Raw genomic sequence first — 57671 nt, 5'->3', positions numbered from 1 at the left:
GCTTTCAAGAAAAGATAGTACAGGTTTTTCCATGCCGTTAAGTGTGGCATCTCCCAACCCGTATATGCCGGCATCGGTCATGATTTTAAGCGTTACAAAATTTCTTCCGGGACAGGTGAGGATGGCTTTTGCGGATGTTATTTTCATTGGTTAGTCTGTTGGTCTGTAGTCTGTTAGTCTGTTAGTTTACTGGTCTACTGGTCTACTGGTCTGGGACCTATGGGACGAATGAGACTCATGGGACTAGTCACCCCATCACCTCATCACCTCATCACCCCTTCACCCCATCACCCTATCACCCCATCACCTCATCACCCCATCACCCTATCACCCCTTCACCCCATCACCCCTTCACCCTGTCTCCCCCTCTCCCGGTCTGTTCTAAAATCCTACAGCATTACCCCCGTCAACCGGCAAAACCACTCCGGTTATATATGAGGAGGCATCGGTGGCAAGGAACAGGGCGGCATCGGCTACTTCTTCCGCTTTTCCCAGGCGACCCATAGGTGTGCGGCTCAAAACCTTTTCTTTTCTGCCGCGGTCCTTATCCAGTGCGTTTGACGACATTTCGGTTTCAATAAATCCAGGGGCAATGCAGTTGACCCTGATGCCCAACGGTGAAAGTTCAACAGCCATGGCTCTTGTCATTCCTTCCACGGCCGATTTGGCCGCTGTATAGGCAATAACCTGCGGAAGACCGTATTGTGATGCCATTGAACTGATGTTTATAATACTGCCTTTTTTATCACGGGCCATGCGGGACCCTACTTCGCGGCTCAGGGAAAATACGGCAACCTGGTTTGTGCGGATCACCGTTTGATATTCTTCATCTGTAACTTCGAAAAGCGGTTTCTTCAGGTGGATGCCGGCATTATTGACAAGAACGTCAATCTTTCCGAGGCGCGTATATATATCGGTCACCATCCCGGGAATTTCGCTAAACCTGGTTATATCAAAAGCTACGAACTCACAAGTCTTTCCCAGGTTTGTTGCGGCTTTTGATAACTTCATCTCATCTCTTCCAACCAGGATGCACCGGATCCCATTTTCAGTGAATTTTCGGGCAATGGCAAGGCCTATACCGGATGCTCCGCCTGTAATTAAAGCTGTTTTAATCTCTTTTTCGATCAGAGGATTCATTTTCGTTTGTCTATTGCCTTGATGTTCGAATTGTTAAAAGTTTGTATCGCTCTACTCTGCAACCGATTGCAAAAATAATTATTTAATTGCTTTAATTTTAGAAATACTTGACGTAAAAAGTACGCTATGTCCATTGTCACGTAAAAAAAGATTTTTACATTTAAATCAGCCTTTTAATATTTCATTTCACTAACCAAAAGCAGAACAAATGCAATCACAAACCGAAAAAATATCAGTAAGGGAAAAAATAGGTTTCGCGCTGGGTGACGCCGCCGCCAATTTTATTTTCCAGACGATAATGCTTCTTCAGCTGAGTTTTTATGCCAATACGTTCGGGATCGGAGGTGGCACCATTGCCATATTGTTCCTTGTAGGACGTCTGATAGGGGCAGTTGCTGATCCGGTCATGGGGGTTATAGCCGACCGCACTGAAACACGCTGGGGAAAATTCAGGCCCTGGATTTTATGGACAGCTGTGCCGTTCGGATTGTTCGGCTTTCTGGCCTTTTTCACGCCTGATATGGAACCATCAGGTAAGGTGGTATGGGCATTCATTACCTATATATTATTAATGCTTGTTTATTCGGCCAACAATGTTCCTTATTCTGCCTTGAGCGGTGTAATAACCGGTGATCAGAAGCAGCGGAGCAGTATGTTTTCAGTAAGATTTGTTTTTGTTGTTCTTGCACAGCTTGCTATACAGGGATTTGCTGCACCTATGGTAAATCATTTTGGTAAAGGCGACAGTGAGAAGGGGTATATGATAACCATGGGTATCTTTTCAGCCCTAGCCATGATCTTCTTCCTGATTACTTTCTCCACAACTAAAGAACGCATTAAGCCCAGTCCCGCCCAAAAGCCTTCGCTTAAAGAGGATATATCAAGCCTGCTTCAAAATAAGCAATGGGTGATCCTGTTCCTTGTGTTCATAATGACTTTTACTTTCCTTTCGCTCAGAAACGGAATGCTTCTTTTTTATTTCCAGAATTACCTGGATTTACCCAGCATGACTGATTTTATGAATAAACTCAACAATGGAATGGGTGGCTTCCTTGAAATGATTGGTCTTGCCGGACAGAATGCCGATCCGGCAGTGAGTGTTTTCGGCATTACCAATATTTTTGGGCAGTTGGCATCTCTCTTAGGAATTGTAATATCGAGTGCCATGGGAAAAAAGATGGGCAAAAGGAATATCCTGGTCATAGGACTGATTCCTTCAACCCTGTTCATCGCACTTTTCTATGTGGTTTCTCCTGCCAATGTGATGATGGTATTGCTTTTACAGGTTTTGTTCAACCTTTCGTGGGGTATTACAATGGCCATTCCATGGGCTATGCTGGCTGATGTGGCTGATTATTCCGATTGGAAGCATAACCGGAGGGCAACTGCTTTGCTGTTTGCAGGCGGATTGATCGGACTGAAAGTGGGTCTTGCCATCGGCGGAGCCATCAGCGGAATGTTGCTTAAATGGTACGGTTATGTTGCTCCGGCAGCAAACCAGGCATTGGTTCAGCAAAGCGACACTGCTATCCAGGGAATCAGGCTTTCATCGAGTTTGTATCCTGCCCTGTCCATCCTGATTATTATCGGTATCCTGATGTTCTACAAGATCGACCGTGCCACTGAAATTCAAATGCAGAATGAACTGGCTGAGAGGCGGAAACAGTATTAGGCTGGATGCTGGATACTGTAAACCATAAACTTATTTATCCTAAATAGTAAATTGTAAAACAAATCGTAAATCGTAAATCGTAATTATTATGAACGCACCCTATAAAAACCCGAAACTGCCCGTTGAAAAGCGGGTTAAGGATCTGCTGAAACGAATGACAATCGAAGAAAAGGCCGCACAATTGATGGGCCTTTGGAACGGGGGAGTTGAAGATTTCAAGGAAGAAATCTTTAAAGATCCTGAGAAAATGAAGGCTGTATTCGGAAAAGGTTGTCATTCCATTCATCCAGCTCCCTTTGGCATCAAGGAAACGGTAGCCATGAGGAACAAGATCCAGCAATATCTTGTCGAGAACACCCGCCTTGGCATACCTGCCATGTTTGTGGATGAAGGTCAGCATGGGATGATGCGGCCGGAATCGACAGTGTTTCCCCAGGCAATAGGCCTCGCCTGTTCTTGGGATCCGGCTCTTTTCGAGGAAGTATATGGCGTTGTTGCCCATGAAATGCGCTCCAGGGGAACTCATCATGCCCTCACACCTGTTATTGATGTTTGCCGCGATCCAAGGTGGGGAAGGGTTGAAGAGACCTACGGTGAAGATCCTTACCTGAACGGAATGCTTTCTGTGGCTGCTGTTAAAGGCTTACAGGGATCCAAAAACGGAAAGGTGGCTAAAAACCATGTGGCAGCCACACTTAAACACCTTGTGGGTCACGGTCAGTCGGAAGGCGGCCAGAACCAGGGCCCGGCAAACTATTCGCTCAGGGTGCTTTATGATTATCATATGCCTCCCTTTAAAATGTGTATCGATAAGGCTAAACCCGTTTCGGTAATGCCGTCATACAACGAGGTGGACGGTGTTCCATCGCATTCAAATAAATGGCTGTTGCTGGATCTGCTTCGCAAAGAGTGGAAATTCAATGGCATGATCGTATCTGATTATTACGGAATCGACCAGCTGTTGCTAAAACATTTTGTAGTAGCAGATGAAAAGGAAGCCGCCGCCACTGCTTTTAACGCCGGTGTGCAATATGAATTTCCCCAGGGAAATTTCTATAAACTTCTTCCCAAACTGGTTAAAGAACGTAAAGTAAAGGAATCCGAAATTGATAAGGCGGTTGCGCAAACCCTGAAATTGAAATTCGAACTGGGTTTGTTCGAGAATCCTTTTATCAATTGGGACGAGGCTATTGCGGTAAGCAAAAAGCCCGAACACAGGCAGGCAGCTCTTAAGGCAGCCCGTGAATCCATCGTGCTTCTTAAGAACGAAGGCAACCTGTTACCCCTTTCGGCTTCAAAATTCAGGAAAATCGCGGTTGTAGGTCCTTGTGCAAAAGATTTGTATTTCGGCGGGTATGCAGGCGAACCTCATCAGAAGGTCAGTTTGCTTGAAGGAATCACCAAAAAGGCCGGGAAACAAAGCGAAGTGCTGTTTGCCCAGGGATGCAAACTCACAACCAATACAAGCACCAGTTATTTTAACTGGAAATACGATGATATCGTTTTTGCTTCGCGTGAAGAAAACCTGAAGCTTATCAAAGAGGCTGTTGAAACCGCCAAAAAAGCTGATGTGATCATACTGACAATCGGTGAAAACGAGCATCTGTGCCGTGAAGCATGGGCCAAGAATCATATCGGTGATAACAGCACACTGGACCTTTTCGGCGAACAGCAGGAACTTGCCGATGCCATGCTGGCGCTCGGAAAACCGGTTGTTGTGTACCTTGTTAACGGCCGTCCCCTGTCAATTAACAAGCTTGCTGAAAAAGCACCGGCTATTGTTGAAGGCTGGTATATGGGCCAGGAAACAGGAACTGCCGCAGCAGACATCCTGTTTGGTGATGTCAATCCTTCAGGGAAACTTACAATTACAGTTCCGAGGTCGGCCGGACAATTGCCCATGTATTACAATCATAAGCCCAGTGCCCAGTTCCATGATTTCCTTTCAGAAAAGATAGATCCTCTTTACCATTTTGGTTACGGATTGAGCTACACCACGTTCAAATATGACAAGATCAAAGCCGAAAAGAAAACAATCAAAAACAGGGAGTCGGTTAAGGTTACTGTTGAAGTGTCCAACACCGGCAAGAAAGAGGGAGTTGAGATTGTTCAGCTTTACATACGCGATAAGGTCAGCACCGTAACCCGCCCTGTGAAAGAGTTAAAGGATTTTCAGCGCATAGCACTCAAAGCAGGCGAATCAAAGAAGGTTACTTTTGTGATCACTGCTGATAAGCTAGCTTACCATAACATCAATATGAAATACGGCGTTGAGGCCGGGAAATTTGAGATTATGGCAGGCGGTTCTTCACGTGATCAGGACTTACTCAAAACTGAGATTGAAGTGAAATAAATCCACCGGCTTATGAAAATTCGGTCGGTCATTCTTATTGGTCTGGGATGGTTATGCCTGGTGATAACTTCACAGGCTTCATCCCTTACTGTAAGTTCCGGCGGAGAGGGCTTCCCGCTTTTTCTGAAGGGCAAAGCTGCTTCACTGGTTGCCAGCAGTGAGGATTTCCCCGGTGTGTTGCGGGCCTTCAAAGATCTGCAGGTTGACATTGAAAAGGTGACCGGTGTCAGTCCCTCCTTCATACAAGGCGCTCCCACCGGCAAATATGTAGTTGTTGCCGGAACAATCGGGAAATGTCCGCTGATTGATGATCTGATCAAAAACGGAAAACTTGATGTCATACGGGTTAAAGGTCAATGGGAAACTTTCTGCATTGCTGTTGTCCAGAAACCATGGAAAGGAGTCAGGGAAGCGCTTGTTATTGCAGGCAGTGATAAACGGGGAACAATCTATGGCATCTATGAGCTTTCAGCCGGCATCGGGGTGTCACCCTGGTACTGGTGGGATGATGTTCCGGTAATGCACAGGGATGCCCTTTTGGTCAGCAGCGATTCCTATGTTGTCGGACCACCAGCAGTGAAGTACAGGGGAATCTTCCTGAATGATGAACATCCCGATCTGACTCGCTGGATCACAACCAAATTCGGAACCGTAAAACCTTCTGAAAACCCTCCCGTTCCTGAAGGTATTGCCAATTACAACCACGAGTTTTATACTAAAATTTTCGAGCTGCTTCTTCGACTGAAAGGCAATTATTTGTGGCCTGCTATGTGGAATAATGCTTTTAATGAAGATGATCCTGAAAATCCCCGGCTGGCCGACGAGTATGGAATTGTGATGGGCACATCGCACCAGGAACCTATGCTTAGGGCTCAAAAAGAGTGGGACAGGAGATACAAGCAAACACTGGGTAGCTGGAATTACGCAAAACATCCTGAAGTGCTTCAACAGTTCTGGCGTGACGGGATTAATCGGAATAAGAATTATGAAAGCCTTATAACTATTGGTTTACGCGGTGCCGATGATACCGAGATGGCGCCCGGAGGTCCTTCCGCAAACATGACTATGCTGGAAGGCATAGTGGATGTGCAACGTAAAATGCTTGCAGATGTAATGCAGACCGACGTTAAAAACATCCCCCAGGTGTGGTGCCTTTATAAGGAAGTGCTTGAATACTTCAGGGCCGGTATGCGCGTGCCCGACGATGTGACATTGTTATGGGCCGAGGATAACTGGGGTAATATTCGACGCGTACCATCTGCTGAGGAAAGAAGCCGTCCCGGAGGCGCAGGAATATATTATCATTTCGATTACCATGGCGGGCCACGGAGTTACCAGTGGATTAACACAAACACTCTCCCAAAAATATGGGACCAGATGACTTTTGCGCGTCAGTATGGCGCCGACAGGGTATGGATTGTGAATGCGGGTCATTTCAAGGCATACAGTCTGCCCATTCAGTACTTTCTCGACCTGGCATGGTATGGCGACAGCCTGAAAAACGACAACATCCGGGAATATCTCAGAACATGGTCGGTTCAGCAATTCGGTGAATTGCATGCTGATGAAACGGCAGACATCCTGGCTCAATATACGCGTTTTAACGGTCGCCGCAAGCCTGAGTTATTGTCACCTTCCACATATAGCCTTATAAATTACAGGGAAGCGGAAGGTGTTGTAACCGACTATAACCGAATAGCCGTAAAGGCAGAAGAGATATACAACAAACTACCGCTCGAAAAACGGGACGCCTACTATCAGCTGGTCCTTTTCCCTGCCAAAGCAAGTGCACTGGTGAATGAGCTTTACCTGGCAGCATCAAGGAACAATTTATATTCACGTCAGCAGAGAGCCAGCACAAACGACTGGGCCGCTGAAGTTCAGTCGCTTTTTGAAGCCGATACAAGCCTGATGGGCTATTTCAACCGCAGGCTGGCCGGTGGTAAATGGGATCATTTCATGGACCAGCCGCATCTGGGCTATATGTCGTGGCGCGATCCCCCTGTAAACAGTCTTCAGCATCTGCAACTGAAAAATATTGATGTTCCGGTGGCCGCTGATATGGGAATTGCAATCGACGGCAGTGAAGATGTATGGCCTGGTGCTGCAGACAGCGCTTCACTACCTGTGTTTGATATATATACCCGAAAAGACAGCTATTTTGAAATTTTCAACAAGGGTGGTTCTCCTTTCCCTTACAGGATTATATGTGATCCCTGGATCAGGTTGTCGCAGGACAGTGGAACGGTGGATAAGGATTGCCGGATCAGGGTGAACATCAATTATGACATGCTTCAGAAAGGCATGAATAAGGGCAATATATCAGTTTCAGGAAACGGTAAAAGTGTAATTATTGCTGTTTCTGCATTCAATCCTTCTTATCCTTCAGTTAAAGAACTCAACGGGTTCGTTGAAAACAACGGTTATGTATCGGTTGAGGCGGCGCATTACTCAAAAAAATCAGATCTTGGTGAAAACAGGTGGCTTGAAATCCAGGATTTCGGCCATACTTTATCAGGGATGAGGGCAACGTCAGGCGTTGATATTCCTGAACTGACACACGATAAAAATGCCCCTTGTCTTGAATATCCCATGTATTTATTCAGCAAGGGTCAGGCAGAAGTTATTGTGTACCTGGCACCCACACTGAATTTCCTTCCCGGAAAGCCTCTCAGGTATGCGATTTCTTTTGATGATGAGGAGCCACAAATTATAACGGCTGTCCCTGCTGATTTTGATGCCCGGAATGGAAACCGTGAATGGGAGCAGACTGTGAGCGATAATTACAGGATTACACATTCCAAGCACCAGACCGGTAATGCCGGCTATCATACGCTGAAAATCCGCATGGTTGATCCCGGTGTTGTGATACAGAAAATTGTTGTGAATATGGGCGGAGTAAAGCAGAGTTACCTGGGGCCGCCTGAAAGCTTTTATCAATATAAACAATAAAAAAGGCCCGGTTTCTGCCGGGCCTTTTTCTGTTAAACCATTAATAATTCTCTTCGAGGAGTTGCATGAAAGCTTTCGGGTGATGGCAAACAGGGCATGTTTCCATGGCCTTTTCCGATTCGTATACATAGCCGCAGTTCAGGCATTTCCACATTACTTTGCCTTTTTTCATGAACACCATATCTTCGGAGATATTCTGCAGGAGTTTCATATAGCGGCGTTCATGTTCGGCTTCAACTTTTGCAATCAGTTTGAAAGCAGTGGCCACTTCAGGAAATCCCTCCTCTTTTGCAATTTCTGCAAACATCGGATAGAGCTTGGTCCATTCTTCATTTTCGCCTTCAGCGGCCGCTTTAAGATTTTCTTTTGTTGTTCCTATTACACCGGCAGGATACCCGGCATTGATTTCAACAACGCCACCCTGGAGAAAACTGAAAAACCGTTTTGCATGTGATTTTTCATGTGTAGCTGTTTCCATGAAAATGGCAGCAATCTGTTCATAACCTTCTTTTTTTGCCTGGGAAGCAAAAAATTCATAGCGGTTACGGGCCTGTGATTCACCTGCAAATGCTTTCAGCAGGTTCTGTTCTGTCTTTGTTCCTTTGAGACTTTTTTCCATGATTATATTAATTTAAATGTTATTTGCTACTTCTTAATTCTTAAATCGGTGTTCCTTGTTCGGTGTTTTTGTTATTCTGTAGTCTGTTAGTAAAACTTCTTAAATGGTAAATCGGTGTTCCATGTTCGATGTTATTTCAGGGACCTTAGGGACTCCAGGGACTCCAGGGTCATCCGGGATCCAGGATCCAATATCCAGTATCCGGCATCTCTTTGTATGGCTCTGCCTGTTCGGGCAGATTGCTTCGTCGCATTTACATTCTTGTTAATGAAGCTTATTCACGCTCCTCGCAATGACGTCACTCTTCCTTCTTCGCAAAATCCTCCTTTGGTGTTCCGCATACAGGGCATATCCATGTGTCGGCCAGGTCCTCGAATTTGGTCCCCGGCGGTATGCCGTTTTCAGGATCTCCAACAGCAGGGTCATAGATATACCCACAGGCGGTACAGTAATATTTCTCGTACAAAGGAGTCTGTTTCTTCAGTTTTTCAGGATCAATGAAAGTAGGAGCATTTTTAGGTGCCTTTCCCTTTTTCACTTCCCTGTAATAGGCATATGTGAGCGGTTCTCCCGTGGGGTTTATCAGATCGCCGTCCACCACGTTTCCGATGAAAAGCACATGTGAACCGGTGTCGATGGTCTGATCAAGCTCACATTCAAACCAGGCAAGCGTATCTTCAAGCAGTATCGGGGATCCGGTTTTACCTGTTATATGCTTAAATGCATTGAATTTGTCAATGTCGCGGCCCGATTTATAACCGAATGTACCGATTATTTCGGGTCGGGTATCCTTTTGCAATACGGATACTGCAAATGTTTTGCTTTTACTGATCAGATCGGCTGTAAGATTATTCTTACTGCATGCGATGGCAAAACGGGCAGGCTCGGCAGTAACCTGGAAAACGGTATTTGAAATATAGCCGTTCTTCTTATTATCCGCAGCCGTGCTCACCACATACAGTCCGTACGTTACCTTAAAATAGGCTTCAATATTCATGGTTTTCAGCTTGTAAGGGATAAATTTAAGCCGAAATGAATTACGGCACAACGGGCGGCAAAAATTTAGAAGGAGTATAAATAAAGAAAGATGCTGGAGGGAATGGATACTGGATGCAAAAGCGCGTCATTGCGAGGAGCATGAAGCTTTATGGTTATTGCAGAATATTAAGCGACGAAGCAATCTGCCCGCACAGGCAGGACATTGTAAAGTGCATCAGCCGTTGGGCTCAGGAAAAGAAATCAGCCCGGTAAAACCCGGGCTGATTAATAATTTTCTGGGGAGGCTCTGCCTGTGTGGGCAGATTGCTTCGCCCCGGAGGAACCGGGGCTCGCAATGACGCGCTTTTCCTACGCCATCTTCTCCACGTTCCAAACGAATGCCCTGATCCCGATTTCATTGTTGATGGCATCCATTTTCTTAACCTTATCCAGAATCTCATCCACCATTTCATCATTAACGATTGTAATAAGGGATGAATTCATTTCAGGCCATGTGTGGGTTCCCATCCTGGGTTCACCTGTATTGCTGCCCGAACCGTAAACCAGCGGCCATTGAGTAAAACCCCGTACGTTAAGTTTTTCAAGCATATACTCCACTTTCTCGGTGAGCGCCTGGTTATAGATGATCATTATTGCTTTCATAATTTCCGGGATTTTTAAGATTCCATAAAATCAAGTTCTTCAGTTTCTCTCTTGTGGCGTATCTCCGACCTGCGGACAACAACCCTGTAGATAACCGGTACAATAACCAGTGTTACCATGGTGGAGAATGTAAGGCCGCCGATTACCGATATACCCATGGGCTTCCAGATTTCGGAGCCCTGTCCGGTGCTCAGCGCAAGCGGAAGCATACCCAGGATCGTTGTAGCCGTTGTCATGATAACCGGGCGCAGACGTGAACGCCCTGACCTTACGATGGCTTCGTCGAGTTCATAATTCCTGTCGCGCATCAGGTTGGTAAAATCGATCAGCACAATTGCATTCTTCACAACGATACCCACCAGCATAATCGCACCCAGCATCGCTATGACGCTCAATGTTGTCTTTGTCAGCACAAGGATCAGAATAACCCCGGTAAATGAGAACGGAATGGACGCCATGATGATCAGCGGCATTTTGAATGATTCAAACTGCGATGCCATGACAATGTATACCAGTATGAGACTGATCAGCAACAACAGTACCAGGTCTTTCATTGAATCCATAAGGTCTTCATAGGCACCGCCGACATTTACCATTACACCGGCCGGAATTTCCATTTTGTCAATTTCAGCCTTGATGTTGGTTGCCAGTTCACCAAGGGCCACCTTATACGGTGTGGCTGAAACAGTGACAACCCTTTCACGGCGCTTTCTTTCCACGTTGGGAGGCGACCAGAATTCCTGGATCTTGCCGATTTCACCAAGTCGAACAATACCTTTCTGAGTAGGAATACCAATGTTTTCAATATCGCTGATCGAACTCCTCGCATCTTTATCAAACCTTACTATGATATCATATTCATTACCTGATTCGCGGAATTTCGAAGCCGTCAATCCTACAATCCTGTTGCGGATCATGCTTGAAACCATGGCTGTGTTCAGGCCGTTATCCGACATTTTATCCTGGTCAAGTGTGATACGCAGTTCGGGTTTTGATTTTTCACGGCTTACAAGCACTTCACGGGCTCCCGGAACCTGTTTTACTTTTTCAGCGATTCGGTTGGCCAGTACACTGGTTTTATCGAAGTCATAACCAAATATTTCCACATCAACAGTGTTGGTAGAGGTTGACATCCCTCCGTTACCTGTCTGGACATTGAATTTTACAATTTCAGGAATTGTCGACAGGTATTTCCTGAATATTTCGGCAATGTCAAATACGCTCCTTTCCCTCTCTTCGGCTTTGGTGAGAGCCATTGTCACATTAATGACATTGGAACCTGAATTCTGGAACAATGCAGTGTAACCTGCATTGTCATCAGAACCTGCCGATGTGGATACTAGATCTTTTTCAGGAATGTTTTCATTAATAAAGGCATCTATTTTCCGGGCAATTTTAACCGTCTGGTCAACCCGTGTTCCGGCCTGAAGTTCAATCTCCGCACTGATCTGTCCTTCGTCAGTCTGAGGAATGAATTCAGTTTTAAGGAACATTACAGCCAGGATGATTGAAAATACAAATATAGCAATAGCTGAAAGAATGACGATTCGTTTGTGCTTCAGTGACCACCGTAATGTTCTTACATAAAAATCATCCAGTTTGTTAAGCAGAGGTAAAATAAGCCTGTCATGACTGAATTTTCCGGGAATTTTTTTCTTGGATTGAAGAACGAGCAGTTTAGAGCTAAGCATAGGTGTAAGCGTAATAGCTGCCAATGCCGATGCGCCGATTGTGATGGTCACAATCCATCCTAACTGCTGGAACATAATGCCCATCATACCCGATACCATAGTCATCGGGAAGAACACGGCAATAATGGTAAGTGTGGAAGCGATAACAGCCAGCCATACTTCATTTGTCGCGTAAATAGCAGCCTCCCTGGGCGTACTGCCCCGTTCAATATGCTTTGAAATATTTTCAAGCACTACAATGGCATCGTCCACCACCATACCAATCGCTATGGAAAGAGCGGAAAGTGAAATGATGTTGATCGTATTTCCTGAAATTCCAAGATAAATGAAAGCAGAGATCAGTGAAATCGGAATTGTCAGAATGATAATGAACGTCGCCCTCCACCTGCCGAGGAAGAAAATTACAACCAGCACTACGAAAAGGAATGCATAAAGCAGTGTTTCGGTGAGGTTGCTGATAGAATCGGAAATATAATCACTGGTGTTGAAAATGGTGCTGATCTGTATATCCGAAGGCAGTGTTTTTTGAAGCAGCGCAAGTTGTTTCTGAATTTCGCGGGCAACCTGCACTGTATTGGCTCCCGACTGCTTCTGCACCATCATGGTGATACCCTGGCGGCCGTTTACCTTTTCGTCGAGATTCGATTCCTTCAGGGAATCGGATACTGTGGCCACATCTTTCATGCGAATGGTTTTGCCGCCGAAATTTCCAAGCACGATATTCTTCACCTGCTCGCTTTCGGCAAACTCACCCTGCACACGCAACGGGTAACTCATTTGTCCCATATCCACACTTCCGGAAGGCATATTCAGATTTTCTGCAGCCAGCACAGAACCAATTTGTTCAATGCTGAGGTTATAAGCCTCCATTCTGCGGGGATCAATGTTCACCATAACCTGGCGGGTGGGTACGCCCAACAGACTGATAGAACCCACTCCGTCGATACGGTTCAGCGGGTTTACGATCTTTTCCTCAAGCTCATTCTTAATACCGGCATAGCTTGCATCGGCTGTAACGGCATACATCAGGATGGGCATCATATTCGTGCTGAATTTGAAAATAATCGGATCCTGGCATCCTTCAGGAAGAGTAGAGGTGACAAAACCCAGCGCGTCCCTGACGTCGTTTGCTGCACCGTCAAGACTGGTTCCATATTCAAATTCAAGAGTTACAACCGACACGTTATCACGTGAAGTGGATGTTATTTCTTTTACACCGGTGACCGTGTTCAGGCTGTTTTCGATAAGTTCCGAAACATTCCTTTCGACGTCCGAAGCATTGGCGCCGGAGTAACTTGTGAATACCATGATGGCCGGATACTCCATCTCGGGGTAGAAGTCGATCGGGAGTTTAATGAACGAATAGATCCCAAAGACAATCACACCCATGAAAAGCATGATGGTGGTTACCGGATTCTTTACAGCGCTACCGTAAATACTCATAATTTAAATCTTTAAAGCTTTTAAAATATCATTTTCGAACAGGTTACTGCACAATGGTGATTTTCGACTTATCGAGCAGCTTATCCTGGCCGGCTACAATAACCGGGTCACCTACTTTGATTTCATTTGAAATCACTTCGAGTTTATCATCATACCTCCGGCCTAACTCAACCCGGATTTTTTTAGCTGTATTATCAGGCATGGCAAGGTAAACGTAACGGTCATTGGTTCCTTCCTGTTTATCCACAGCATTGGCAGGCAGAATAAGAGCATCAGCCTGTCCCAGGTTCAGGTTAACCCTGGCAAACATGCCGGGACGGAGCACCTCATCATTGTTTTTGATGAGGATTTCCACAGGAAAGGTTCTTGTTTCAGGACTGATCGTCGGGTAAATCTGCGAAATTTCACCGTTGAAAGTACGGCCGGGGAAGATGTCCAGGCTTACAGTTGCCTTCATTCCTTTCCTTGCAACGGGGTAAAAACGTTCTGAAACATTAACCATAACCTTCAGCGGATTAATCTGCATCAGGGTAACGATGGCGGCTTTGCCTGCTGCCGTGTTGGGTGCACCAGAATAAAGTTCGCCGTTTTCGAAATACTTGCCGGTTACAATTCCGTTAATCGGTGATACGAGCGTTGTATTCTTGCTCATAAAATCATAACTCGATTTAGCCACTTCATACTGGGTTTTTATGGCATCGTACTGCTGCTGTGAAATGCTATTCAGCTTGTGCAGGGTGTCCATGCGCTGAAAATTGGTTCTCGCATTTTCATACTGTTCGCTGGCTTGCTGAAGCTGGGTACGGTCCATACGGGCAATAAGGTCGCCTTTCTTTACATGGTTGCCGACTTCCACATAGATTTCTTCAACGCGGCCCGGTGAGGCAGGCGCGTAGTTGATTTCTTCATTCGGAAGCAGGTTGGCAGTAAAATCAATATCCTGGGATACTTTTTGTTTCTCAAGTGAAATAACTTTTACCCTGTAAACGGTAGTGTCTGCAGCCAAAGAATCGGCGGTTTTTCCGGAGGCCGGTTTTTTACCGCATGAGAAGGCTACAGGGATGATAAGTAATAAAGCTAAAAGTACTTTTGAATTTTTCATTGTAATAGATATTAATATGTTGGGCTTAAATCTTATTAAATAATTTATCTAATGAGGTCTGGGCCTGCAATAGCGTGAGGATAGCCGAAAAATAATTGCTTTCGGCACCCAGCAGGTTCATGTTGGCCTGTGTGAGGTCAAGGCTTGAAACCATACCCTGGTTGTACTTATTCTGGATGTTCTGGTAAACCCTGCGGGCAATATCCACATTCTCTTTCTGTGTATTATAGTTCTCATAAGCACTCTGGTAGTTGAACAGAAGCTGGTTTTTCTGTGTTTCGAGCTGTTCCTTAACCATTTCCTGGTTACGTCTGGCCATGTCAAGGTTAACCTTGGCCTGGTTTACCTGGGCCCGTCTGAGTCCGCTTGAAAATATAGGAACAGTGACCGAGAAACCGGCCAAATGATTAGGTGTCATATCAAAACCGGTTGTAATGATCTTTTTCGTATAACTGTAGAATCCGGCCACAGTGGGTGAATACGACCAGTTTTGCATTCCCAGTTGTTTTTCACTGATTTTAACCTGCGATTCCATCATGGAATAATCAATGTTGTTGGTCACATCGAAAGTAGGATCCAAAGTTTTCGCCGGATCTACCAAAGTCATTATCCCATCAATATTGTCGGCAAGTGAAATGTTGGCATCCGGAGCCACACCAAGCTGGAATTTAAGCATGTTATACCCCATTTGCACCGCTCTTTCAACCGATTTCTGACTGTTGACCAACTGGCTAAGAGTAATCCGAATCTGGTCAACATCGGTGGGTTCGGCAATACCGGTCCTGAACATATTTTCGGTATGTTTCAGGGTCTCGTTCAGATTTTTAATGTTTTCTTGAATGATATCCAGGTTTTTCTGAGTTACAAGAATCATATAGTAGGTATTCTTTACCCCTTCTTTCACATCCTGCTCGGTCTTAACCACATTCTGACTGGAAAGGTCCTTTGCTATTTTGGCGATAGCAACACCCGACCAGTACTGGCCGCTCCAGATCAGCTGTGAAAACTGTACTTTACCGCTCATTTGATTGTTCATCACAATGGGACCGCCACTCATTGATTCCGAGATCATGTGCATAAGCAAAGTATCTCCCACATCAAACGGAGGCATTGGCATAACATCTCCCAATGAACCACCTGTGCTTCCCCCGCCGAAGCTGAAGTTCATTTCGTAATTGAAATAGGTCATGAAATCAAGGCTTCCGTCGATCTGGGGAAGGCCCTGTGCGCGGGCAGCTTTAACCTGCTCGATCGATGAAGCTACCTGTCCCCTGGCATTCAAAACCGTTTTATTATGCTGAAGGGCATATTCAATGGCCTGTTCGAGTGTCAGTGAACCGGGTTGGTCCTGGGCAAAAACACCGGTACCTGCCGTGGCAAGTATCGAAATTAAAAGCAGACTGATCATTTTCATAATTGGATGGTATATTGCAGTTTAAATAGTTTATAACTTTTCGAACTTATTTTTTCTTTTCATATTCCTCTCTCATATCATTAAACCGGTCGAGGAAGTAATTCAGCATATCGAGCAGGTTCTTAATAAAAATTGCGTTTTCCGAATTTTTATCGGCTTTCAGATCCAGCACGGTTTTCAAAAAATCACGTGTACCGGTTAGCGTTTTATGGTGTTCATCGACGAGCGCGTATTTATCGAGTTTCTTAATCTGGAAGTACCTTTTCCTGTCGCCCGGTACGGTTGTGTATTCGATGTAATCAGCCACTTCCAGTAATTTCAGCGCATTGCTGACAGAGCTTTTGCTGATTTTGAGTTCCTCAACAATTTCATCAAAAGTGTACTTTTCTTTGTCCATGATCATCAGCAAACCCATGATCCGGCCCGCCACCGGCTGAAGTCCCTTTTTATCGTAAAAGCGACCGGCCATCTCGACCATATCTTTCTGTCGTTTGATCCTGTCTTCAGTAGTCATTTTAGTTTAATAATAGAGCCCCAAAGGTAAACAGTTTTTTTAGTTCAGCAAATTGTAAACTAAAAAAACCAATAAAATGTTTCTGGTTTGAAGTTTAATGTTTGTTGTTGATCTCACATGTCGCTGAACTTTACACCTCAAACGTCAAACCTCAAACGTCAAACCTCAAACGTTTAGCTCGCTTCAAAACTATGGAATGCCTAACTTTCAAAAAATCACAAATCGGTGAATCGCGGGATTTTTTCGGTGAATGGTTCTGTTTCTTTTGAACCGAAAGATTTTTTTATAGTTTTAGTATCTTTAAACTATGAAAAACTATACTATGGACAGGGTTGTATGGCTGGCCCTGTTTACCATTATCTATAACCTGGCCGAAGGTATCATTTCGCTGATTCTTGGTTTGAACGACGAAACGCTTGCCCTGGCTGGTTTTGGAGTCGACAGTTTTGTTGAAGTTATTTCAGGCCTTGGCATATTGCAAATGGCTGTCAGGATCCGTAAACACCCTGAATCAACGCGTTCGGAATTTGAGAAACGGGCATTGCTGATCACCGGAACAGCTTTTTACCTGCTGACTGCAGGTTTGGTGGCCGGTGCCATTCTCAATTTCGTAAAGGGTCACAAACCTGAGACAACTGTTTGGGGTGTTGTTATTTCGGTTATTTCAATTGCGGTGATGTATTGGTTATATCGTTCAAAGGTAAGTTGCGGAAGAAGTCTGCAGGCAGAACCCGTACTCGCTGATGCCAATTGTACGCTGGTTTGCATTTATATGTCGGTTGTTCTCCTGGTTTCAAGCCTGATTTACGAATTAACCGGCTTCGGATGGATCGATACGTTGGGCGCCCTCGGATTGGCATGGTTTTCGTTCAGTGAGGGGAGAGAAGCGTTTGAGAAGAAAGAGGAGAGTAGGGAGATGTGAGAAGTTTGTAGAAAAACTTCTAAAATCTTAAATCGGTGTTCCTTGTTCGGTGTTTTTGTTAGTCGTCAATCTCTTTTTGCAAGGCATTGCCTGTGCGGGCAGATTGCTTCGTCGACTATTAATCCTGCTATAATCAATGATTTGTCACGCTCCTCGCAATGACGACCTTATCCAGCATCCAGTATCCAGCATCCGGTATCTACTTTTTTCCTATATTTGTACCCTTAATTAAATTTTAACTAATCATTTGATAATCAAACAGAGGAAAAGAAAATGACAGCAAAAAAGGATTTATTAAAGAATACGATTGAACATGTTGACATCAAATCTTTTGATGCTACTCCCATTATTGATGCCATGAGGAAGATGTCGTTTTCCTCGCGTGATACGGCCAACGCAGCTGATATCCTGCTGAGAATGATAAAGGATAAGGATTGCACAAACATCCTCACCCTTGCCGGCAGTACAAGCGCAGCAGGCTGTATGCAGGTTTATGTTGATCTTGTTAAAAACAATATGATCGATGTGATTGTGGCCACCGGTGCAAGCATCATTGACATGGATTTCTTTGAAGCCATCGGGTTCAAACATTATGTTGGCAGAAAAGACATACCCGATAATCACCTCAGGGATAATTACGTCGACAGGATTTACGATACTTTTATTGATGAAGAGGACCTGCAGGTATGCGATGCCACTATTAAACGGGTTGCCGATTCGCTTGAGCACAGACCGTATTCATCACGTGAGTTCATTAAGGAACTGGGTAAATACCTTGTGAAAAATTCGGTTAAGAAAGACTCACTCATACAGGTTTGTTATGAAAAAAATGTTCCCATTTTCTGCCCTGCTTTTTCTGACAGCAGCGCCGGTTTTGGCCTGGTGAAACACCAGTGGGAAAACCCCGACAGTCATGTTACTATTGATTCAGTGCGTGATTTCCGTGAACTCACCATGATCAAAATGGAAGCGGAGACATCGGGCCTGTTCATGGTTGGCGGCGGAGTACCCAAAAATTTCGCCCAGGATACCGTTGTTTGTGCTGAAATACTCGGCAAATCGGTTCCCATGCATAAGTATGCCGTACAGATCACGGTTGCTGATGTACGCGACGGAGCCTGTTCGTCATCAACGCTTCAGGAAGCTTCTTCATGGGGTAAGGTAGATACACAATACGAACAGATGGTTTTCGCCGAAGCCACAACAGTGCTTCCGCTCATGGCCAGCTATGTTTACCACTCCAATGCATGGAAAGAAAGAAAGGCGAGGGAGTGGAGTAAGATGTTTGAGAAAGTGTTTGAAAGTTCCAGGTAGTTTCATATAGTTTCATGTTGTTTCAAATAGTTCCAAATGGTTCCATAGTTGTTAAAACAACCTGAAACCATTTGAAACAATTTTGGAACAATATGAAACGATTTAATTCTTCTCCTCCGCCCAGCTCAATCTATCGGCCGTTTCAAGAATGTCGTGGCCGTTTCCGTTGTTGCCGTTTGAATGGCCATTGCCATTGCCGTTACCATTTCCGTTTCCGTTACCATTTCCATTTGAACTGAACCGTTGTTCGGCAGTTTGCAGTATGAACCGCAACATTTCAGCGTATTCCATACCTCTCAGTGTGGCCATTTTAGCCATGTGGCCATCCCAGCACCATCCCGGATTCGGGTTCACTTCCAGCAGCTTGGGAACACCTTCGTTATCAAATCTCCAGTCGAACCGTGCATAATCCCTGCAATTCAGGCGTTCAAACAACTTAAGGCACTGCTCGGTGATCATCTTTTCGGTTTCCTCGGGCAGATTCACGGGTATTGATTTCAGCAGGTTGAAGTACGGGGTGTCCTCAAGCCATTTTGCTTCATACCCGCATATTTTAGGCAATTCATCGGGCAAAGCCGAGTAATCTTCCTCTGCAAACGGAAGCACAGTGTATGATTCCGGCGGATTTCCTATAATACCTATTGTTATTTCCTTACCGGGAAGAAATTCCTCGATAATGATAGGTTTCTCAAAACCTACTTTTTCGCGGATTCTTACAATGGCGTCATTCAGGCTCTCGTAAGTATAGCAAACATTGTCAGATGTAATGGCAATACTGCTGTCGCCGTAATTGGGCTTTGCAATAACCGGAAAATCAATGTTCATTTCAAATACGTTGTCTTCCGGCTTGATGAAGACTGCATCAGCAACAGGAATTCCCATCTCACGTGAAATTCCCCTCACAAGCGATTTATCATAGCAGTAAGCAAGTCCCTGCGGGCTGGCGCCTGTATAATTCACTCCCAGCAATTCAAGCATAGCAGGAACATGAAGCTCCCTTTTGGGATCATTCATATACCCTTCGTCGCAGAGATTCATTACAAAATCTGTGCGGGGCTTGAGTTTCATAAGATCATTGACAAGCGTGTTATGATTGCACAGGTAAGTGAATTTATACTCAGGAAGGCTGCTCAGCGCAATCTTCAGTTGCCTGATCGTCGCCAGGTCATTTTTATCGAATCCGCCTGTAGGTTTAACTACATCCGGTTTATCGGGATCACCAAGAATGACAACTACATTCTTCAGTTCCGATCTCTTAGCTTTCACCAGGCTCCATTCTTTTGCAGCCTGGGAAGTCACTATGATGCGGCGTTCCATCATTCCAAGGTCCTGGTTTCTTTTCGAATCCGTATCCAGGTTACCATGAAATGTCACGTTAATATAACCGGTCCGCTGAAACATGTTAAACAACACGTCTTTATTATATAGTCTTTCAGCATAAAACTGGTCGAGCACAACGCCCTTGTTGATATTGGTGATGACTTCACGGCTTATCAGGCGCTGGTTATCAGAAGCCAGTGAACGTTCGCGACATACAAAATGCTTTGAGTCGATCCATTCCCAGCTCCGGGGGTTGTAATTATCTCTCAGGTAGTTGCCGTCAGCCACGTCAATCAGGAATTTTCCGTTTGGCTTAAGCACGCGCAATACTTCTTTCAGAATTTTAATATCATCTTCAGTACTTTCAAAATAGCCGAAGCTGTTTCCGAGCATCATCACAACATCAAAAGTATCATTGGGATATGGCAATTTCCTGGCATCTCCTTCCCTGAAATTGGCAGTGAGGTTTTCAGCCGAGTTAATGTTCTTCGCTTTTCTGATAAGAAAATGAGAACGATCGAGACCGTTCACATTATTAAATCCCCTGCGGGCAAGTTCAAGTGAGTGTCTGCCCTGACCACAGGCCAGATCGAGAATGACCATGTTTTTGTCGAGACCGAGAATGTCGGTAAACAGGTCAACTTCCCTGTTAGTAATTTGCATGTCCTCAACCACGTCAGCATCTGTTTTCAGATACATGGAGTTAAAAATACGTCTCCACCAATCGGGTTGAAGATAATGCTCAAGGTTTTCCACCGGTCCGAATGATCCGTTGGGTAACTGACCATTTTTTTTGGACCTTAAACCATTACTCCCATTGTTTTTCATCGAATAGTTAAAAGAATTTAGAATTGATTAATACTAACTGGTATCAATAATGATGCAAGAATAATAATGAATGAGAAATTATTAAAGCATTATTTTCCTGTTGTTGATAAATAATTAAATTGTTCATTACCTTAATCCTCTAACAGTTAAGCAATCAAATATATAACAGCTTGCATGAAGAAAAGGGGTATTTTTCCCAGGAAAGAAATGAACAGTTTAATAACAGGCAACTAGTGCGGAAGATTTTCCATGATTATGGAAAATTGAGTATTAAATTTGTTTCTCATAACAGACAAAAGGTGTCTGCTGGAAAGCAGGGTGAAAGGAAGCAACTTCTTTGAAAAGCTGTTTCTCACAAAGCTGTCTGGCTTTGTCGCTTGGCTTGAATACATCAAGGCGGAGGCAGTCATATCCTTTTTCCCTGGCAATTTGTTGTGCAAAATTAACCAATTGAGTAGCAATTCCCATGCCCTGCCACCTCGGATGCACTGCAATATTTTGTAAAAAGAGAGGTTTTTTTCCGGATGAATTGAAGGAAAGCTTTTTATAGTCTTCAGGCTCCTGCTCATTCAGGGTGATCATTCCCTTACACACCCCTTTGTCCTTTATCAGATAAATAAAACCTTTATCAAGATCGATCTGAATGTCATCCACAGACGGAACACAATTGTTCCAGTGTTTCTGGCCTTTTGCATTCATATCCTGAATGCAGGTTTTTAACAAATACAGAATCTCAATTAGGTCGGTTGATTTAGCCTGCGTGATATCCATCGGAAGTCCCATTAGAAAGTTAACCTGCCAAACAGGTGCAATTAAGAAAACCGAAAACCAAACATTTATGAATACTTTCCAATATTCAATTATTTTTGCTATAAAAATAAAGAGATTTTTGAAATTAAGAATAACTTTTTAACCAATCATTTAAACACATTCCGTGATTGATCTTCAAGGCAATTCCAAAATCTGGAGTTTACATATTCTGAAACATCTGATTACATTCGTTCCGGCGATACTTTTTGTCATGGCTGCCATTTCCTGCAACCGTGAGGAACTTGATCCGGATCCTGAAGCCATGCCGTCGTTTTCAACCGACACAGTGACATTCGACACCGTTTTTACCTCAATCGGCTCGGCCACTCTTTATTTCAAGGTTTATAACCGCAGCAGCCGGCCTCTCCTGATCAGTGACATTGAGTTAGCCGGAGGTGTCGCCTCATTTTTCAGGTTGAATATCGACGGTGAACCCCTTTCAAGGGTAAGCAATGTGAAAATACCACCTGATGACAGTTTATTTGTTTTTGTGGCAGTCACTGTCGACCCGAATAATCAAAATAATCCTATCCTGGTTCGTGATTCGGTTGTTTTCAATACAAACGGGAAGCTTCAACACATCAAACTGCTGGCATACGGACAGGATGTGCACCTGATAAAGCGTAAATTCACGGCAAGCCAGACCTGGGAAGCCGATAAGCCTTACCTGATTTACGATTACCTGGCGGTGGATACCGGTGAAATCCTTACAATCAATGCCGGCTGTAAAATTTATTTTCACCGGAATGCAAGCCTGGTGGTATATGGCAGCCTCAAAGCCGAAGGGACTTTCGAAAATCCGGTTGTTTTTCAGAATGACAGGCCCGAAGAATTTTATGATATCATTCCCGGTCAATGGGGAACGATCTACTTTGACCCTGTAAGCCACGACAATACGCTTAACCATGTGCTGATCATGAATCCCACTGCGGGCATACAGATCGGCTATCCGACCGATTACAGTGTACCTGACCTGACGATTTCAAACAGCACGATACTGAATGTTTCATTTGCCGGTATTTATGCCTTCGGTGCCGACATTACCTGTTACAATACTGTGTTTGCCAATTCAGCGGGACCTTTGGTAGCCCTTCTCCGGGGCGGAAATTACCGTTTCTGGCATTGCACATTTGATAACAACGGGGTTCCGGGCGCTTCACGCAACTCTCCATCCGTTGTGCTGACCAATTTTTTCAACAATCCTGAACTGAATCCCTCATCGGGCGAATATGAATATGTAAGGTATGCGGGCGACCTTGAAGAAGCCGATTTCATGAACAGCATTGTCACGGGTAATTATCCGCATGAGCTCCAGTTTGTATTTATTCCTGAGGCCGGTTTCACCTATCATTTCGACCACTGTATTTTAAAGGCTGTTGAAGATTCAATTTCAAACTACCCGGCAGCCAAATTCACTTCAGTGTTTATCAACAAAGATCCTCTTTTCGTGAACGACACCGACAGGTATCATCTTGATTTCAGCCTGGACACCCTTTCTCCGGCAAAAGATTCGGGTGATGTGCAGTTGCTGCAGGCATGGCCTTTCCTAATAGAGGATTTTAAGGGGAACCTCAGGAACAACGATGAAGGTCCCGACCTGGGTGCTTTTGAACGAAAAGAAGACTGAGTCATGACACGTGCCGGGCTGTCAGTGTGTAGTATAGCCATTGCAGCATGGCTCTCAATGGCTTTCAGCGGAGCAGCACAAACAATTTCCGGAATAAAAATAGTGTTTTACAACACTGAGAACCTGTTTGATCCTTCAGATGATCCCAAAGCAAATGATAACGATTTTACGCCGGCAGGTGCCATGCACTGGACTTACAAGCGCTTTACAGCTAAGGAAAACAACCTGGGCAAGGTTCTCATAGCCATTGGAGAATGGAATCCCCCGGATATCATTGGTTTATGTGAAATTGAAAATGACTATGTACTGGATCACCTGGTAGCCAAAACATCGCTTTCAAAGTTCGGCTATTCCTGGCTTCACCGGGATTCACCCGATAAAAGGGGAATCGATGTGGCACTCCTTTATAATCCTTCCACTGTTAAAGTTCTTGAATGCCGCTATTTCAGGATCGATACAAACATTGTGGTAAGCCGTGAAATTTTATATGCATGTCTCCTTGCGCAATCTGATACCTTTCATGTGTTTGTCAATCACTGGCCGTCGCGTTCAGCCGGTCAGCTGGAAACCGATAAAAGCCGGTTTGCCGCCGCATCACTGCTGAGACAGAAAGCAGATTCGCTTTTTAATCATGATACGGCGTCAAACATTGTTATTATGGGTGATTTCAATGATGAGCCAACGGATGAGAGTTTGGTAAGGGTACTGAATGCCGGAACTCCTGAACATCCGGTCACGAAAGGATTATATAATTTAAGCCGGATTCCTGAAAAAGGGCCGGTGAAAGGCACGCTTAAATTCCAGGGAACCTGGAACATTTTCGATCAGATCATGGTTTCCGGTAACCTGCTGCTTTCAGGTCGGATCACGTCAAACAGCTATCACATTTTCGACGGATCTTTTCTTCTTGAGCCCGACGAAACCTACACAGGCATGAAACCCTACCGTACCTATTCCGGTTTCCGCTATCACGGCGGATTTTCGGATCATTTGCCAGTGTATGTAGTGATTAGTGACTGGTAACTGGTGACTGGTAACTGGTGACTGGTGACTGGTGACTGGTGACTGGTAACAGGTGACTGGTGATAGCCTAACAGCCTAATAGCCTAAGCCTCTAAACCACATTCACCTCCATCTCCAACCCAATTCCAAAATGGCTTTTAACTGCTTTTTGGATACGGGTGGCACATTCCAGAATGTCCTGTCCCGTAGCTCCACCCAGGTTTATAAGAATGAGCGGTTGTCGTTTATGGGTTCCGGCCTTTCCGCAGTTCCGGCCTTTCCATCCGCTTTGCTCAATAAGCCAGGCAGCTGAAACTTTAACAGTGCCATTTTCCATGGGGTAGAGAGGAATCGTCGGGTAATGATTTTTCAAATTTGCGGCCTGCGAGGACGTAGCTACTGGATTTTTAAAGAAACTCCCGGCATTACCCGTCTCAGCCGGATCCGGAAGTTTGGCTTTCCGGATATTGATTACAGCCTGTCTTATATTCTGAATGGAAGTCTCATCAAAATCATCCATTTCCCTTGCCAGGTCAGGGTAACTTGTATTGAACTCAGCTATCTTATTCAACCTGTAATTCACATGAGTGATGACAACCTTGTTTTTCAGTTCATTCTTGAAGATACTGTTACGGTATGAAAAATGACATTCACCTCCGGATAATCTGAACTTTTTTGAATTCTGAATATAGTATCCCTCTACGGCGTCGATATAATCCATGATTTCCGCGCCATAGGCGCCTATATTCTGAACCGGGCTGGCCCCGACAGTCCCGGGTATCCATGAAAGGTTTTCAATTCCGGACCATTCGTTCTGTACACAATAAGCAACAAAGGAATCCCAGTTCTCACCTGCACCTGCACGTATGATTACGTCCTTATCGTTTTCTTTTATCTTTTCGATCCCCTTGATAGCAGGGCGCATGACTACGCCTTCAAAATCGCGGGTAAAGAGTATGTTGCTGCCACCACCCAGGATCAGCAAAGGATTTTTCTTAATTAATGATGATTGCAGAATTTCAGTTATCTCACCGGTGTCTGACGGTTCAGTAAAGTACCGGGCATTCGCCTGAATACCGAATGTATTGCAGGTTTGCAAACTGACATTTTCATTTACAATGCCCATGAAATTAAATTGTGAGCACAAATATACGACCTCACGGGTGAGAATGGAACAAATGGTTACAAAGATTCTCTAAATTAGTGGATCAAAAAACAAGCGGATGAAAATCATCCTGTGCGTAACAAATGATATTGTAACCGATCAGCGGATTAACCGGATAGCTGCAACACTTGCATCCCTGCCATCTGAAATTGTGATTGCAGGGATTAGGCGACCCGGCAGTCTGCCGGTTTCAGGTAATATCTATAAGGCCCGCAGGTTTAACCTTATCTTCAAAAAGGGTCCGCTCTTTTACATGGAATTTAATACCCGGTTGTTTTTTTACCTGCTTTTCACAAATGCCGCTGCAATTGTATCCAATGATCTGGATACACTCCCGGCTGCTTTCATTGCTTCAAAACTGAAACGAGAAGTTCTTATTTACGACAGTCACGAACTGTTTACAGAATTACCCGAATTGGTTGGCAGAAACATTACAAGGAAAATCTGGGAGCGACTGGAGAGGCTTTTTCTTCCCCGTGTGAAATACAGTTACACGGTAAGTCCTTCTATAGCTCTTCATTATTCAACCAAATACGGGATCAATATGGAAGTGATCCGCAACATGCCATATCGTCTGAATGATAATGCGCCTGCCAGCCCGGGTAGAGTTTTCCAGAAGCAGATCATTTACCAGGGCGCACTCAATATGGGCCGGGGAATTGAATTGCTGATCAGGGCAATGCAATGGATTAATGATACCGGAGTCATTATAGCCGGCTCGGGTTACGCTGAAAATGAGTTGCACAGTCTCGCCGCTTCTCTGCACCTGGAGGAGAAAGTGAAATTCACCGGAAGAATTAAACCGGAGGATTTATTGGTTTACACCAGGGCAAGTGATTTGGGCGTTTCCCTTGAAGAGAACCTGGGATTGAATTATTATTATGCACTTCCCAATAAACTGTTCGATTACATCCAGTCGGGTATTCCGGTTCTTGTTTCTGACCTTCCGGAAATGGCAGCTGTAATAAAAACTTACGGGGCGGGACAGGTCACCTCAACCCGTGATCCTCATGAACTGGCCGGCATAATAAGCAGGATGCTCAATGATGACCAGGCCCGTATTACCTGGAAAGAGAATTTGAAACAAGCCGCGCAGGATCTCTGTTGGGAAAACGAAGCGCCGAAACTTATTCAGATATACCGGAAAGCGTTATTTTAAATCGCGTTTTCGGAGCAAAAGGAATATACAATACAGGAATACGCCCATATATGCAACCACGATCACTATATCTTTCATAGCCACATAATCCTGTACTTCGCGCAGCAGGTATTTTCCGAATGGCATATGGATGAGGTTATTAATTGCTTTTAACGGGAATAGCCCCTTAATCCATACGGTATCAATATTCAGAACAATAACCGGTTCAATAATGATTGTATACAGGAACATCAGTCCCATGGCCAGCCCTGTCCTTTTAATCAGCAATCCTATGAGCATGGCGAAGATCAGGTAAGCTGTAAGAAGCAGAAAATACGCGGGAATGAACCCTGAATACTTGATTATATAGTGTAATTCAAGATTTGGCGTGCTTGTTAAACCCAGTGCCAGTCCGGCAATAAATAAGAACACTGTCGAAAAAAATGAAAGGAGCATTACAAGAAACATTTTGGAAGCTATGAATTCGCCACGACTCAGGCCATTCATAATATTCAGCCTGAGAGTGTCATAACCGATTTCGCTTGTTATTGAAATAATCACGTAAATAGCCAGGATAAATTTGAGGTAACCTGCCACATAGGTGATATTATGCCATACATCGGGGAACTGGTAAATTGGAATTGACGAGGTGTTCATCAGGTTGGTGATCGACTGCCCGTCAATATTCAATGTTTTCAGAAACACTTTTCCGCTCAGCACAACAAGCATGATAATACCGATGTGCAAACTGGCCAGTACCCAAAAAGATGCGTTGGAGCGGATCTTGATCAGTTCGATCTTAAAAATTCTGTTCATGCCTGTTGGTTTACTATTTCAAGAAATTGATCTTCAAGTGATTTTTTCTGGGCGACCAGGTGGGTTATCACAACACCCTTCTCAAAAATGAACCGGCTTAACTCGCTTACACTCACATTTCCGCCGATGTTCACAAGGATGTTTTCACCCCTTTCTTCAATTTTTATCGGGTGCGGAAAACCTGACAGAACCGCTGCAAGGGCGGAATTATTTTCAGCTGCAATTTCAAGGCTCAGTTCCTGCCGGGTTTCGTTCACAAGTCCCGAATAGATTAATACACCCTTATTCAACACGGCGAAATGCGAACACACTTTTTGCACTTCGTCGAGCAGGTGGCTGGCCAGGATGATTGTTTTTCCCTGTCCCGCAATTGTTTTGATGAGCTCCCTCATTTCGGCAATCCCTTTCGGATCAAGGCCGTTTGTGGGCTCATCCAGGATAAGCACCCTGGGATCGGCAAGCAATGCAGCAGCCAGTGCAAGCCTTTGTTTCATACCCAGCGAAAAGGTACGGAATGATGAAAACCTTCGATCATAAATGCCTGTCATTTTCAGTACTTCCTCAATGTTTTGGTAACCGCAGTTTTTAATCCCCGCGATTATTTTGAGGTTATCCACTGCTGTCAGGTAAGGATAAAACGACGGTGTTTCAAGGATTGACCCGATCTTTTGAAGATTCTTTTTATCCGGAGGATTGCCGAACCAGCTGTAGGTTCCCGATGTGGGATTGATTACATCCAGAAGCATGCCCAGCGTGGTGGTTTTACCGCTGCCGTTCGGACCAAGAATACCGAAAACACTTTTTTCGGGTATGCTGCATGAGAGTTTCTCAACAGCCTTGATTCTCCCGTAGTGCTTGGTTAAGTCGACTGTAGTTACAACAGGATTCAATGGTTTACTATTTAATGGATAATCAGAGCTGTTTCACCGAATTATCTTCAAGCTTGTTTTTTAGCTCCATAAATTTTTTTATATCAACCGAACCAATCAGGTCAATTACAACAAGTGATTCGGTATTTTCAACGATAGCAACAAGCCCGGCCATCCGGCCATTTTTGTCGCGACCATAAACATTCACCGTATTTCCTTTTTCATTGATCATCATGATCGTATTGTAGTTCTCCTTTTGAAGGCCGTTTTTAAGTGAGGTGATATCGTTATTATCAAACTTTTGGGCCGATTTTGTATAGTTCAGGACCCTGATCTCTTCAATGCCGTCCAGAATACCGGCAAATTCGGGATTATTATCCGAATTGAGCATTTTAAGTGTACTCGAATAGAAGAACAGGTTTGAATTTTCCTTGAAATCCGACCGGAAACGGTTAACGCTCTTGCTCTGTGCAAAAGTGACAGCAGGAAGAAGCACGAAAACAAAAAGGATGATTCTGTACATGACAAGGTGTTTTCAGTTATGACGAATATACTGAATGAATATTACAAAAACACCTAAAGTTTGATAATCTCGTCCCTGTATGTTTGTGCATCAATAACAGTGATAGCAGCCATGTTAACGATTTCCCTCACTGAACTGGCCATTTGGAGTACCTGGACGGGCTTTCTTAAACCTGTTACTATCGGGCCTATCACTTCGGCACTCCCCAGTTCCTGCATCATCTTATACGCTATATTTCCCGAATTCAGATCAGGGAAAATAACAGTGTTCACATCCATATCAGCCAGTTTGCTGAATGCGAATTTTTCCTGCCTCAGTTTTTTATTGAATGCATAATTGGCCTGCATTTCACCGTCGACAATAAGATCAGGGTAATCGCGATGCAGTATTTCTACTGCTTCACGGACAGTATCAGGACTCTGAGCCCGGTTTGACCCGAAGTTCGAATAAGAAAGCATGGCAATGCGGGGAACCATATTGAATTTGCGTACTTCATTGGCTGTAAGCAGGGTGGTGTTGGCCAGCATTCTTGATGTCGGGTTAATGTTTACCGTTGTGTCGGCAAAGAAGAACGGTCCTTTTTTCGTAATCACGATATACATTCCTGACAGGTGATGCAGGCTGTTATTGGTGCCCAGCACCTGCAGGGCAGGCCTTATGGTGTTTGCATACCGGGTAGTGAAACCGGCGAGGAAACCGTCGGCTTCGCCGCATTCAACCATCATGACTCCGAAGTAATTCTGATCATGTATTTTTTCGAGAGCTTCTTCATAGGTCATTCCTTTACGCTGTCGTTTAGAATATAGGCCCTGGGCATATCGCTTTCTCCTGCCTTCTTCCTTGTCGCTATGAACATCGATTATTTGTGTGCCGGTAAGGTCAATGTGATTTTCTGCAGCCACTTTGAGGATCTGTTCCTCATTACCAAGGAGAATGGGACTTGCTATTTTTTCATGTAGAACAATCTGCACTGCTTTCAGCACCTTCACGTTGTTGGCATCGGCAAAAGCAATAGTTTTGGGATTTTGTGCTGCCCGGTTCCGGATATCATCAACCAGTTTATCATACAGACCCATTCTTTTCATGAGCTGTATTTCATAAGCTTTCCAGTCGGTTATGACAGTTCGCGCAACCCCGGTTTCCATCGCAGCCTTTGCCACTGCAGGTGCCACACGGGTTATCAGGCGCGGATCGAGCGGTTTGGGAATAATGTAATCGCGGCCAAAAGAAAGGTTTGATACCTTATAGGCGGCATTTACCTGTTCAGGAACCGCTTCCTTGGCCAGTGAAGCCAGTGCGTATACGGCAGCCAGTTTCATTTCTTCATTGATTGTGCGTGCTCTCACATCCAGGGCACCTCTGAAGATGAACGGGAACCCCAGTACATTATTCACCTGGTTAGGGTAATCGCTTCTTCCGGTGGCGATGATCACGTCCTTGCGCGCATCAACGGCATCTTCATAGGTAATTTCGGGATTGGGATTTGCCATGGCGAAAACAACAGGATTCGGAGCCATTGTTTTAAGCATCTCCTTTGAAAGTACATTGCCTGTAGACAATCCAAGGAACATATCTGCGCCCTGTACTGCTTCGGCCAGTGTTGTAATTTCAACGTCCTGGGCGAATTCCTGTTTGTATTTATTTAAGTCGGTCCGCTTTTTCGAAACAACACCTTTGCTGTCGAGCATCAGAAAGTTTTCAGGTTTTACACCCAGCTTTTTGTAAAGCCTGCCGCACGATATGGCAGATGCACCGGCACCGTTAATGACAACCTTAATTTCGCTGATTTTCTTTCCTGTGATTTCGAGTGAATTCAGCAAACCGGCCGCCGATATAATGGCTGTCCCGTGTTGATCGTCATGAAATACAGGTATGTCAAGCATTTTTTTGAGCCGTTCTTCCACTTCGAAGCATTCGGGTGCTTTGATGTCTTCCAGGTTAATACCTCCAAAAGTGGGTGAGATAGCCCTTATATGATCGATGAGCTTTTCGACATCTTTTTCATCAACTTCAATATCGAAAACATCCACATCGGCAAAAACCTTGAAGAGAAGTCCTTTTCCTTCCATAACAGGCTTTCCTGCGAGAGTACCTATGTCTCCCAGTCCCAGCACCGCCGTACCGTTTGAAATCACAGCCACCAGGTTGCATTTTGATGTGTAGATGTAGGCATCTTCAGGATTTTTCTGGATCTCGAGGCATGGTTCCGCTACTCCCGGGGTATAGGCGAGCGAAAGATCATACTGGGTGTTGTATGGTTTTGTGGGGATCACTTCCACCTTGCCTGGCCGGCCGCATGAATGATAATTCAGCGCTTCTTCTCTGTTGACTTTGGGCATAGTTTAGCTATTTAGGGGTTTAGTAGATTACCTGTCCAGGGTTTGAAGTTTGAGGGTTGAAGTTTATAAAAAACTATGAAATTTATAAAATTCGGAGAATGACTAAAAAGATATTTGTCATGCCAGGGATTGTCATTGCGAGGGAGCCAATCCGATCATTGATTATACTAAAATCTCCTGCGACGAAGCAATCTGCCCGCACAGGCAGGACTGTGCAAAGAGAGATTCGGGCGTGGGGTATATTTATTGACAGCTGGTATACACTCTTTGTAAGGGTGTGCCTGTGCGGGCAGATTGCTTCGTCGCACTGATTCTCTACTATAATCAGAGTAATGTCAAGCTCCTCGCAATGACGGGCCTTTTACAACTCCCACCCGCTCCTGTAACCCGGTTTCAGCAGGCTGTTGGCCTGGTCGTCATTGGTTTTGAACGACTGCGGATCCCAGGTAAGCCGTTTGCCTGTTCGCATGGCTATAATTCCCAGGTTCAGTGCTTCAGTGATGGGTGCGGCAGATTCAAAAGTACATCGGGCTTTCTTTCCGCCTCGGCATGCTTCAATCCAGTCCTGGTAATGGCCCTTGGAACGTTCAATAGTTTGAGGCGGCTTAATATAATTCTTATTCCGTGATGCGGGAATCAAACGGGGATTGCCGCCATGGAATTCACATAATATCTTCCCATAATCTCCGACAAACAGCAAGCCGTCAGCGTCGTAACTAAGATTATCCTCAAGAAGCTCTTTGAAGCGGAAGAATTTCATTCCCCCGTCAACCCAATAGAGGTCGACTTCAGGCATACCGGCCCTGGCAGGAAATGTAAGATGCGCGTTCATGGCATGGGGATGCGATACATATTGCAATTGTGAAGGGTTGCCATCCACAACACCGACTATTGTATTGGCCGAAGCTTCGATAGTGGACACATCACCCAGTTTCAGGGCGCGGAAAATGGCAGCAAAAGAGTAACAGCCCATATCACCCATGGCTCCGGTGCCAAAGTCATACCATGATCTGAAAACAGTGTGGGTATATTTATAGCTGAAAGGTCGTTCAGCAGCCCTTCCAAGCCAAAGGTCCCAGTTGAATCCTTTCGGTATTTTTTCTTCTTCAGGCAATTGAGTGAAGCCTGTCTCCCAAACCGGCCTGTTCGACCAGTTGAAGACTTGCCTTACAGGGCCAATAGCACCGCTCCAGATCATTTCACAAAGCTCGTCAGTATCGGCAGAGGAGGCATTCAGTGTGGCTACCTGTGTGGCAACACCTGTTTTTGTAGCTTTTTCAGCCATCAACCTGGCCTCATATACGGCATTGGTCATTGGTTTCTGGCAATACACATGTTTGCCTTTCTCCATGGCCTTAACAGAAACCTGTGCATGCTGGTGATCGGGAGTACCAACCACAACACCGTCAAGACCACTTTCTTTTTCAAGCAATTCCCTGAAATCTTCATAGGCTGTGCAGGCTTTATACGAAGCACCCTGTTTTTTGGAATACCAGGTATCCACAATTCGCTTTGCCGGTTCACGACCTGCCCTGCAGCCCTTTATCCCTTCATCCCACAATGGCTCTTCAATAGCCTCCCGGATATTGTTGCGAAGTTCGAATTCTCCCCAGTTCTGGTAGCGGTTATCGTCTTTAACCGGATCGGCTACGGCAATGATCTGCAAGTCGGGTATTTTAAGAAGTTCTAGCATCACACGCGTTCCCTGCGTACCGTTACCTATACAGGCGATATTGAGTTTATCGCTCGGCGCAATATATCCGATGCCTCCGAGTACATGCCTCGGAACAATTGTAAATCCGGCTGCTGCCGCGGTTGTTGAGATAAAGTTTCGGCGTTTCATTTTGTAAATGGTTAAATGTGAAAAAATCTGGGTTTATAGAGATACACTTCCGTGCGTTTCTGCAGGTACAACAATCTTACATCTCCTTTATATAAATATTCCTGAATTGCATCAGAGCGGGAGGACTGTTCCATTGGCCTTTTTCATCTTTGCCTCCGTGATGCTGCAGCGCAATTGCGCCTTTGTCAGGTAAATCCGGCAAAGTGGCATTTATAATTACAGGAATGCCATTTAGCTCCACATTAAGCACACTGCCTTGAACTGTGATTTTAAAAGTATTCCATTCCCCGATGTTGTGATCGGCGTTGGTAACCGGTGTAACGGCTTTTCTCACTTCGGCTGGCATATTTTCATCCATGCGGTATCCGTAAACTTCGCCGCATCCGATGGGCCAGCACCAGATGTTTACCTGCGACTTGCTGCTGCCTCTCAGGAAAATCCCTGAATCGGAATCCGGCACTACCGTTGTGATTTCCTTGCCATTCTCATCTTTCTTATGCAATCCAGAGGGCAGAATGATAGGAACATTAGGATTCTTATAGGGTGTTGATTTGATTCTAAAATCAACATAAAGGATAAAATCCTTGAATTCCCTGGTTGTCCACAAGTCCTTAGCTTCTTTTGCCTCACTTTGTGCATCATAGTCAATCACTCCATCGAGAATCTTCCAGTGCCCGTTATCTCCTTCCGGTACTTTCCAGTTTTCAAAATCCACTCCATTGAACAGGGAAGTAAAACCTTCGGGTACCTGGTGTTGGGCATTAACCAGCATACCGCATGCCATACAGAATACAGCAATAATCGTTATTGTTTTTTTCATAATCAGAATTTTAAGAATTTGTGTGAACCATTAAAGTTAGCAATACAGATTTTATTATTCAATCAAAAAATCATTTGGTCTGAAAGCTTAAATAAAGTAAATTCACATAAGACTTAACAATTTTATCAGATGATCAACCGAAAACTCAGAATGGGTATGGTGGGCGGAGGAACCGGTGCTTTTATCGGGGCTATACACCGTATCGCAGCTATTATGGATGGACAGGCCGAACTGGTTTGCGGCTGTTTCAGCAGCAGGCCCGAAGTTTCACTCGAATCCGGAAAAGCTTTGTTTCTTCCGGAAAACCGGATTTACAGCAGCTATAAAGAAATGTTTGAACAAGAAGCAAAGCTGCCTGAAAATGAACGGATGGACTTTGTTGCCATTGTTACACCCAATCATTTGCATTATGAGCCATGTGTAATGGCACTTGAAAAAGGATTTCATGTGGTTCTTGATAAACCGCTCACGTTTTCACTTGAAGAAGGAAAAAAATTGAGGGATAAAGTAAATCAAACCGGCCTTATATTCGCCTTAACGCATACCTATTCAGGCTACCCGATTGTAAAGGAAGCAAGAGAACTTGTAAAGAAGGGTATTTTCGGAAAGATCCGCCGGATATATGTTGAATATCCCCAGGGCTGGCTTTCGGATAAAGAAGAAGACAAAGGAAACGTTCAGGCAGTTTGGCGCACCGATCCGGGCCGGTCAGGTATTGCCGGTTGCATGGGTGATATAGGAACACATGCCTTTCATCTTGCTGAATATGTCTCGGGACTAAAAGCCACCCAATTGTGCGCCGAGCTTAACATATTTGCCCCCGGCAGGAAACTCGATGATGATGGCGCCGCCCTTATCCGCTATAATAATGGAGCAAAGGGGGTGCTGATGGCCACACAGATAGCAGCCGGTGAAGAAAATGCAATCAAGATCAGGTTGTATGGTGAAAAAGGAGGGCTTGAGTGGACACAGGCTGATGCCAATACGCTGCTGCTGAAATGGCCCGGTAAACCGGTGGAGATCCTAAGAACCGGTCAGGGTTACCTGGGTGCAACTGCCAAACATAACACCCGCACACCAGGTGGCCACCCGGAGGGATACCTGGAGGCGTTTGCCAATATTTACAGGAATTTTATCCTTGCAGTGAAAGCAAAAATGGAAGGAAAAGAATCCAAACCCGAATGGCTCGACTTCCCGGGTATCGAAGACGGCGTTCGCGGCATGCAATTCATTGAAACCGTTGTGAAATCAGGATTCTCTGATGGACCCAAATGGCTGGATATGGTGAATTAAAGTATTCGAAAGTAACCAGGTATTAAGTAATCAGGTATTAAGTAATCAGGTATTAAGTAATCAGGTATTAAGTAATCAGGTATTAAGTAATCAGGTATTAAGTAATCAATTTGATAAATCTCTTAGGCCTTAAATCCTTATTACTAAACTACTAACAGACTAACAGACTAACAGACTAAAAAGCTACATTATGCGTCCCGTAACCTTATGTACCCTTCAGTGGGCAGACCTTGACATCGAGGAAGTCTGCCGGAAAGCCAAAGCTTTCGGCTATGACGGATTGGAACTAGGATGCCTTGGCAACCATGTTGAAATCGACAAGGCCGATGAAGCCTATTGTAACTTCCGGAAACAGCTGCTGCAAAAATACGGCCTAAATATGTTTTCAATTTCCACACACCTTGTAAGCCAGGCTGTATGCGACAATATTGATGAAAGGCATAAAAGCATACTGCCGCCGTATATTTGGGGTGATGGTGATGCTGAGGGAGTAAGGCAACGTGCTGCAAAGGAAATCATTGCCACAGGCCATGCAGCTAAAAAACTCGGCGTAGGTGTTGTTAACGGGTTTACCGGAAGTTCAATATGGCCATGGCTTTATTCATTTCCTCCGGTAACAGAAGCGATGATCGAAAAAGGATACCATGACTTTGCGGAAAGGTGGAAACCGATTCTCGATGAATACCAGAAAATCGGTGTGAAATATGCCCTTGAGGTCCATCCAACCGAAATAGCCTTTGATATTGTATCCGCTGAAAGAGCACTTAAAGCAATAAACTATCACCCTGCTTTTGGTTTTAATTTCGATCCCAGTCATATGGGTTACCAGGGAGTGGATTATGTGGAATTCATTTACAGGTTCAGCGACCGGATCTTTCATGTTCACATGAAAGATGTGTATTGGAAAAACCAGCCCGGCAAAGTGGGTGTTTTCGGCGGTCACGTAACATTTGGTGATCCACGTCGATTCTGGAATTTCAGAAGTCTTGGAAGAGGCTGCATCAATTTTGAAGAGATCATCAGGGCATTGAATCACATCAACTACCAGGGACCTTTATCAGTGGAATGGGAAGACAGTGCCATGGATCGGGAAGCAGGTGCCCAAGAGGCTTGTACGTTTGTGAAAAAAATCGATTTCAGGTCATCAGGATTTGCATTTGACGCGGCTTTCGAGAAAAAATAGTTTTAGGCCCGGCACTTTTGCCGGGCTTTTCATTTACAACCTGACAGAGTCGAAATTATTTAGGATTTACCGATTTACGATTTTACCAATGTCATGCTGAGCGTTTACACTGAGCTTGTCGAAGGGAGTCGAAGCATATTTGAATACATATCGGTTTAGGTTGTTAGTTACACTTGCTTTACTATAAAAATATCCGCAAAGCCTGTTTTCATAGCTGAATCCTGCTTAACTTTGGTTCAGCTATAGCATTTAACCAGATGAAACATATCATTTCTCAATTTATTATTTCCGGTACCATTACCGATATCATACCTTTCGGATCTGGTCATATTCACGGGACTTTCTTGGCGAAAGGGTCAACCGAAAGCTATATCCTTCAGCAAATCAATACGAGAGTCTTCCGTGATCCGGTAACCGTAATGAAAAACATCAGCCTGGTTACGGATCATATCCGCAAAAAACTTGAAGAATCAGGAGCTCCTGACATCACCCGTTCAGTTCTTACCGTGATTCCCATCAAAACTGGAGATTTAATTTATACCGATGAAAATAAAAAAGTATGGCGCTGTTTCGTCTATATACCGCGTCATAAAACGTATGATAAAGCAGTGAGTGAAGACCAGGTATATGAAGGAGGAAAAGCCTACGGAAAATTCCTGAATCAGCTTTCGGATTTACCAGCAGCTAACCTGGGTGAAACTATCCGTGGATTTCACGACATGGAAATGAGGATACGCCAGTTTGAGGATGCCTGTAAAAACGGTGTGCCTGAAAGAATTAAGGAAACAAGCCATGAAATAAACCTGTTGCGCGAACGAAAAGACGAAATGATCATAATCCGCAAACTGGGCAGGGAAGATAAGATCAATACACGAATTGTGCATCATGATACAAAGATTAATAACGTGCTTTTTGACGAGGATGGTAAAGGTCTTTGCGTTATTGACCTGGACACCGTTATGCCCGGCTTTATCCATGACGATTTCGGTGATTCAATCCGTACTTTCACCAATACAGGTGATGAAGATGACAGCAACGTCAACCAGGTTTCGATCAATATGAAATTTTATGAAGCCTATGCGGCAGGTTTCCTTGAACAGACAAGAAATGTAATGAACGATGTTGAAAAAGATCACCTGGCATTGTCGGCCAAAGCGCTAACATACATGCAAAGCCTGAGATTTCTTACCGATCATCTGAACGGAGATATTTATTATCACATAAACCATGAAGGTCATAATCTCCAGCGTACAAGGGCGCAGGTGCGGTTATTGCTCAGCATGGAAGAGCATTATGATCAAATGAAAGAAATCATCCATAAACTATCTTAAAACGCTGAATCAGTTTCAAGCAATTTCAGTGTGTCATTGTTTGTGGCAACCAAAATAGCATTTTTACCGGTTGCCAGTTTAATTGGAATAATTTTCCTTATCTCACCGCGTATCATTAACCCGCTTTGAGACGGCGGTATGGCCTCCATTCCCTTGGCCTTATCATACCTGAGAACAAAGCCTATACTGGCATCGTTTCTTGGGGTCTCTACTTCAGTATCAAAGAGATTTCCGCCGAGGATGAATTCCGTAACACCTTTTGTGTTAATTTGCGCAATGGCATTGATTGAAGATAGCTGTGCCAGGTTAGGCAGGTTATGACTGACGAATTTTCCTTTTCCCTGGTTTTCAATCCATACGCTGGAAAATGTATTTATTTTGCAGGAATAGGAAGCCTGCAGTACAGATGCTCCATAGATATCATCCAGCGAAGCTTTCCCGAATTCATCATATGTTTTATAGCGCTGACCGATAACCGGAATCTGCCTTGAACTCTCATCGAAGCTGTTTACAGGGTAACGGATGTTATTCTGAACATAGGAAAGAACGATATCCTGCTTCCCGTTAACATCAAAATCATATGAGAATATCTGAAACGATTGATCATCACGGTACCTGTAATTTCTGCCAAGGTTGCCGGCGATAAGATCCATGTCTCCGTCATTATCTGTGTCTGCAGCCTTTAAGCTGTACCACCATCCGGTTGAATTGCTGAATCCCATCTTTTCAGTTACATCACTGAACTTACCGGAAACATTTTCAAAAAACCGGATATTCATCCATTCGCCAGCCATCACAAGGTCAGGATCTCCGTCTTCGTCAAAATCAATCCAAATGGCATCTGTTACAAGACCGGCCTCAGCCAGTTCAGGGGCCGCTGAAGAAGTTATATCCTCAAATTTGAGTTTTGGACCCTTCATACCGTTATTTCTGAGTATGAAACTTCCGGAAGGCTGGGGATATTTACCGGGCACAATTCTTCCGCCAACAAACAGATCCGTATCTCCGTCTCCATCATAATCTGCTGCACATATGGTTTTACCGCTTTTATTCATTATAGGCAAGGCTTCTGATTTTTTGAATCCTCCCGGTGAATTGAGATAAAGTCGGTCCTGGTAAGGGTTTTCGGGCATATAGCCTCCGTACAGCACGTAAATATCCAATTTTGCGTCACCATCAGCATCAAATATAAGGGCGCCGGTGATATCAAAAGGATTATCCTTACTCCACGGACCGCTCTGCTTTTTAAAGGTACCATCCGGTTTTTGCACGTAAAGTGCTGGTTCAAAACCAGCGCCGTTACCAACGAAGAAGTCATCCAGCCCATCGCCGTTAACATCTCCTTTTGCCAAACCGGGTCCCTGCCTTGAGTATTTATAAGGCAATAACGCACCGAATCCAAAATCATCGAACTGATCCTCCCTGTGTAGAAAATCAATTCCCGAAATACGGGTTATGTCCCTGAATTTAGCACTTTGGTTGACAAATGAATCCCGGCCGGCCGCTTCAGTGTAATTCAATGTAATGACCTGGTCGTCTTTTACCTGATAGACGGTCTGTTGCTTACCGTCAGGCCATATTACTTTTAAAGTATCTGCAATGCTGTTTTTACCCAGACCAAAATGAACTACGGGAGATAAACTCGACTGGTATCCCCTGGTTAATGTAAGTTCCTGTTTTTGAGTTATTTCACCCGTGGTAACAAAAATGACCGAACCCAGTCCGAACCGATTGGAAGCAGGACCGTTGAGCTTAATTTTCAGAAAATGGTTGTCCTTTGCAGCAGAACGATTTTCATAAATGGCTGATATCTTGTTTACGTTATGAAATACAATATCGAGGTCCCCGTCGTTATCCAGGTCGCTGCATGAAAGTCCATTTGTCAGTGTAGGTTCCGAAAATCCCCATTGAGTCGATTTATCACTGAATGTAAGATCACCGTTATTGCGGAATATATAATTTGCAACGGGTGTGCAGGGGAAAAGCTCTGGCCGGTACTCTTCTTTCTTTTTCTGAAAGTACATGCCTGACCGGGGGGTTGTAAGGATATCCTGGTTGTTGATGTCTTTCAAAACGCCATTGCTGACAACCAAATCTTTGTTCCCGTCGTTATCGAGGTCGATAAAAATTCCGCCCCAACTCCAGTCGGTATAAGCCACACCTGCAAACAATGAAATATTGCTGAAAACAGGTTTCCCGTCGAATACACCATTATTAAGCTGAAGTGAATTCTGCATATACTGGTAATGAAAACCATAATTTACACTGTTGTCAAACGTTTCCTGCCGCATGGGAATAACATTCACCATTCTCCTGTAATGATCGGGAGGAGTCATGTCAATCTGGTAAAGGTCAAGCAATCCGTCGTTGTTGATATCTGCGGCATCAAGTCCCATTCCGAAAATGGAAGTCTGGAACGTGCATTCCCGAAGCACTTCGCTGAATGTACCGTTTTTGTTATTGAGGTAAAGCCGGTCGGGCGGATTAAAATCATTTGAAATATACAGATCCTTCCAGCCGTCATTATTCAGGTCGGCAGCCACAACACCAATCGACATGCCAAAATTTCTTATCCCGGCTTCATCAGTGACATCCGTGAAGGTATTGTTTCCGTTATTCCTGTAGAGGTGTCCTGATTCCTCCCATTTGTTTTCCTTTATTTTATCCCTGTAGAATTCAGCGCCCATACTGACAAGAACAATGGGATAGTTGGCCACATACAGGTCAATAAGTCCGTCGTTGTTATAGTCGAAAAATGTAGCCTGTACAGATGAACTCTTATCGTTAATGCCATACGATTTGGCGCATTCAGTGAATGTGTTATCCTTATTATTGATGAACAGCAGGTTATCCGAAGGCTGATATTTGGCTGAAACGCACACGTATATATCCAGCCATCCGTCGTTGTTAACATCAGCCATTGTGCTGCCTGTGAACCATTGATGATTTCCTTCAATCCCAGCTGAAGCCGATATATCCTCAAAGTGTAGATTGCCCTTATTCAGATAGAGTTTATTGGGCACCAGGTTGCCTGTAAAAAAAATGTCGTCAAGTCCGTCATTGTTGATGTCGCCTATGGATATGCCTCCACCCATGTACATATAGGGAAACTTGGTATAATTGAGAGTGTCGTTTTCCACCAGTTCATTAAAGAACCGGATACCAGAACGGGACGGAGAGAGCTTTTTAAATGGTTCGGATGACCTGTTGCATGAAAGCATGCATAAGCAGGACACCATCACAACAGCGACAGGTTTTATTTTCATCATTTATCCTCACTTCAACTTAAATATCTGCATAGGTCCATTATTGTTTCCAATCAGAAGGGCTTTTATATTTTCTGAATTATCCAGGTGAATCTGCGAAATTGATTTCACATTGCCGGGTGCGAAAAATCCGGAAACCGCCGGAGGAACAACAGTGAAAGTACCTTTTCCGTCGCCTTTCAAAAATACACCTGCTCCGGCGTCATTTCGCGGCGTTACTACTTCCATATCAAAGAGGTTTCCTGCAGCAAAGATATCAAGGTTTCCGTCATGATCCATATCGCTGATCACCATATCATTTATAGCAGACAGCTGAGCTTCCCCAGGCAATGGTTTCATAATGAATTTACCGTTCACTGTATTTTCAAAAAAGCAGCTGGCGAATGTTTTTACAATCAGGTGCAATGATTTCTGAAGCGCTTCTTTACCATAAACATCAGAAATGGTGGCTTCAGCAAAACTTTTGTATGTAGGGAATTTCATTTCAAGTCCCGGATTCTGCATTAAATAGCAAGCTCTGCTTCGCACCGGATACTGTTTTTCACCCTGGTAATAACATAATGCAATATCCGAACGTCTATCCCTGTCAAAATCATCCGCATAAACGTCGAATGTTTTATCACCCGTTCTGTACCTTGAATTCAATCCAAAATTCCCGCCCACCAGGTCAATATCCCCATCTTTATCGAAATCCGCCCCCTTCAGGCTGAACCACCATCCTTCGGAGTTTTCGACCGGGGTGTTTTTAAATACTCCGTTTGTATTTTTGTAGATGCACACCGGCATCCATTCACCGGCTAATACAAGGTCAGGCCATTTGTCGTTATCGATATCACAACTGAAAGCGGAGGTTACCATACCGGCTTTCACAAGTTCGGGTGCAACGGTTGATGTAACATTGACAAATCGGATGGTTCCGTTTTCCGATTTGTTTTCAAGGATGAATGAGGGGGCAGCGTATGGGTATTTTCCCGGCACATGACGGCCTCCCACAAACAGATCGTTATCGCCATCCCTGTCATAATCAAATGCTACAACACATGATCCACTTATGGTTTCTGCCGGAAGGGCATCTGTACTTTTTATGAAAATCCCTTTGCCTGTATTGATATACAACCTGTCCTGGTATTGTGATGATTTTTCGGGAAACTCATTGCCACCACTCACAACATAAATATCAAGGTCACCATCGTTATCTGCATCAAAAAGCACAGTTCCGGTATCCTCGTATCCGGCATCTGTTTGCCACGGTCCATCCTGAATCGTGAAGGTGCCGTCTTTCCGCTGAACGAAAAGAGCTCCGGGGCTACCAATTGCATTGCCGATGAAAAAATCATCAAGTCCGTCACCGTTTACATCGCCGGTGGTGATATCTGGTCCTTCCGAAGAAAGTTTATGGGGCAGAAGAACCTGTTTTTCGAAATCATTAAAAAGGTTTTCCTTATGAACGAATTGAAGGTTCAGATCGGATGAAATATCAGTAAATGGTCTCTTGTCGATACCAGGTTGAGTAAGCACCTCGGCGCTATTGTAATTAAGTACCAGGTTAGTGTTCGTTTTCACATTGCGGATGACCTGGATTTTTCCATCAGGCCATTTCACAACGAGCGAATCAATATGAAGATGATTTCCTGTTCCAAAATAGATTATTGGCTCCATGGAGGATTCATAACCTCTTGAGAGAGTCATTTCAGATCTCTGCAGTTTACCTTCTATGTATATGGTGACACTTGCACCAATGCCCATTTTATTTGTTTCAGGCCCGTTAAGTAAAATCTTAAGAAAATTTCCCTTATTGGTTTCACGGGCGTTATTCCTGTAAATTACAGCCTTTGAATCGATATTGCTTACAACCAGGTCGAGATCCCCGTCATTATCCAGGTCGGCATATGCTGCACCGTTTGAGAAGCTTTTATCTTTGATTCCCCATGCTTGGCTGGCATGAGTAAATGTAAGATCCCCGTTATTACGAAAGATATAATTAACAAGAGGCTTTGAAGGCATATGTCTTACCTTGTCCAGCCAGTCAATATTTCCCGTTTTATTGTTGTAGTCGGGTTTTCCGATCTCATTAAAATAGTCAATGTTGTTTATATCTCTTCGCGAACCATTTGTAATGAATATATCTTTCCATCCGTCGAGGTCAAAATCGGCAAAAAGTCCTGCCCAGCTCCAGTCGGTTGAAGTGACATCTGCCATCCATGCGGCGTTGCTGAAATGAGGTATTCCATTGGCAAAAATTCCCCGGTTAAGCTGCAGGGTGCTGTAACGATATTGATAATGTAGTCCTTCGCGTATCATGTCATCAAAATCTTCCTGGCTCATGCTCGTCATGTTTTCCTTAGCCCTTTGGTTATCTTCGGGTGCCATGTCGATCTGGAGGATATCCATTAGCCCGTCATTGTTATAATCGGCAATATCGGCACCCATACCGTAAAAGGAAGTCTGGCCGGTGATTTCTGTTGTTTTGTCGGTGAAAGTGCCGTCGCCGTTATTGATATAATAGAAATCGGGACTTGTAAAATCATTTGAAACAAATAAATCCTGGTTGCCGTCCTGGTTGAGGTCACTCACGGTAGCGCTCAATGACAGGCCGAAATTCAACAATCCTGCATCTTCAGTGACATCCGTAAAAGGTCCGCTTCCATTATTCCTGTAAAGATGACCCGATTCAGAAGGTTTGGCATTTCTCATCATCTGCCTGTAATAATAGGGGGGTGATTTGAAGGATGTAATAGGGTAGTTGGCCACGTACAAATCGAGGTCACCATCGTTATCATAGTCGAAAAATGTTCCCTGTGTACTTTTGCCGTTATCATCAATACTGTATATTGCTGCTTCCTCTTTGAACACGGGTATTCCGTTTTCATTGTTTCCCTGGTTGATAAAAAGCATATTGCGACAGTTGTCTCTTAGCCCGGAAACACTTACATAGATATCCTTCCAGCCATCATTATTGATATCGCAGACCGTTGATCCCAGCATCCATCTTGTATCTCCTGCAGTATGGGATTCATCGGTAACATCCTTGAATTCCAGGTTGCCTGTATTCAGATAAAGCCTGTTTCCAACCATGTTACCGGTGAAATAGATATCGCAGAATCCGTCGTTGTTAAAATCGGCTACTGAAACCCCACCTCCCATATACATGTAGGAAAAAAGGAAGTAGTTGAAAGTATCGGATTCGGTTAATGCATTGTTGAAATCAATGTGAGTTTGTGCGGAGCTCATTTTGTGAAACAGGGCCTTGTTTTTTTCACAACTGCTGTTAAGAAATGATAGACAAATTATAATTATGATGTACGTATTTATCGGGAATCTTACCGGCATTATTCTCAGATTTTAGTTGTGAAATCGCTCTAAACTCAATTTAGTTTTAAAAATAGGGCGAAGTTTTTGACTTCGCCCTTTTTTTATTGATTAGTGTACTTTAACCCTTGCGTACTAACCACCTACGCAATATTATTTACAAAATTAATAGCCGGTATTTTGTTGTTCCGGACTAATATTTTCATTTACTGCAATTTCTCTGGCAGGAATGGGCCACAGATTATTTTTAGGTGAGGTAAATGACAAATTAGCCTGGTCGGCCTTTGGCGTTGTAGGTTTGCTCTCAAGCAAAATAAAATCTGAAAGTCTGTTCCATCTTACCAGGTCGCTGAAACGAACCTGTTCACCGCAAAGCTCAACTTTGCGTTCATGTTCCAGTGCTTTCATAAAATTAGCCGTGTTATCCACCGGATAATTGGTATTCATAGGGCCTGCGGTACCATATAAAGGCAAATCAACATCAGCTCTTTGTCTGACAAGGTTCATCATGTCAACAGCATCGGTAAGATGATCAGTATTGGCCAAACATTCCGCTTTCATCAGGATTACATCAGCCCAGCGAATAATTTTCATGTTAATGCCCGATTCATTTCCTGCAACAGCACCTTCAGTAGCAGCTTTATAATAATTCTGGTATTTTTTCCAGCCTCTTCTCTGATAATGATCAAGAATGGTTTCGCCATCCGGAGCATAAATAACGGCAGAATCAATTACCATGGTCATTGTATTGTTGTTATACAAATCACCTGTTTGATAGATGCAATAACCGCGTCTCGGATCGGTCTTTACACCGTTATCAGCAGCAGTTTCGAATTCATTCCACAGATCCTGTGACGGGAAAACATTGAACCAGTTTTTACAGCCATATTCCTGGCCTCTGAAAGTGGCTTCATTTTTACCTGCATCAGAACGGTCTGAATTCCATTGCTGGCCATAACCTGCGTTGATATCAAACTGAACTTCGAAAATTGATTCCTGGCCATTTTCATTTTCTTCAGTAAAGTTGTCGAAATAAACAGGTTCAAGATTGTAACCGGTGATATTATTAAATGCCTCAAGAGCACCCTGGTAATTTTTCTGGTATAAGCGTGCTTTACCTAAAAGCGCCCAGGCAGCACCTATGGTTGCTCTTCCTTTTTGTTCAACCGATTTATCAAGAAGATTTCCGGCAGCATTAATACAATCTTGTTCAATCAATGCCCAAACTTCAGAAGCTGATTTTCTTTCAACACCTTTAGCTTCGAGATCCTGGTCAATTCCATAATAAATAGGAACATCACCAAACTTGGTGACCAGGAAGAAGTAATACAGTGCACGCATGAATTGTGCCTCGCCCAAAAACTTATCTTTCAATTCTTGCGACATTTCTGAAAGAGGAATGACATCATTGATTTTCTGAGCATTGTTGATAACAAAATTGGCTTTGTTAATGCCTCTATAGCAGGAATTCCAGTATGCTTCGATCAAACCATGTGAAGCATCGAAATCGAAATTCAGCCATTGGCGTTTATCAGCTTCCTGCTGAGGATTACATGTATTTTCATGAGACATGTTGTCATTTCCATACCACATACCACGGTTGTACATACCGGTAGTTTGCAAACTACCATAAATGGAATTTACAGCTGATTCAACCTGAATCGGTGTTGTAAAATACGTTGAAGGAAGTAGTTCATTAGGATTCGTAAGTTCCAATTTATCCGGGTTGCAGGAAAAAATCAGAACCAATGCACTGAACAGTAGTGCCGGTGAAGAGTATTTTTTGAAACTTTTCATAATATAAATCTGTTTAAAAAATTAGAAGGTAATCTGGAAACCAGCAATTACTGATTTTGGAATAGGATAGTTTCCGACATCAATTCCATTTGCATAGTTCTGTGTAGTACTTACCGGAACACCAATTTGACCCAAAGTCGTACCAGCAGTTGAGTATGAACCAACTTCAGGATCTAAACCGGAATACTTGGTTATGCAAATTAAATTCTGGGCACTTACATATATCCTGAGTTTAGTGACTTTATTCTTCAAAATACTTGAAGGAATGGTGTATCCCAGGGATATGTTTTTGAGCTTGGTATAAGCACCATCTTCAATATAGCGGTCAGATGCTTTAAGATTATCTCCTACCACTCCGGCTCTCGGCATTGTAGTTGATGGGCTGGTTGGAGTCCATCTGTGGAGAACTTTCGGGCTGGCATTGAACAATCTGGGCATGCCCTCTAAGTCATATATATTGGTATTGTAGATTTTATTACCATATACTCCGCTGATAAATAAATTCAGATCAAATCCTTTAAAGGATGCATTCAGATCGAAACCGAGTGTCATCTTTGGGAATGGATTTCCGATGTTGGTTCTGTCAGCTCCGGTGATCACACCATCATGATTTGTATCCTTTATCCGGAAGTCCCCGGCAGAAGTTGATGTAGTCATTGCACGTTGGCTTCCATCCATGTAATCAAGAACTTCCTGTTCTGACTGGAAGATACCGTCGAATTTCCATCCGTAGAAGAAGAAAGCAGGCTGACCAATTTCATTCCTGTTCAGATCTTCGCCTTCAAAACCAAATCCTGAGATATATGGATTACCACCCAGTGATTTCACTTCATTTTTAAAGGTACCGAGATTTAAACCGGCTGACCATTGGAATGCACCTTCGAAATCGTTGTATCCCAACTGCAGTTCAAAACCTTTGGTTTCCATGGAACCGGCATTTCTACTTGTCGTACCCTGGAAATCACCAAATGACAATACATTACCAACCTGCATGAGAAGATCGTCACTTTTATTCATATAATATTCAGCAGTCAAAGTAAACTGATTTCTGAGCAAGCCCAAATCGATACCGATATTGGTCATAGTTGTTTCTTCCCATTTCAAATCAGGATTAGCCTGACCACCCGGGGTTGTACCTTGAACAGCCTTGTTATCAATAACATAATACATATCTGAAGTAAGTGTTGCGATATAGGAATAATCCTTAATCTTATCATTACCGGCCTCACCCCAACTGCCTCTTAATTTCAGGTTGCTGATGACAGGAATACTTTCCATGAATGATTCTTTAGCTATATTCCATCCGGCAGAGAATGATTTAAAGGTACCCCATCTATTGTTTTTACCGAACCTGGATGAAGCATCTGTTCTGATAGATGCAGATAACAGGTACTTATCTTCATAGTTATAGTTTACTCTTCCAACATAACTGATTCTGTACCAGTCAGTGGTTGTTGAACTCAATGAAACATCAGTATTGTTAAGTTCAGGAACAAAGTCGGTAATCTTATTATGTGAATTGGCATTCAGCACAGTGGAATGTGCCGCGTTATATTCGGTAAGTGCCAATACTTCAAAATTGTGCTTGTCTGCCAGTGTTGTATTCCAGGTAAAGCCATTGGTAAACAGGAAAGAAGTATAATTAGCCCTGTTTTTGAATGTGCTTGAAAAAGGTTGCCGATGCGTAGTACCAGTCAGGTCATCATCATTGTATGAAGGATAGAACTGATTGTCAACCAGCCTCTGATCCTGAAGGCCAAGATTGGTTCTGAATTTCAACCCCTTGATAATTTCCAGTTCGCCGTAAATATTACCAAGGATATCCATGGTATTGCGATTACGACGGTTTAATTCCATAATTCTTACAGGGTTTTCAGCATCCTGTCCGTCAATATCATTTGAAGGACCCTGATACCCGCCTCTTTTATTTTCATGATTATAAATAGGCAGGTAAGGTGCGATTTTAATGGCATGTTCCAAAAGTGAACGACCGCCATTATCAGCCAAAGGATCTTGTGAACTATAAGATAAGCTCAAATTCTCACCTATTTTAAGTCTGCCTTTGGTGTAATCACTGTTAGCTCTGAAATTGTATCTTTCCAAACCTGTCTTAATAATGATACCTCGTTGATTCAAATAGCCGGCCGATAATCTGAAGCTTGAATTTTCGCCACCACCGGTAACGGAAAGATCATAGTTTTGCATAGGACCTTTCTGATAGATTTCATCCTGCCAGTCGGTTTCGCCACCATTAGGTCTGTCAGGACCAATACCTGCAAGACGGTTCGTGTAAACCAGATTATTTGGATCAGAATAAATTTGAGGAGTTGCAAATGCTCCGCCCCTTGCATATTCTTCATATTGTGCAGCATTCATCACATCATATCTGGCATTGCTATATTGAACACCGGTATAGCCTTCGAAATTAACCAAAACCTTACCGGCTTTACCTTTTTTAGTGGTAACCATAATAACGCCGTTTGATCCCTGTGATCCATATATGGCTGCTGTAGAGGCATCTTTTAATACTTCAATAGATTCAATGTCAGAAGGACTGATGTTGCCGATGTTTGTAGTAATAACACCATCAACTACATAGAGCGGATTGGCATCATTAACGGTGCTGATGCCTCTGATCCTCATTGTAGGCATAGTTCCGGGCGCACCATTGGCAATAACGGTCAAACCGGCAGCACGTCCCTGCAAGGCCTGATCAAGACTTGCTGAGGGTAATGCAGTAAGCTTTTCAGAAGAAACAGAAGCGATAGCACCTGTTACTTCGGTCCTTTTCTGTGTACCGTAACCTACTACAACAACTTCCTCAAGATTGGTTGCATCCGGTGCAAGGGCAATATTGAGCATGGTTTCATCACCAACTGTGATTTCCTGTGCTACATATCCAATGAAGCTGACAATGAGAACATCGCCTTTTTTGGCTTCAAGGCTGAATGCGCCGCTTGCATCGGCAGTGGTACCCATGGTTGTTCCCTTGATTTGGATGTTGGTTCCCGGAAGAGGTTCCTTGCTGGCTGCATCAGTAACAGTTCCTTTTACGGCAACCTGCTGGAGGTTTTGTTTCAGGGTAAGAACAATCAGGTTATTGTCAAATACTTTATACGTGATGTCAGAAGATTCGAAAAGGTGTTCCAGTATCTGTTCTACATTTTCATCCTTAACGTTCATATCAACCACTTTGTCGATATAAGCGAAATCATCATTGTAAAAGAACCTAAACTCACTTTTTTGTTCGATAAACTGGAAAACTTCACGCACGGTCTTTCCGTTCAGATCTACAGTAAACCTGGTGTTCTGTGAGTACACAGAAGCAGACAGGTTTAATGAAAGAAACATTAAAAAAAGTGCTGATAGTCTCATAATTAGGATTAGTTTTTTAAGCTTTCTTTTGGGAAAGAAAACTTCGTCAGTCGAAATGTTTTTCATAAATTTGAATTGTTTGTTAGGTTTGACATTTTTATACCGGACGATCCGCTAAATTGTACCGGCATAATTTATGTTTGACTTGATTTTGACTGGGGAATAGATCTTTATCTATTCCCTTTTTTCATTTATTTGTCATTTCATACGCATTTGTTTTTAGTTAGTAATTAGGGCTTTTTGCATGGTTATTTCTTTTTCATGTGATTGCTGAATTTCTTGGTCATCTGTTTGTTTTCCGAAATGATTACAGTCTTACCCTGTAAGTCATAATCAATTGGTGCTGAAAGTTTAATGAAATCCAGCACCTGGGTTAAGGTTTCATTTTCAAGTGTTCCTGTAAACCGGAATTGTTTTAGTGATTCGGATTCAAAAATGAACTTGACGTCATACCTGCGTTCAAGCTTTATTAACAGGTTACTTAATTCTTCGCCTTTCAGGATCAGCCTGTTGTCTTTCCACGAAACAATCGGAACAGGATCTACTTTCTCTGCGATATAGATAATGCCTTTCTTAAGTTTAAGAACTTCCGGTTTTGTTTCTCTTACAGCCCTGAGATCTTCGATTGTCAGCTTCTTGTTGTTCTTCACGTAAACAGCTTTCTGGTTGGGCTCCAGGTATATCGATTTTCTTAACTTTTTATTTTGCGAAATCATTATTTTCCCTTCTACCAGGGTGGTTTCAATAATGCCTTCGTCATCATAAGATTTTACATTGAATTCGGTCCCTACTGCACGTATATTGAGATCTCCGGTCTTTACATTAAAGGGAAGCGCAGGGTTTTTTGCCACTTTAAAATAACCTTCTCCCGTGAGAATAATATCGCGGTTATCATGGTTAAAGACATTCATGTATCTGAGTGTACTGCCGGCATTAAGCCAAACTGTGGAACCATCGGGCAGAACCACTTCAGAGTGTGCACCGAGAGGGGTTCTGATCTCATTATACGCAATTACCTGGCTGTCAGGCTTCCTGTCAAATATATAATAAGAGGCAATTCCGCCTAAGATGAGTGAAGGAATCAGGATGGCTGCAATCCTTAGAATTTGCCGAACAGGTGAACGGCGTTTTTTTATAGAAGGGAGAACAATCTGAGAATCATCGATCCTGGATTCAATGGACTTAAAAATTTTACTGAAATCAGGTACCGATGATGACTGCTGCAATGTGAAGTTTTCCAGGTCCTGTTGAAGATACCTTTTTATATAAGATTCATATTTCCGGTCAGCAAAATAGCGTTTGACACGTGCTAATTCCTCAGCTGTACAAGAGTTTTCCTTATATTTTCGGAGAAGTTCCTTGAGTTCTGGAAGCATGCTGTATTAATGTGGTTAACCATAATTAATACAACACCGGGGGATCAACTACTCACTTACTGATAAAAAAAATTATTCGGCAATAAGGGATTCCTGCCTGAGTTTTTCACGGATGTATTTAAGAGCCCTGTAGATCTGGTTTTCAACAGACCGGATGGATAAACCGAGCTGATCGGCTATCTCGGCATGACACAGTCCTTCTTTGCGGCTTAAACGGTAAATCAGCTGCTGCCTTACAGGAAGTTCTTCAACAAGTGTATCCACAATTTCCTCAAGATCATTGGCCATCAGCAGCTGTTCATCATAATCGTCTTCAATCGACTGTTCAAAAACAAGATGTTCGGCATAACGCTGTTTAACCGACTGATGCTTGAAGAAATTATAGATATGATTAACTGTGATCCGGTACAAATAATGCCGAATAGGATAAGCATCATTCAAAAGGTCCCTGTTTTCCCATAATGCAACAAATACGTTTTGAATGATTTCTTCGGATTCGCTTGATGAATGCAGGTAACCGAAAGCAAAATAATAGAGCTTTTCTTTGAACTGATTGAATACCAGTTCAAAAGCTTCTTTGTCGCTTTCCTGAAGCCGTCTGATTAAGGTTTCATCACTATTTGAAAACCGCCTGGTCAAAGTCGTGAGAATTAGTGAAGATGTTAGGTGCTTATACAAATATAAAAAACATAATTCATACGACAATCAAACTTAGTGTAAAAAATACGCTAACCATGGAAAATTTTTGTCAAAATTATTTTTAAGCACCAAATTAAATTTCTATTGTGATTAAAATAACAGAACTTTTTTTACCTTTGATGCGATCATTTTCTGCGCGGTCCCTGAGCTTGTCGAAGGGCAACAAAGAACCATAAAAATCAATCTGACCCAAAGGAAATTCCAATGGAAAAGAGAATCGGAGCCATCATTATCCTTGTTCGGGAAAAAGACAACGTTCAGCAACTCAACGCCATTCTTTCAGGCCATTCATCCGTGATAATAGCCCGTCAGGGCATTCCTATCCGTGATCGTGGAATCAGCGTAATCTCACTTGTTGTGGAAGGTACCAACGATGAAATAAGCACTCTTTCGGGCCAACTGGGCCGATTGGATGGTATAACCAGCAAAACGGTATACGCGAAAGAATGACAAAGAAGGAGAGTGGGAGAACGGGAGAACGGGAGAACGGGAGAACGGGAGATAAGTCCCATAGGTCCTATAAGTCCCATGGGTCCCAGACCAGAAGACCAGAAGACCAGCAGGCCAGCAGACCAGCAGACTAACAGACTAACAGTCTAACAGACTAAACAGCTAAATAATGAAATTCAATCCCCAACAATACCGCATCCCGGATGAGCCTATGAAACCTTTCATTGATGCGGCTGAAATTGAAATGCTTCTTGAAAATGCAAAACCGGACAAGGTTATTGTCAGGGATATCATTGCCAAGTCGCTCGACAAACACCGGTTGAGCCTGGCCGAAACAGCCATGCTCATCAATGCACGTGATGAGGAATTGGTGGAAGAGATCCGGGATGGTGCACACCGCCTGAAAAAAGCCGTATACGGCAACCGTATCGTCCTGTTTGCTCCGCTGTATATAGGGAACAAATGCACGAACAATTGCCAGTATTGCGGATTCAGGGTGTCAAACAAAGACCAGGTACGCACTACACTCAACACACATCAGATCATCGGCGAGGTCATGGCTCTTGAAGACCAGGGACAGAAACGACTGATCCTTGTTTTTGGTGAACACCCTGATTACGGCCCTCAGTTTATCGCCGATGCTGCCCGCACGGTTTATTCTGTTAAAAAAGGAAACGGTGAAATCAGGAGGGTTAATATCAATGCAGCACCTCTTGATATTGAAGGATTCCGGATTGTTAAAGAAGCAGGAATCGGAACCTACCAGATTTTCCAGGAAACTTACCATCCTGAAGCATACAAAATATACCATCCTTCAGGCAGGAAAAGGGACTATGAATATCGCCTTACGGCGCTCGACCGCGCACAGGAAGCCGGTCTCGATGATGTGGGCATTGGTGCGCTTTTCGGCTTATACGATTGGCGATTTGAGGTTATGGGTTTGCTTCGTCATACGAACCACCTGGAAGCTTGCTATAACATCGGCCCTCATACCATTTCATTTCCAAGGATCAAAGATGCTTCATCGGTTGGTGAAGTTAAATATGCCGTAAGTGATTCCGATTTCGCCAGGATGGTGGCTATTCTGCGCCTTGCCGTGCCCTATACGGGAATGATACTCACAGCCAGGGAGCCTGCTCATATTCGCACCGAACTGATGAAATACGGCATATCACAAATTGATGGCGGTACAAAAATTGAACTTGGCGCATACTCTGATGTTGAGAATGAATCGCAGGACCTTAACAGGGAACAGTTTAAAATCAACGACGACCGTTCGCTCGCCGAAGTAATCGATGAGCTGATTGAAACAGGGCACATCCCCTCATTCTGTACGGCTTGTTACCGCCTGGGCAGAACCGGGGAGCATTTCATGGAGTTCTCAGTACCGGGCTTCATTAAGAATTTCTGTTCGCCCAATGCCATGCTTACGCTTGCCGAATACATCGAAGATTACGCATCACCCGAAGTGGCTCAGAAAGGCTATGCCATTATAGAAGAAAATATTAACCAGCTCAACGGAAACGTCCGCATCGACGAACTCCGGAACCGGCTGGAGAGGATTAAGGCAGGGGAGAGGGACCTTTATTTTTAAGTAAGGAGTAAGGAGTGGGAGAATGGGAGAGTGGGAGAATGGGAGAATGGGTGAGTGGGAGAATGTGTGAGTGGGAGAATGGGAGAATGGGTGAGTGGGAGAATGGGTGAGTGGGAGAATGGGAGATAGGTCCCATATGTCTCATAGGTCCTATAGGTCCCAGACCAGAAGACCAGCAGACCAGAAGACCAGAAGACCAGCAGACTAACTAACTAACTAACTAACAGACTAACAGACTACTCATGCGAACCGAACAAGATTTTCTTGGAGCTGTGCAAATCCCTGATGACGCCCTATACGGCATCAATGCAGACCGTGCGTCCCGGAATTTTCCCGATGCCACGCGGTTTTTTCCTGAATGGTACCAGGCTCTGGGTTCTGTTAAAAAAGCCTGCTATATTACCTATAAACATTACGCTGAAACGGTTCATCAGAAATACCCCGGAAAAATCCTGCCCACTCCACTTATTGATCCATCTGTGATTGATGCATTGATTGAAGCGGCCAATGAAGTGGAACAGGGAAACCATTTTGATCATTTCATTGTTCCGGCAGTCCAGGGCGGCGCAGGCACAAGCATTAACCTGAATGTTAACGAAATCATCGCCAACCGTGCACTTCAGCTCACGGGTAATCCTCCGGGAACTTACAAACTTATTGACCCGATTGAGCATGCCAATATATTTCAGTCTACAAACGATGTCATTCCTGCTTCCCTGCGTGTTGCGATAATGCGACTCCTGAATGATGCCGAAGCTTCTGTAAACAGCCTGCGTTCAGCCATGGAAAAGATCGAATCCGCTTCGCGCGATCACATTCGTATAGCCTATACCGAAATGCAGGAAGCGGTGCCTTCAACATACGGACGTCTTTTCAGTACATACAATGATGCACTGTCGCGCGACTGGTGGCGCATATCAAAATGTTCTGAAAGAATCAAAACTGTTAACCTGGGAGGCAGTGCCATTGGTTCCGGAATTACGGTTCCGTCCCAATTTATCCGTGACGTGGCCCGTACTCTCCACCAGGTAACGAACCTGCCAGTCAGTCGTGCCGAAAACCTCAGTGATGCCACAAGCAACCAGGATGCACTGGTTGAAGTGCACGCTATCCTGAAAGCTCACGCGGTAAATCTTGAGAAAATAGTGTCGGATCTCAGGCTTCTGTCGTCCGATCTTTTCAGGAACCGTGAAATTGAAATTCCGAAGTTGCAAACCGGCAGTTCCATTATGCCTGGAAAAGTAAACCCGGTTATTCCGGAGTTTGTTGTAAGCGCTGTTCACAGGGTATATAGCAACGACAGCCTGGTTGCCTCGCTGAGCGGCCTTGGAAACCTGGAGTTAAATGCTTATCTGCCGTCAATAGGACATGCTATGATAGAAAGCCTGAAATTGCTTATAGCAGCTGATCATTCGCTTGAAGTGAATATGATTGCGGGTTTAAAACTTCACAAATCCGGTTCGTTTGAGAATATGCTCGGCAATCCTTCAGTCACCACCGCCCTTGTGCCTTACATCGGCTATAATAAGGCTGCCCTGCTGGCCCGTGAAATGAAAAACAGGGATATAAATATTTTTGAAGCGAACCGGCAACTGAACATAATCGAACAGGGCAGGCTCGAACGGATAATTACACCTGAAAATCTTATCCGCGAAGGTTTTTCATTAAATGATATGGTAGAATAAGAAATGGATAAAGGAAGAGAACATAAACCTCATATCGGGATTTTTGGCCGCAGGAACTTCGGCAAAAGCTCCCTGATCAATTCACTGACCGGGCAGGATGTTTCCATAGTATCTGAACAGCCGGGCACTACAACCGACCCTGTTAAAAAATCGATTGAGATCGAAGGCGTCGGACCTGCCATAATTATCGATACAGCCGGAATTGACGATACCGGTTCCCTTGGAGAACTCAGGGTTAAAAAGACAAAAGAGGTAATGCAGATTATCGATCTTGCTTTGTTGCTGGTCAACGGCAATGCATCTGGATCCTTTGAAGAGGAGTTAACTGAATCGTTTTACGACTCAGGTGTGCCCTTTCTTTTCGTTCATAATAAATCGGATCTTGTTCCACTTGATCCGGATTTCAAATCGAAACTTGAGCAGCTTTATAAGGTGCCTGTGATCGAATTCAGTTCGGTCGATAACCGGAATCTGAAGGAACTTGTCGGCACAATTAAAAAAACAATGCCGGAAACGGCCTGGCGTAAACAGTCGCTGCTGGGTGACCTTGTGAATTACGGTGATATAGTATTGCTCATTACACCGGTGGATACTGAAGCACCCGAGGGTAGGCTTATCCTTCCACAGGTTCAGGCAATACGTGATGTGCTCGACAATGACTGCATTGCCGTGGTTCTTAAAGAAAGAGAACTGGATACTTTCCTGAAAAGAACCGCTGTCAAACCCAAACTTGCCGTTTGCGATACTTCAGTTATTTTAAAGGCTGATGCCTCAGTTCCGGACAACATTCCACTTACCGGGTTCAGCATCCTGCTCGCCAGATACAAAGGCGATTTTGAACATTATCTTGATGGCACTCCTGCCATTTCAGATTTAAAAGACGGCGACAGGGTGCTGATGCTCGAATCATGCACGCACCATGTTTCATGTGACGATATCGGCCGCATGAAAATTCCCAGGTGGATGAGCAGTTTTACAGGAAGAAAACTTGATTTTGACGTGGTATCCGGACTGAATCACATTACACGACCGATTACCGATTACGCGCTTGTTGTGCAATGCGGAGGCTGCATGATTACGAGGAAACAGTTGGTGAACCGGCTCAAACCTGCAATCGATGCCGGTATTCCTGTTACCAACTATGGCATGGCCATAGCATACATGCAGGGGGTTTATGAAAGAGCTATCGCCCCGTTCCAACCCGCGTCATTCCGGGGAAGCAACCTATAAGAAACCGTTAAAGACAAATTTCCTATGCCGACGAAGCATTCAGCCAGCACAGGCACAACTCAAAAGATAGTACAGATTCTTAATAAGGAATCCCTATCCCGCTCCGATATCGTATCCCTTCTATCCACCCAGGGGCCGGATAAGACTTTGCTATTCGAACACTCTGCCAGGATAAAGGAGCAGTATGTAGGGAACAAGGTGTATTTCAGGGGACTTATCGAATTCTCCAATATATGTCATAAGAATTGCCTTTACTGTGGAATCAGGCATGACAATCCCCATGTAAAGCGCTACAGCGTTACAGACGACGAGATTTTGGATGCCGCACGCTTTGCCGCCGATAACAACTACGGATCGCTTGTCCTTCAATCGGGTGAGCTTGAAACGCTCGGATTCACCCGCCGGGTTGAAAAACTACTGAAGGATATCCATAAGGCAACCCAAAGCAAGTTGCGGATAACTCTTTCATGCGGAGAACAGGAAAAAGCAATATATAAGAAATGGTATGAGGCCGGGGCACAAAGGTACCTGTTGCGCATTGAATCATCCAGTCAGAAACTGTATGAAAAGCTTCATCCCAATGACGAACTTCACAGTTATAAACGACGGCTGAAATGCCTTCACGATCTTCAGAAAACAGGTTACCAGGTTGGTACCGGTGTTATGATTGGTCTCCCGTTTCAGACCCTCCAGGACTTAGCAGACGACCTGCTGTTCATGAAGAAATTTGATATCGACATGATCGGCATGGGACCTTACCTTGAGCATGAAGATACCCCTTTTTACGCCCTGCGTCATTTATTAATTCCCCTTGAAGAGCGCTTTCAGCTTGCCCTTAAAATGGTGGCCATACTCCGCATTATGATGAAAGACGTGAATATTGCTGCAACAACGGCCTTGCAGGCTATTGATAAACTCGGCAGGGAAAAGGCGATAAAAATAGGCGCAAACGTAATTATGCCCAATATAACTCCCGGAAAGTACCGCGACGATTACCTTCTATATCAGAATAAGCCTTGTACCGATGAGAATCCGGATGACTGCAAGTCATGTCTCGAAGCCCGTATAGCTTTAGCCGATAATGAAATCGCCTACGGTGAATGGGGTGATTCAGCACATTACAGCGAGAGGAATGAGAGGAGAGATGGGGAGACAGGTAGAGGGGGAGATTGGGAGAAGGGGAGAAGGGGAGAAGGGGTGACGGGG

40 protein-coding genes (1 of these 40 running past the window's edge) are annotated in these 57671 nt (G+C 44.0%); 16 read left to right on the top strand and 24 right to left on the bottom strand.

The annotated features are described in order from the left end of the window. Both manD and VK179_21075 read right to left on the bottom strand, forming a co-directional pair. Positions 1–147 carry the beginning of a D-mannonate dehydratase ManD gene (manD, locus tag VK179_21080; GenBank protein HLO61258.1) on the bottom strand. Its footprint begins 1065 nt before the window's first position, so 147 of the gene's 1212 nt are visible here — the first part of the coding sequence; the start codon lies at positions 145–147; its stop codon lies off the left edge, out of view. A gap of 234 nt (positions 148–381) precedes the next feature. After that, positions 382–1140, bottom strand: a complete 759-nt coding sequence (locus VK179_21075) for an SDR family oxidoreductase (GenBank protein ID HLO61257.1) — start codon at positions 1138–1140, stop codon at positions 382–384. 208 nt (positions 1141–1348) lie between these two features. Between VK179_21075 and VK179_21070 the strand changes: the two genes are divergently transcribed. From VK179_21070 to VK179_21060, 3 genes are all read left to right on the top strand, one after another. Further along, positions 1349–2812, top strand: coding sequence for an MFS transporter (locus VK179_21070; protein ID HLO61256.1), 1464 nt, complete (start codon positions 1349–1351; stop codon positions 2810–2812). An 88-nt stretch (positions 2813–2900) separates the two neighbouring features. Next, positions 2901–5165: a glycoside hydrolase family 3 N-terminal domain-containing protein gene (locus VK179_21065; protein HLO61255.1), complete on the top strand. Its 2265-nt coding sequence runs from the start codon at positions 2901–2903 to the stop codon at positions 5163–5165. Between the two features lie 12 nt (positions 5166–5177). Further along, positions 5178–8117, top strand: coding sequence for a glycosyl hydrolase 115 family protein (locus VK179_21060; GenBank protein ID HLO61254.1), 2940 nt, complete (start codon positions 5178–5180; stop codon positions 8115–8117). A gap of 40 nt (positions 8118–8157) precedes the next feature. Here VK179_21060 and VK179_21055 read toward each other — a convergent pair whose 3' ends face one another. The 7 genes from VK179_21055 to VK179_21025 form a co-directional block, all read right to left on the bottom strand. Beyond that, positions 8158–8736: a ferritin family protein gene (locus VK179_21055; GenBank protein HLO61253.1), complete on the bottom strand. Its 579-nt coding sequence runs from the start codon at positions 8734–8736 to the stop codon at positions 8158–8160. 298 nt (positions 8737–9034) lie between these two features. Next, positions 9035–9733 (bottom strand): flavin reductase, encoded by a 699-nt coding sequence (locus tag VK179_21050; GenBank protein HLO61252.1) that lies wholly within the window; start codon positions 9731–9733, stop codon positions 9035–9037. A 350-nt stretch (positions 9734–10083) separates the two neighbouring features. Next, positions 10084–10377, bottom strand: coding sequence for a P-II family nitrogen regulator (locus VK179_21045; GenBank protein ID HLO61251.1), 294 nt, complete (start codon positions 10375–10377; stop codon positions 10084–10086). 14 nt (positions 10378–10391) lie between these two features. Continuing rightward, positions 10392–13511 (bottom strand): efflux RND transporter permease subunit, encoded by a 3120-nt coding sequence (locus tag VK179_21040; protein ID HLO61250.1) that lies wholly within the window; start codon positions 13509–13511, stop codon positions 10392–10394. A gap of 43 nt (positions 13512–13554) precedes the next feature. Continuing rightward, on the bottom strand, positions 13555–14613 hold the full coding sequence (locus VK179_21035; protein HLO61249.1) for an efflux RND transporter periplasmic adaptor subunit: 1059 nt from the start codon (positions 14611–14613) through the stop codon (positions 13555–13557). Positions 14614–14638: 25 nt separating this feature from the next. Next, positions 14639–16027 (bottom strand): TolC family protein, encoded by a 1389-nt coding sequence (locus tag VK179_21030; GenBank protein ID HLO61248.1) that lies wholly within the window; start codon positions 16025–16027, stop codon positions 14639–14641. A gap of 46 nt (positions 16028–16073) precedes the next feature. Then, a complete protein-coding gene (locus tag VK179_21025; GenBank protein HLO61247.1) occupies positions 16074–16541 on the bottom strand; it encodes a helix-turn-helix domain-containing protein in 468 nt (155 codons plus the stop codon). A 307-nt stretch (positions 16542–16848) separates the two neighbouring features. On the opposite strand from VK179_21025, the gene VK179_21020 reads away from it, so the two are divergent. Together VK179_21020 and VK179_21015 are read left to right on the top strand one after the other, a co-directional pair. Further along, on the top strand, positions 16849–17463 hold the full coding sequence (locus VK179_21020; protein HLO61246.1) for a cation transporter: 615 nt from the start codon (positions 16849–16851) through the stop codon (positions 17461–17463). A 273-nt stretch (positions 17464–17736) separates the two neighbouring features. After that, on the top strand, positions 17737–18777 hold the full coding sequence (locus VK179_21015) for a deoxyhypusine synthase (GenBank protein ID HLO61245.1): 1041 nt from the start codon (positions 17737–17739) through the stop codon (positions 18775–18777). Between the two features lie 102 nt (positions 18778–18879). Here the strand turns inward: VK179_21015 and VK179_21010 are convergent, their stop codons facing one another. Both VK179_21010 and VK179_21005 read right to left on the bottom strand, forming a co-directional pair. Beyond that, a complete protein-coding gene (locus VK179_21010) occupies positions 18880–20925 on the bottom strand; it encodes a methyltransferase domain-containing protein (protein ID HLO61244.1) in 2046 nt (681 codons plus the stop codon). Between the two features lie 270 nt (positions 20926–21195). After that, on the bottom strand, positions 21196–21696 hold the full coding sequence (locus tag VK179_21005) for a GNAT family N-acetyltransferase (GenBank protein ID HLO61243.1): 501 nt from the start codon (positions 21694–21696) through the stop codon (positions 21196–21198). Positions 21697–21859: 163 nt separating this feature from the next. On the opposite strand from VK179_21005, the gene VK179_21000 reads away from it, so the two are divergent. Next, complete coding sequence (locus VK179_21000) at positions 21860–23362, top strand: right-handed parallel beta-helix repeat-containing protein (protein ID HLO61242.1); 1503 nt, start codon at positions 21860–21862, stop codon at positions 23360–23362. Between the two features lie 3 nt (positions 23363–23365). Next, complete coding sequence (locus VK179_20995) at positions 23366–24385, top strand: endonuclease/exonuclease/phosphatase family protein (GenBank protein ID HLO61241.1); 1020 nt, start codon at positions 23366–23368, stop codon at positions 24383–24385. A gap of 91 nt (positions 24386–24476) precedes the next feature. Here the strand turns inward: VK179_20995 and murB are convergent, their stop codons facing one another. Then, complete coding sequence (murB, locus tag VK179_20990) at positions 24477–25490, bottom strand: UDP-N-acetylmuramate dehydrogenase (protein ID HLO61240.1); 1014 nt, start codon at positions 25488–25490, stop codon at positions 24477–24479. Between the two features lie 97 nt (positions 25491–25587). Here murB and VK179_20985 point away from each other — a divergent pair, with 97 nt between their 5' ends. Continuing rightward, on the top strand, positions 25588–26688 hold the full coding sequence (locus tag VK179_20985) for a glycosyltransferase (GenBank protein ID HLO61239.1): 1101 nt from the start codon (positions 25588–25590) through the stop codon (positions 26686–26688). On the opposite strand, the gene VK179_20980 is transcribed toward VK179_20985, so the two are convergent. The 6 genes from VK179_20980 to VK179_20955 all read right to left on the bottom strand — a co-directional run bounded on the left by VK179_20980 (position 26680) and on the right by VK179_20955 (position 33877). Further along, positions 26680–27483, bottom strand: a complete 804-nt coding sequence (locus VK179_20980) for an ABC transporter permease subunit (GenBank protein ID HLO61238.1) — start codon at positions 27481–27483, stop codon at positions 26680–26682. The two genes, VK179_20985 and VK179_20980, sit on opposite strands and share 9 nt — an antisense overlap. Next, positions 27480–28373 (bottom strand): ATP-binding cassette domain-containing protein, encoded by an 894-nt coding sequence (locus tag VK179_20975; protein HLO61237.1) that lies wholly within the window; start codon positions 28371–28373, stop codon positions 27480–27482. The genes VK179_20980 and VK179_20975 overlap by 4 nt, the downstream gene beginning before the upstream one ends. A gap of 22 nt (positions 28374–28395) precedes the next feature. Continuing rightward, complete coding sequence (locus tag VK179_20970; protein ID HLO61236.1) at positions 28396–28875, bottom strand: DUF4252 domain-containing protein; 480 nt, start codon at positions 28873–28875, stop codon at positions 28396–28398. A 53-nt stretch (positions 28876–28928) separates the two neighbouring features. Beyond that, positions 28929–31214 (bottom strand): NADP-dependent malic enzyme, encoded by a 2286-nt coding sequence (locus VK179_20965; GenBank protein HLO61235.1) that lies wholly within the window; start codon positions 31212–31214, stop codon positions 28929–28931. 361 nt (positions 31215–31575) lie between these two features. Beyond that, complete coding sequence (locus VK179_20960; protein HLO61234.1) at positions 31576–33057, bottom strand: Gfo/Idh/MocA family oxidoreductase; 1482 nt, start codon at positions 33055–33057, stop codon at positions 31576–31578. Between the two features lie 76 nt (positions 33058–33133). Beyond that, on the bottom strand, positions 33134–33877 hold the full coding sequence (locus tag VK179_20955; GenBank protein HLO61233.1) for a DUF1080 domain-containing protein: 744 nt from the start codon (positions 33875–33877) through the stop codon (positions 33134–33136). Positions 33878–34006: 129 nt separating this feature from the next. On the opposite strand from VK179_20955, the gene VK179_20950 reads away from it, so the two are divergent. From VK179_20950 to VK179_20940, 3 genes are all read left to right on the top strand, one after another. Then, complete coding sequence (locus tag VK179_20950; protein ID HLO61232.1) at positions 34007–35170, top strand: Gfo/Idh/MocA family oxidoreductase; 1164 nt, start codon at positions 34007–34009, stop codon at positions 35168–35170. Positions 35171–35360: 190 nt separating this feature from the next. Continuing rightward, positions 35361–36353, top strand: coding sequence for a sugar phosphate isomerase/epimerase family protein (locus VK179_20945; protein ID HLO61231.1), 993 nt, complete (start codon positions 35361–35363; stop codon positions 36351–36353). 257 nt (positions 36354–36610) lie between these two features. Next, entirely contained in the window at positions 36611–37684 is a 1074-nt protein-coding gene (locus VK179_20940) for an aminoglycoside phosphotransferase family protein (protein HLO61230.1), read from the top strand. On the opposite strand, the gene VK179_20935 is transcribed toward VK179_20940, so the two are convergent. The 6 genes from VK179_20935 to VK179_20910 all read right to left on the bottom strand — a co-directional run bounded on the left by VK179_20935 (position 37681) and on the right by VK179_20910 (position 51446). Next, entirely contained in the window at positions 37681–40953 is a 3273-nt protein-coding gene (locus VK179_20935; GenBank protein HLO61229.1) for a VCBS repeat-containing protein, read from the bottom strand. The genes VK179_20940 and VK179_20935 overlap by 4 nt on opposite strands. A gap of 6 nt (positions 40954–40959) precedes the next feature. Continuing rightward, positions 40960–44181: a VCBS repeat-containing protein gene (locus tag VK179_20930; protein HLO61228.1), complete on the bottom strand. Its 3222-nt coding sequence runs from the start codon at positions 44179–44181 to the stop codon at positions 40960–40962. A 243-nt stretch (positions 44182–44424) separates the two neighbouring features. Then, positions 44425–46056 carry a RagB/SusD family nutrient uptake outer membrane protein gene (locus VK179_20925; GenBank protein HLO61227.1) on the bottom strand — a complete coding sequence of 544 codons (1632 nt, stop codon included), beginning with the start codon at positions 46054–46056 and terminating at the stop codon, positions 44425–44427. Between the two features lie 21 nt (positions 46057–46077). Then, positions 46078–49431 carry a SusC/RagA family TonB-linked outer membrane protein gene (locus VK179_20920; GenBank protein ID HLO61226.1) on the bottom strand — a complete coding sequence of 1118 codons (3354 nt, stop codon included), beginning with the start codon at positions 49429–49431 and terminating at the stop codon, positions 46078–46080. Between the two features lie 248 nt (positions 49432–49679). Beyond that, entirely contained in the window at positions 49680–50807 is a 1128-nt protein-coding gene (locus VK179_20915; GenBank protein HLO61225.1) for a FecR family protein, read from the bottom strand. Positions 50808–50879: 72 nt separating this feature from the next. Beyond that, entirely contained in the window at positions 50880–51446 is a 567-nt protein-coding gene (locus VK179_20910) for an RNA polymerase sigma-70 factor (GenBank protein HLO61224.1), read from the bottom strand. Between the two features lie 264 nt (positions 51447–51710). Between VK179_20910 and VK179_20905 the strand changes: the two genes are divergently transcribed. The 5 genes from VK179_20905 to hydE form a co-directional block, all read left to right on the top strand. Further along, on the top strand, positions 51711–51956 hold the full coding sequence (locus VK179_20905) for a TM1266 family iron-only hydrogenase system putative regulator (protein ID HLO61223.1): 246 nt from the start codon (positions 51711–51713) through the stop codon (positions 51954–51956). A 169-nt stretch (positions 51957–52125) separates the two neighbouring features. Next, entirely contained in the window at positions 52126–53550 is a 1425-nt protein-coding gene (gene hydG, locus VK179_20900) for a [FeFe] hydrogenase H-cluster radical SAM maturase HydG (GenBank protein HLO61222.1), read from the top strand. A gap of 242 nt (positions 53551–53792) precedes the next feature. Further along, on the top strand, positions 53793–55235 hold the full coding sequence (locus VK179_20895) for a lyase family protein (GenBank protein ID HLO61221.1): 1443 nt from the start codon (positions 53793–53795) through the stop codon (positions 55233–55235). Positions 55236–55238: 3 nt separating this feature from the next. Beyond that, positions 55239–56465 (top strand): [FeFe] hydrogenase H-cluster maturation GTPase HydF, encoded by a 1227-nt coding sequence (gene hydF / locus VK179_20890; protein HLO61220.1) that lies wholly within the window; start codon positions 55239–55241, stop codon positions 56463–56465. 24 nt (positions 56466–56489) lie between these two features. Next, positions 56490–57671, top strand: a 1182-nt coding sequence (gene hydE / locus VK179_20885; GenBank protein ID HLO61219.1) for a [FeFe] hydrogenase H-cluster radical SAM maturase HydE, incomplete at its 3' end; no start/stop codon positions are given.

This window comes from Bacteroidales bacterium, from assembly GCA_035299085.1.
Lineage (GTDB): Bacteria > Bacteroidota > Bacteroidia > Bacteroidales > UBA10428 > UBA5072.
This window is presented reverse-complemented; position numbering and strand designations above follow the sequence as displayed.

What these genes read in the sequence shown, in the direction of transcription:
- VK179_21075 (HLO61257.1), bottom strand. Translation starts at nt 1,140, where the DNA reads ATGAATCCTCTGATCGAAAAAGAGATTAAAACAGCTTTAATTACAGGC.
- VK179_21070 (HLO61256.1), top strand. Translation starts at nt 1,349, where the DNA reads ATGCAATCACAAACCGAAAAAATATCAGTAAGGGAAAAAATAGGTTTC.
- VK179_21065 (HLO61255.1), top strand. Translation starts at nt 2,901, where the DNA reads ATGAACGCACCCTATAAAAACCCGAAACTGCCCGTTGAAAAGCGGGTT.
- VK179_21060 (HLO61254.1), top strand. Translation starts at nt 5,178, where the DNA reads ATGAAAATTCGGTCGGTCATTCTTATTGGTCTGGGATGGTTATGCCTG.
- VK179_21055 (HLO61253.1), bottom strand. Translation starts at nt 8,736, where the DNA reads ATGGAAAAAAGTCTCAAAGGAACAAAGACAGAACAGAACCTGCTGAAA.
- VK179_21050 (HLO61252.1), bottom strand. Translation starts at nt 9,733, where the DNA reads ATGAATATTGAAGCCTATTTTAAGGTAACGTACGGACTGTATGTGGTG.
- VK179_21045 (HLO61251.1), bottom strand. Translation starts at nt 10,377, where the DNA reads ATGAAAGCAATAATGATCATCTATAACCAGGCGCTCACCGAGAAAGTG.
- VK179_21040 (HLO61250.1), bottom strand. Translation starts at nt 13,511, where the DNA reads ATGAGTATTTACGGTAGCGCTGTAAAGAATCCGGTAACCACCATCATG.
- VK179_21035 (HLO61249.1), bottom strand. Translation starts at nt 14,613, where the DNA reads ATGAAAAATTCAAAAGTACTTTTAGCTTTATTACTTATCATCCCTGTA.
- VK179_21030 (HLO61248.1), bottom strand. Translation starts at nt 16,027, where the DNA reads ATGAAAATGATCAGTCTGCTTTTAATTTCGATACTTGCCACGGCAGGT.
- VK179_21025 (HLO61247.1), bottom strand. Translation starts at nt 16,541, where the DNA reads ATGACTACTGAAGACAGGATCAAACGACAGAAAGATATGGTCGAGATG.
- VK179_21020 (HLO61246.1), top strand. Translation starts at nt 16,849, where the DNA reads ATGAAAAACTATACTATGGACAGGGTTGTATGGCTGGCCCTGTTTACC.
- VK179_21015 (HLO61245.1), top strand. Translation starts at nt 17,737, where the DNA reads ATGACAGCAAAAAAGGATTTATTAAAGAATACGATTGAACATGTTGAC.
- VK179_21010 (HLO61244.1), bottom strand. Translation starts at nt 20,925, where the DNA reads ATGAAAAACAATGGGAGTAATGGTTTAAGGTCCAAAAAAAATGGTCAG.
- VK179_21005 (HLO61243.1), bottom strand. Translation starts at nt 21,696, where the DNA reads ATGGATATCACGCAGGCTAAATCAACCGACCTAATTGAGATTCTGTAT.
- VK179_20995 (HLO61241.1), top strand. Translation starts at nt 23,366, where the DNA reads ATGACACGTGCCGGGCTGTCAGTGTGTAGTATAGCCATTGCAGCATGG.
- murB (HLO61240.1), bottom strand. Translation starts at nt 25,490, where the DNA reads ATGGGCATTGTAAATGAAAATGTCAGTTTGCAAACCTGCAATACATTC.
- VK179_20985 (HLO61239.1), top strand. Translation starts at nt 25,588, where the DNA reads ATGAAAATCATCCTGTGCGTAACAAATGATATTGTAACCGATCAGCGG.
- VK179_20980 (HLO61238.1), bottom strand. Translation starts at nt 27,483, where the DNA reads ATGAACAGAATTTTTAAGATCGAACTGATCAAGATCCGCTCCAACGCA.
- VK179_20970 (HLO61236.1), bottom strand. Translation starts at nt 28,875, where the DNA reads ATGTACAGAATCATCCTTTTTGTTTTCGTGCTTCTTCCTGCTGTCACT.
- VK179_20965 (HLO61235.1), bottom strand. Translation starts at nt 31,214, where the DNA reads ATGCCCAAAGTCAACAGAGAAGAAGCGCTGAATTATCATTCATGCGGC.
- VK179_20960 (HLO61234.1), bottom strand. Translation starts at nt 33,057, where the DNA reads ATGAAACGCCGAAACTTTATCTCAACAACCGCGGCAGCAGCCGGATTT.
- VK179_20955 (HLO61233.1), bottom strand. Translation starts at nt 33,877, where the DNA reads ATGAAAAAAACAATAACGATTATTGCTGTATTCTGTATGGCATGCGGT.
- VK179_20950 (HLO61232.1), top strand. Translation starts at nt 34,007, where the DNA reads ATGATCAACCGAAAACTCAGAATGGGTATGGTGGGCGGAGGAACCGGT.
- VK179_20945 (HLO61231.1), top strand. Translation starts at nt 35,361, where the DNA reads ATGCGTCCCGTAACCTTATGTACCCTTCAGTGGGCAGACCTTGACATC.
- VK179_20940 (HLO61230.1), top strand. Translation starts at nt 36,611, where the DNA reads ATGAAACATATCATTTCTCAATTTATTATTTCCGGTACCATTACCGAT.
- VK179_20935 (HLO61229.1), bottom strand. Translation starts at nt 40,953, where the DNA reads ATGATGAAAATAAAACCTGTCGCTGTTGTGATGGTGTCCTGCTTATGC.
- VK179_20930 (HLO61228.1), bottom strand. Translation starts at nt 44,181, where the DNA reads ATGAGCTCCGCACAAACTCACATTGATTTCAACAATGCATTAACCGAA.
- VK179_20925 (HLO61227.1), bottom strand. Translation starts at nt 46,056, where the DNA reads ATGAAAAGTTTCAAAAAATACTCTTCACCGGCACTACTGTTCAGTGCA.
- VK179_20920 (HLO61226.1), bottom strand. Translation starts at nt 49,431, where the DNA reads ATGAGACTATCAGCACTTTTTTTAATGTTTCTTTCATTAAACCTGTCT.
- VK179_20915 (HLO61225.1), bottom strand. Translation starts at nt 50,807, where the DNA reads ATGCTTCCAGAACTCAAGGAACTTCTCCGAAAATATAAGGAAAACTCT.
- VK179_20905 (HLO61223.1), top strand. Translation starts at nt 51,711, where the DNA reads ATGGAAAAGAGAATCGGAGCCATCATTATCCTTGTTCGGGAAAAAGAC.
- hydG (HLO61222.1), top strand. Translation starts at nt 52,126, where the DNA reads ATGAAATTCAATCCCCAACAATACCGCATCCCGGATGAGCCTATGAAA.
- VK179_20895 (HLO61221.1), top strand. Translation starts at nt 53,793, where the DNA reads ATGCGAACCGAACAAGATTTTCTTGGAGCTGTGCAAATCCCTGATGAC.
- hydF (HLO61220.1), top strand. Translation starts at nt 55,239, where the DNA reads ATGGATAAAGGAAGAGAACATAAACCTCATATCGGGATTTTTGGCCGC.